The sequence below is a fragment of the Nocardioides ginsengisoli genome, from assembly GCF_039537225.1.
Lineage (GTDB): Bacteria > Actinomycetota > Actinomycetes > Propionibacteriales > Nocardioidaceae > Nocardioides > Nocardioides ginsengisoli.
The window spans coordinates 1-44,376 of the sequence record NZ_BAABAC010000024.1 but is presented as its reverse complement, the minus strand read 5'-3'; the positions used below and the strand labels follow the sequence as shown (position 1 = coordinate 44,376).

45 protein-coding genes and 1 riboswitch are annotated in these 44,376 nt (G+C 71.7%); of the genes, 21 read left to right on the top strand and 24 right to left on the bottom strand.

From position 1 onward, the window contains the following. Positions 1-128: 128 nt before the first annotated feature. Entirely contained in the window at positions 129-341 is a 213-nt protein-coding gene (locus tag AB4880_RS13425; protein ID WP_367919718.1) for a hypothetical protein, read from the bottom strand. Positions 342-481: 140 nt separating this feature from the next. Between AB4880_RS13425 and AB4880_RS13420 the strand changes: the two genes are divergently transcribed. Continuing rightward, entirely contained in the window at positions 482-1,438 is a 957-nt protein-coding gene (locus AB4880_RS13420) for a carbohydrate kinase family protein (protein WP_379228990.1), read from the top strand. 116 nt (positions 1,439-1,554) lie between these two features. Here AB4880_RS13420 and AB4880_RS13415 read toward each other — a convergent pair whose 3' ends face one another. Both AB4880_RS13415 and AB4880_RS13410 read right to left on the bottom strand, forming a co-directional pair. Beyond that, positions 1,555-1,779, bottom strand: a complete 225-nt coding sequence (locus tag AB4880_RS13415) for a sulfurtransferase TusA family protein (RefSeq protein ID WP_367919716.1) — start codon at positions 1,777-1,779, stop codon at positions 1,555-1,557. 8 nt (positions 1,780-1,787) lie between these two features. After that, positions 1,788-2,906 (bottom strand): cysteine desulfurase family protein, encoded by a 1,119-nt coding sequence (locus AB4880_RS13410; RefSeq protein WP_367919715.1) that lies wholly within the window; start codon positions 2,904-2,906, stop codon positions 1,788-1,790. Positions 2,907-3,134: 228 nt separating this feature from the next. Between AB4880_RS13410 and ctaC the strand changes: the two genes are divergently transcribed. From ctaC to AB4880_RS13390, 4 genes are all read left to right on the top strand, one after another. Continuing rightward, positions 3,135-4,007 carry an aa3-type cytochrome oxidase subunit II gene (ctaC, locus tag AB4880_RS13405; protein WP_367919714.1) on the top strand — a complete coding sequence of 291 codons (873 nt, stop codon included), beginning with the start codon at positions 3,135-3,137 and terminating at the stop codon, positions 4,005-4,007. Then, complete coding sequence (ctaD, locus tag AB4880_RS13400) at positions 4,004-5,695, top strand: aa3-type cytochrome oxidase subunit I (protein WP_437440502.1); 1,692 nt, start codon at positions 4,004-4,006, stop codon at positions 5,693-5,695. The genes ctaC and ctaD overlap by 4 nt, the downstream gene beginning before the upstream one ends. Continuing rightward, positions 5,695-6,111, top strand: a complete 417-nt coding sequence (locus AB4880_RS13395; protein ID WP_367919713.1) for a cytochrome c oxidase subunit 4 — start codon at positions 5,695-5,697, stop codon at positions 6,109-6,111. The genes ctaD and AB4880_RS13395 overlap by 1 nt, the downstream gene beginning before the upstream one ends. A 187-nt stretch (positions 6,112-6,298) precedes the next feature. Next, complete coding sequence (locus tag AB4880_RS13390; protein WP_367919712.1) at positions 6,299-7,516, top strand: L,D-transpeptidase; 1,218 nt, start codon at positions 6,299-6,301, stop codon at positions 7,514-7,516. A 100-nt stretch (positions 7,517-7,616) separates the two neighbouring features. Here the strand turns inward: AB4880_RS13390 and AB4880_RS13385 are convergent, their stop codons facing one another. From AB4880_RS13385 to ctaE, 5 genes are all read right to left on the bottom strand, one after another. Continuing rightward, complete coding sequence (locus AB4880_RS13385; RefSeq protein WP_367919711.1) at positions 7,617-8,846, bottom strand: putative hexosyltransferase; 1,230 nt, start codon at positions 8,844-8,846, stop codon at positions 7,617-7,619. 343 nt (positions 8,847-9,189) lie between these two features. After that, positions 9,190-10,905, bottom strand: a complete 1,716-nt coding sequence (gene qcrB / locus AB4880_RS13380; RefSeq protein WP_367919710.1) for a cytochrome bc1 complex cytochrome b subunit — start codon at positions 10,903-10,905, stop codon at positions 9,190-9,192. Next, positions 10,895-11,998, bottom strand: coding sequence for a cytochrome bc1 complex Rieske iron-sulfur subunit (qcrA, locus tag AB4880_RS13375; RefSeq protein WP_367919709.1), 1,104 nt, complete (start codon positions 11,996-11,998; stop codon positions 10,895-10,897). The genes qcrB and qcrA overlap by 11 nt, the downstream gene beginning before the upstream one ends. Continuing rightward, positions 11,995-12,870, bottom strand: coding sequence for a cytochrome bc1 complex diheme cytochrome c subunit (qcrC, locus tag AB4880_RS13370; RefSeq protein ID WP_367919708.1), 876 nt, complete (start codon positions 12,868-12,870; stop codon positions 11,995-11,997). The genes qcrA and qcrC overlap by 4 nt, the downstream gene beginning before the upstream one ends. Before the next feature lie 34 nt (positions 12,871-12,904). Continuing rightward, positions 12,905-13,558 (bottom strand): aa3-type cytochrome oxidase subunit III, encoded by a 654-nt coding sequence (gene ctaE / locus AB4880_RS13365; protein WP_367919707.1) that lies wholly within the window; start codon positions 13,556-13,558, stop codon positions 12,905-12,907. Positions 13,559-13,635: 77 nt separating this feature from the next. Here ctaE and AB4880_RS13360 point away from each other — a divergent pair, with 77 nt between their 5' ends. From AB4880_RS13360 to trpD, 3 genes are read left to right on the top strand one after another with little or no spacing between them, the layout of a single operon-like run. Then, on the top strand, positions 13,636-14,637 hold the full coding sequence (locus tag AB4880_RS13360; protein WP_367919706.1) for a cytochrome c oxidase assembly protein: 1,002 nt from the start codon (positions 13,636-13,638) through the stop codon (positions 14,635-14,637). A 10-nt stretch (positions 14,638-14,647) separates the two neighbouring features. Further along, positions 14,648-15,049: an Rv3143 family two-component system response regulator gene (locus AB4880_RS13355; RefSeq protein ID WP_367919705.1), complete on the top strand. Its 402-nt coding sequence runs from the start codon at positions 14,648-14,650 to the stop codon at positions 15,047-15,049. Continuing rightward, a complete protein-coding gene (gene trpD / locus AB4880_RS13350; protein ID WP_367919704.1) occupies positions 15,046-16,080 on the top strand; it encodes an anthranilate phosphoribosyltransferase in 1,035 nt (344 codons plus the stop codon). Before AB4880_RS13355 ends, trpD begins: the two co-directional genes overlap by 4 nt. On the opposite strand, the gene AB4880_RS13345 is transcribed toward trpD, so the two are convergent. The 3 genes from AB4880_RS13345 to AB4880_RS13335 are packed head-to-tail and all read right to left on the bottom strand — an operon-like array spanning position 16,067 to position 19,472. Continuing rightward, positions 16,067-17,473, bottom strand: coding sequence for a hypothetical protein (locus AB4880_RS13345; RefSeq protein WP_367919703.1), 1,407 nt, complete (start codon positions 17,471-17,473; stop codon positions 16,067-16,069). The genes trpD and AB4880_RS13345 overlap by 14 nt on opposite strands. Before the next feature lie 2 nt (positions 17,474-17,475). Continuing rightward, positions 17,476-17,754, bottom strand: coding sequence for an Lrp/AsnC family transcriptional regulator (locus AB4880_RS13340; RefSeq protein ID WP_367919702.1), 279 nt, complete (start codon positions 17,752-17,754; stop codon positions 17,476-17,478). Further along, a complete protein-coding gene (locus AB4880_RS13335; RefSeq protein ID WP_367919701.1) occupies positions 17,751-19,472 on the bottom strand; it encodes a DEDD exonuclease domain-containing protein in 1,722 nt (573 codons plus the stop codon). The genes AB4880_RS13340 and AB4880_RS13335 overlap by 4 nt, the downstream gene beginning before the upstream one ends. Positions 19,473-19,593: 121 nt before the next feature. On the opposite strand from AB4880_RS13335, the gene AB4880_RS13330 reads away from it, so the two are divergent. From AB4880_RS13330 to AB4880_RS13315, 4 genes are all read left to right on the top strand, one after another. Further along, entirely contained in the window at positions 19,594-19,800 is a 207-nt protein-coding gene (locus tag AB4880_RS13330) for a hypothetical protein (RefSeq protein WP_367919700.1), read from the top strand. 163 nt (positions 19,801-19,963) lie between these two features. Next, positions 19,964-20,152: riboswitch (cyclic di-AMP (ydaO/yuaA leader) on the top strand. A gap of 84 nt (positions 20,153-20,236) precedes the next feature. Then, positions 20,237-21,160, top strand: coding sequence for a C40 family peptidase (locus tag AB4880_RS13325; RefSeq protein ID WP_367919699.1), 924 nt, complete (start codon positions 20,237-20,239; stop codon positions 21,158-21,160). A gap of 25 nt (positions 21,161-21,185) precedes the next feature. Next, positions 21,186-22,388: a hypothetical protein gene (locus tag AB4880_RS13320; protein WP_367919698.1), complete on the top strand. Its 1,203-nt coding sequence runs from the start codon at positions 21,186-21,188 to the stop codon at positions 22,386-22,388. 4 nt (positions 22,389-22,392) lie between these two features. Beyond that, a complete protein-coding gene (locus AB4880_RS13315) occupies positions 22,393-23,655 on the top strand; it encodes a M48 family metallopeptidase (RefSeq protein WP_367919697.1) in 1,263 nt (420 codons plus the stop codon). On the opposite strand, the gene AB4880_RS13310 is transcribed toward AB4880_RS13315, so the two are convergent. The 10 genes from AB4880_RS13310 to AB4880_RS13265 all read right to left on the bottom strand — a co-directional run bounded on the left by AB4880_RS13310 (position 23,645) and on the right by AB4880_RS13265 (position 34,909). Then, positions 23,645-23,824: a Flp family type IVb pilin gene (locus AB4880_RS13310; protein WP_367919987.1), complete on the bottom strand. Its 180-nt coding sequence runs from the start codon at positions 23,822-23,824 to the stop codon at positions 23,645-23,647. The genes AB4880_RS13315 and AB4880_RS13310 overlap by 11 nt on opposite strands. A gap of 98 nt (positions 23,825-23,922) precedes the next feature. Further along, entirely contained in the window at positions 23,923-24,108 is a 186-nt protein-coding gene (locus AB4880_RS13305) for a Flp family type IVb pilin (RefSeq protein WP_367919696.1), read from the bottom strand. A 141-nt stretch (positions 24,109-24,249) separates the two neighbouring features. Beyond that, a complete protein-coding gene (locus AB4880_RS13300; protein WP_367919695.1) occupies positions 24,250-24,900 on the bottom strand; it encodes a response regulator in 651 nt (216 codons plus the stop codon). Then, positions 24,897-26,483, bottom strand: coding sequence for a sensor histidine kinase (locus tag AB4880_RS13295; RefSeq protein WP_367919694.1), 1,587 nt, complete (start codon positions 26,481-26,483; stop codon positions 24,897-24,899). The genes AB4880_RS13300 and AB4880_RS13295 overlap by 4 nt, the downstream gene beginning before the upstream one ends. 34 nt (positions 26,484-26,517) lie before the next feature. After that, positions 26,518-27,438, bottom strand: a complete 921-nt coding sequence (locus tag AB4880_RS13290; protein ID WP_367919693.1) for a type II secretion system F family protein — start codon at positions 27,436-27,438, stop codon at positions 26,518-26,520. Beyond that, entirely contained in the window at positions 27,438-29,366 is a 1,929-nt protein-coding gene (locus AB4880_RS13285) for a type II secretion system F family protein (RefSeq protein WP_367919692.1), read from the bottom strand. Before AB4880_RS13285 ends, AB4880_RS13290 begins: the two co-directional genes overlap by 1 nt. Then, on the bottom strand, positions 29,366-30,907 hold the full coding sequence (locus AB4880_RS13280) for a TadA family conjugal transfer-associated ATPase (RefSeq protein WP_367919691.1): 1,542 nt from the start codon (positions 30,905-30,907) through the stop codon (positions 29,366-29,368). The genes AB4880_RS13285 and AB4880_RS13280 overlap by 1 nt, the downstream gene beginning before the upstream one ends. 5 nt (positions 30,908-30,912) lie before the next feature. Beyond that, a complete protein-coding gene (locus AB4880_RS13275) occupies positions 30,913-32,100 on the bottom strand; it encodes a CpaE/TadZ family protein (protein ID WP_367919690.1) in 1,188 nt (395 codons plus the stop codon). Between the two features lie 9 nt (positions 32,101-32,109). Then, complete coding sequence (locus tag AB4880_RS13270; protein ID WP_367919689.1) at positions 32,110-32,838, bottom strand: CpaB family protein; 729 nt, start codon at positions 32,836-32,838, stop codon at positions 32,110-32,112. A gap of 283 nt (positions 32,839-33,121) precedes the next feature. Further along, positions 33,122-34,909, bottom strand: a complete 1,788-nt coding sequence (locus AB4880_RS13265) for an AMP-dependent synthetase/ligase (protein WP_367919688.1) — start codon at positions 34,907-34,909, stop codon at positions 33,122-33,124. A 122-nt stretch (positions 34,910-35,031) separates the two neighbouring features. Here AB4880_RS13265 and AB4880_RS13260 point away from each other — a divergent pair, with 122 nt between their 5' ends. From AB4880_RS13260 to AB4880_RS13235, 6 genes are read left to right on the top strand one after another with little or no spacing between them, the layout of a single operon-like run. Then, entirely contained in the window at positions 35,032-35,490 is a 459-nt protein-coding gene (locus AB4880_RS13260; RefSeq protein ID WP_367919687.1) for an SRPBCC family protein, read from the top strand. A 23-nt stretch (positions 35,491-35,513) separates the two neighbouring features. Further along, positions 35,514-36,725, top strand: coding sequence for an ArsA family ATPase (locus AB4880_RS13255; protein ID WP_367919686.1), 1,212 nt, complete (start codon positions 35,514-35,516; stop codon positions 36,723-36,725). Beyond that, entirely contained in the window at positions 36,722-37,117 is a 396-nt protein-coding gene (locus AB4880_RS13250; protein WP_367919685.1) for a hypothetical protein, read from the top strand. Before AB4880_RS13255 ends, AB4880_RS13250 begins: the two co-directional genes overlap by 4 nt. Positions 37,118-37,132: 15 nt before the next feature. Next, complete coding sequence (locus tag AB4880_RS13245) at positions 37,133-38,059, top strand: ROK family glucokinase (protein ID WP_367919684.1); 927 nt, start codon at positions 37,133-37,135, stop codon at positions 38,057-38,059. A gap of 2 nt (positions 38,060-38,061) precedes the next feature. Beyond that, complete coding sequence (locus AB4880_RS13240; protein WP_367919683.1) at positions 38,062-38,970, top strand: ROK family protein; 909 nt, start codon at positions 38,062-38,064, stop codon at positions 38,968-38,970. Next, the gene (locus AB4880_RS13235) at positions 38,967-40,214 is read left to right on the top strand and encodes a glycosyltransferase 87 family protein (protein ID WP_367919682.1); all 1,248 of its coding nucleotides are present in this window, start codon (positions 38,967-38,969) and stop codon (positions 40,212-40,214) included. The genes AB4880_RS13240 and AB4880_RS13235 overlap by 4 nt, the downstream gene beginning before the upstream one ends. Here AB4880_RS13235 and AB4880_RS13230 read toward each other — a convergent pair. Next, positions 40,159-40,668: a hypothetical protein gene (locus AB4880_RS13230; protein WP_367919681.1), complete on the bottom strand. Its 510-nt coding sequence runs from the start codon at positions 40,666-40,668 to the stop codon at positions 40,159-40,161. The genes AB4880_RS13235 and AB4880_RS13230 overlap by 56 nt on opposite strands. Positions 40,669-40,677: 9 nt before the next feature. After that, positions 40,678-41,451, bottom strand: coding sequence for an alpha/beta hydrolase (locus AB4880_RS13225; protein ID WP_367919680.1), 774 nt, complete (start codon positions 41,449-41,451; stop codon positions 40,678-40,680). A gap of 131 nt (positions 41,452-41,582) precedes the next feature. Here AB4880_RS13225 and AB4880_RS13220 point away from each other — a divergent pair, with 131 nt between their 5' ends. Genes AB4880_RS13220 through AB4880_RS13210 form a run of 3 tightly spaced genes read left to right on the top strand, consistent with a single transcriptional unit; the run spans position 41,583 to position 43,965 of the window. After that, positions 41,583-42,302 carry a lysophospholipid acyltransferase family protein gene (locus tag AB4880_RS13220; protein ID WP_367919679.1) on the top strand — a complete coding sequence of 240 codons (720 nt, stop codon included), beginning with the start codon at positions 41,583-41,585 and terminating at the stop codon, positions 42,300-42,302. Then, positions 42,299-43,441 (top strand): MacS family sensor histidine kinase, encoded by a 1,143-nt coding sequence (macS, locus tag AB4880_RS13215; protein ID WP_367919986.1) that lies wholly within the window; start codon positions 42,299-42,301, stop codon positions 43,439-43,441. The genes AB4880_RS13220 and macS overlap by 4 nt, the downstream gene beginning before the upstream one ends. Beyond that, a complete protein-coding gene (locus AB4880_RS13210) occupies positions 43,438-43,965 on the top strand; it encodes a flavin reductase (protein ID WP_367919678.1) in 528 nt (175 codons plus the stop codon). The genes macS and AB4880_RS13210 overlap by 4 nt, the downstream gene beginning before the upstream one ends. A gap of 163 nt (positions 43,966-44,128) precedes the next feature. On the opposite strand, the gene AB4880_RS13205 is transcribed toward AB4880_RS13210, so the two are convergent. Further along, positions 44,129-44,376 (bottom strand): HNH endonuclease (locus tag AB4880_RS13205; protein WP_367919677.1); only part of this gene is annotated, 248 nt, incomplete at its 5' end.

Here is a 44,376-nt window from a genome sequence, read left to right as displayed (position 1 = left end):
CTCCTCCGGCAGCTTGCTGCCCCCGCTGCGCCGGAGACGCGCTCGGTCAGTCCAGGTGCCGCCGGCAGCGCGGCGGGAGGCGCTCCTCCGGCAGCTTGCTGCCCCCGCTGCGCCGGAGACGCGCCCGGTCAGTCCAGGTGGAGGTGGAGGGCGTTGGCGAGGCGCTGGGCGGCCTCGGAGATCTCGATGTCGCGCTTGGGGGTCTCCCGGGGGAGCTCGTCGAAGTGGATGCTGGGCGCCGGGCGGGTGGCCTTGACGGCCGCCTCGGCGAGCCGGCGGCTCACGGCCTCGCAGTCGGCGTGGAGTTCGGCGGGTGCGGCGAGCTCTTCGTAGGAGGACATGCCTCGAAGGTAAGCGTTACCGGAGGGTAGACCCAGGGGGATCGCCCCTCACGGAGGCTACGGCTCGGTTAACCTTTCGTATCGTGAATTCACCCACGGGCTCCCTCCTCATCGCCGGCTCGATCGCGACCGACCATCTGATGACGTTCGGCGGCAAGTTCGCCGACTCCCTGGTCGTCGATCAGCTCGACAAGCTCTCGGTCTCCTTCCTGGTCAACGACCTCGAGATCCGCCGGGGCGGCGTCGCCCCCAACATGTGCTTCGGCCTGGCCCGGCTCGGCCTGCGCCCGGTGCTCGTGGGGGCCGCGGGCGAGGACTTCGCCGACTACCGCTCGTGGCTCGAGCGCAACGGCGTCGACTGCGACTCCGTGCACATCTCCGAGAGCAAGCACACCGCCCGCTTCGTCTGCACCACCGACACCACGATGGCCCAGTTCGCCTCCTTCTACCCGGGCGCGATGAGCGACGCCAGCCAGATCGAGCTGCTTCCGATCGTCGAGCGCGTCGGCGCGCCGGCCTACGTCCTCATCGGCGCCGACGACCCCGACGCCATGAAGCGGCACACCGAGGAGTGCCGTCAGCGCGGCTACGCCTTCATCGCCGACTGCTCCCAGCAGCTCGCGTTCGCCGAGGGCGACCTGATCCGCGACCTCATCGACGGCGCGGCGATCCTGTTCTCCAACGAGTACGAGTCGCACGTCATCGAGAAGAAGACCGGCTGGAGCGCCGACGAGGTGCTCGCCAAGGTCGGCCTCCAGGTCACCACGCTCGGCAAGGACGGCGTCCGCGTGACCTCCAGCGACGGCACCTCCTTCGAGGTCCCCGCCGCCAAGGACGTCGCCGCGGTCGAGCCGACCGGCGTCGGCGACGCCTTCCGCTCCGGCTTCCTCGCCGCGCTCACCTGGGGCACCTCGCTCGAGCGCGCCGCCCAGGTCGGCTGCGTCCTCGCGGCCTACGTCGTCGAGACGGTCGGCACCCAGGAGTACGACTTCACCCACGAGCAGTTCGTGGCGCGCGTCCGCGACTCCTACGGTGACGAGGCCGGCGACGAGATCGGGCTGTACCTGTCGGTGCCGAGCGCGTCTCCGGCGCGGTAGGGGCAGCAAGCTGCCGGCGGCGCGCCTCCCGCCGCGCTGCCGGCAGTTGTACCTGTCGGTGCCGAGCGCGTCTCCGGCGCGGTAGGGCAGCAAGCTGCCAGCCCTTGACGTCTGGCTCAGCTCAAGCGTCGGACCACGTAGCGGGGCGCGCCGTCCGCGGCGCGCTCCTCTCCGACGTACTCCTGCCCGCGCATCCGGCACCACGCCGGTACGTCGTGCCGTGCCGCCGGGTCGCGGGCCACGACCGCCAGCAGCTCGCCCACGCCGACCGTCGGCAGCGCCTTCGCCAGCTCGATGATCGGGCGGGGGCAGGGCAGCTCGCGGCAGTCGATCTCGGTCATCGGCTCATTCACAGTCCGGCCCGCTCCCGGATCCCGGTGACCACCTCGCCGAGGGCGGCGCAGAAGGCGTCGACCTCCTCGGCGGTCGTGTCGCGTGTCAGCGAGACGCGGACGTTGCCGTGGGTGAGCGCGCCCATCGCCGCCAGCACGTGGCTCGGCTCGAGGGTCGACGCCGTACAGGCCGAGCCGCTGGCGACCCCGAAGCCGCGCTGCGCGAGCTCGCCGACGATCTCGTCGCCGCCGACGTAGAGGCAGGAGAACGTCACCAGGTGGGGGAGCCGGGCGACCGGGTCGCCGACCACCTCGGTGTCGGGCAGCGCGCCGGCCGTGGCACGGATCCGCTCGACGAGCGCGTACTGGCGCGCGGCCACCTCGTCCCGCTCGGCCAGCACCGCCTGGAGTGCGGCTGCCGCGGCGAGCGCCGCCGGGACGTTCGGGAAGCCGCCGGCCTCCTCGAGCCCGTCGTCGCCGGGGAACGGGTTGGTCCACCGCGTGCCCCGCCGTACGACGAGCACGCCGGCGCCCGCGGGACCACCCCACTTGTGCGCCGACGCGGTCATTGCCGACCAGCGCCGGGGGAGCGGGACGTGGCCGACCGCCGCCGCCGCGTCCACGAGCAGGGGGACGTCGTCGGGCAGGTCGAGGTCGTCGACCGGCTGCAGCGTGCCGACCTCCTGGTTGGCCGCCTGCAGCGCGACCGCGCCCACGCCCGGCTCGCGGGCCGCTGCGGCCATGGCGTCGAGGTCGACCCGCCCGGTCGAGTCGACGCCGACCGCCGCCGAGGCGGGAGCGGGGCGCCAGGTCGCCGCGTGCAGGACCGAGGAGTGCTCGACGGCGCCGTGGACGATGCCGTCACGACCGGTCGCCGCGGTCAGCCCGAGCAGCCCGCGGTGCACCGCGTCGGTGCCCGAGGCCGTGAACGCCACCTCGTCGGGCCGGACGTCGAGCGCCTCGGCCACCACCGCCCGCGCGTTGTCGAGCAGCAGCCGGGCGTCGCGCCCGGCGCGGTGCAGCCGGCGCGGGTCGGCGTACCCCCGGTCGAGGGCCGCCAGGAGCGTGTCGCGGGCCGCCGGATGGAGCCGCTCGGAGGACGCCGCGTCGAGGTAGACCTCGGAGCCACTTGTCACACCCTGACCCTACGGCCGACGGCGCATCCGGAGCCGCCCGCCCTGCAGCTTGCTGCCGGTTCGGCGGCGCAGACGCGCTCGGCCGGAGTGTGTTGAACGGTCTGGTAACGCTGCGACCACGCTCAGGGCAGGCGGCACGCCCCCGCAACGACCCACCCCGCGGCCCGGCCGGGGTCGCCCTCCGCTAGTGTTCGCAGTAATTCTGACCCTCGAGAGGAAGGCTCGTTCGTGGGCTGGTGGCACCCCGAGCGCACGCGCGGCGCGCAGCGACGAATCCGTCGTTCGCTCCCGCTCGCCGGATTCGTCGTACTCGCGATCGCCCTGAGCGGTTGCTCCACCGACACGCAGCTGGAGCGCTTCGGCATGCCGGAGATCGTGTCCGAGCAGGGCACGCACATCCTGCATCTGTGGCAGGGCGCCTGGATCGCCGCGCTGGTGACCGGTGTCATCACGTGGGCGCTCATCATCGGCGTCCCGATCTGGTTCCGTCGCCGTTCCGACGACGAGGTCCCGGTGCAGACGCGCTACAACCTGCCGGTCGAGATCTTCTACACGATCTTCCCCGTCATCATGGTGATCGCGTTCTTCTCGCACACGGTCCGCGTGCAGAACATCGCCCTCGAGCACGTCAAGCCCGACGTGGTGGTCAAGGTCGTCGGCCAGAAGTGGCAGTGGACGTTCAACTACCCCGACTCGGTGCAGACCCCCGAGGGCACCAACGTCTTCGTCGCCGGCACCGGTGACGACATCCCGACCCTGGTGATCCCGGTCCACAAGACCGTCGAGTTCCAGCTCTACAGCCCCGACGTCATCCACGACTTCGGCATCCCGGCCTTCGCGATGCGCATGGACGTCGTCCCGGGCAACCACAACTCGTACCAGGTCACCCCGACCGAGACCGGTCAGTACGCCGGCAAGTGCTACGAGCTCTGCGGCGCCTACCACTCGCGGATGCTGTTCAACGTCAAGGTCGTGACCGAGGCCGAGTACCAGGCCTACCTCACCGACCTGTCGAAGAACCCCGACAACGTGTCGGAGTCGCCGGTCCAGGGTGGTAAGTACGCCACGACGCTCATCAACGACGAGGGAGACCACGAGTGACGACGCTCGCGCGTTCCACGGACCTCACCCAGCGCAAGCCGCTGGGGAAGCAGCTCGTCAGGATCATGACGACGACCGATCACAAGCTGATCGGCAACCTGTACTTCGGCACCGCCATGGCGTGGTTCATCGCCGCGGGCATCATGGCGCTGATCATCCGTTCCGAGCTGGCCTACCCCGGTAGCCAGCTGGTCAACGAGGAGCTCTACAACCAGCTCTTCACGATGCACGGCACGATCATGCTGCTGCTGTTCGCGACGCCGCTGTTCTTCGGCTTCGGCAACGCGATCATGCCGCTGCAGATCGGCGCGCCGGACGTCGCCTTCCCGCGACTCAACATGTTCAGCTACTGGCTGTACCTGTTCGGCGGCCTGATCGCCGGCGCGGGCTTCCTCACCCCCCAGGGTGCGGCGTCCTTCGGCTGGTTCGCCTACTCGCCGCTGTCCGACTCGGTCAACAGCCCCGGCGTGGGCGGCGACCTGTGGATCATGGGTCTGTGGATGGGTGGTCTCGGCACCATCCTGGGTGCGGTCAACTTCATCACCACGATCATCTGCATGCGGGCGCCCGGCATGACCATGTTCCGGATGCCGATCTTCGTGTGGACCGTGCTGATCACCGCGATCCTGGTGCTGATCGCCTTCCCGATCCTCGCCGGCGCGCTGCTCTCGCTCGAGGCCGACCGCCAGATCGGCGCCCACGTCTTCGACACCTCACACGGCGGCGCCATCCTCTGGCAGCACCTGTTCTGGTTCTTCGGACATCCCGAGGTCTACATCATCGCGCTGCCGTTCTTCGGCATCATCTCCGAGATCCTCCCGGTCTTCAGCCGCAAGCCGATCTTCGGCTACATCGGCCTGGTCGGCGCGACCCTCGGCATCGCGATCCTCTCGGTGGCCGTCTGGGCGCACCACATGTTCGTCACCGGGGCGGTCAACCTGCCGTTCTTCTCCGGCATGACCTTCCTGATCGCGGTGCCGACCGGTGTGAAGTTCTTCAACTGGATCGGGACGATGTGGGGCGGGTCCGTACGCATGGACACCCCCATGCTCTGGTCGATCGGCTTCCTCACGACCTTCCTCTTCGGTGGCCTGACCGGCATCATCCTGGCCAGCCCGCCGCTCGACTTCCACGTCTCCGACTCCTACTTCGTGGTGGCGCACTTCCACTACACGGTGTTCGGCACGGTCGTGTTCGCGATGTTCGCCGGCTTCTACTTCTGGTGGCCCAAGCTGACCGGCCGGATGCTCGACGAGCGCCTCGGCAAGATCCACTTCTGGCTGCTGTTCATCGGCTTCCACACCACCTTCTTGATCCAGCACTGGCTGGGCATCGAGGGCATGCCGCGTCGCTACGCCGACTACCTGCCCGGTGACGGCTGGGAGTTCATGAACCAGGTGTCGACCATCGGCGCCTTCATCCTGGCCTCCTCGCTGCTGCCCTTCTTCTACAACGTCTACGTCTCCCGCAAGGGTCCGCTCGTCAACACCGACGACCCGTGGGGCTGGGGCCGGTCGCTGGAGTGGGCCACGAGCTGCCCGCCGCCGCGCCACAACTTCCACCGGATCCCGCGGATCCGTTCGGAGTCGCCGGCCTTCGACCTCCACCACCCGGAGATCGCCGCCATCGAGATGTACGACGACGAGGACGCGGCCGAGCTGGCCGGTACGAAGGGGGCTGACGCCTGATGAAGGTCGAAGCATGGATCTTCGGCGTGACCACGCTGTTCCTGGTGCTGGTCAGCCCGGCGTACTGGTTCATCACCGACGCCAGTGACCACGGCGCCGACTGGACCGGCACCTCCGCCCTGGTCATGACCACGCTCCTGTGCGCGATGGTCACCCTCTACATCGGCTTCCACGCCAACCGCATGGATGCCCGTCCCGAGGACCGCAAGGACGGCGAGATCGCCGAGGGCGCGGGCGAGCTGGGCTTCTTCCCGCCGTACTCCTGGTGGCCGCTCTGGTGCGCCGCCACCCTCGGCCTGATCGTCTTCTCGCTGGCCGTGCTCGCGTGGTGGCTGTTCATCATCGGGATCGTGCTTGGCGCGATCGCGGTGAGCGGCTGGATCTTCGAGTACTACCGCGGCGACTACGCCCACTAGTTCATTCGGCCGAGCGCGTCCTCGGCGCCCTGGGGGCAGCAAGCTGCCAGGGGGCGCCTCCCGCCGCGCTGCCGGCCAGGGACTCAGCTCGCCCGATCGCTCACTGTCGGCGGGGTCACACTCCGGTGTGACACCGCCGACGTGCTTGCTGACGGGTTTTCTGGGCGCCGCCAGTTACCCTTTGTCGGTGAACTTCCCCGTCACCCCCCGTCGCCCGCGCGCGCTGCGCGCCGCCGCCGTCCTCGCGACGGTGGCCCTCCTGGCCGCCGGTTGCGACGGCTCCGGATTCTCCCCGGGTGGGGGTGGCGGGTCCTCCGCCGACGAGACCACCGCCGCGGCGGCCGTCGAGGCGGTCGTGACGACCAATGTCGCCGACAAGGCGACCGGCGTCCCGGTCGACAAGGTCGTGCGGGTCAGTGCCGAGCACGGCACGATCAGCTCGGTCGTGGTGCGCTCCGCGGCCGGCCCGGTCACCGGACGTCTCGTCGCCAACGGCGCCCGCTGGGTGTCCGTGGGCGGCCTCGAGCCCGCCACCCGCTACCGCGTCCGTGCCGTCGCCAAGAACGGCGAGGGCAAGTCGGTCGAGAGCATCTCGAGCTTCACCACCCAGGCGCTGTCCCTCGACCAGCAGGCCTATCCCTCCGTGGCGCCCCTGCAGGGCGAGACGGTCGGCGTCGGCATGCCGGTCGTGGTGTCCTTCGACCTGCCGGTGCAGGACAAGGCGAGCTTCGAGCGGCACATGACGGTGACGTCGACGCCGGCGCAGGCCGGTTCGTGGCGCTGGGTGAGCGACACCGTCGCCCACTGGCGGCCGAAGACCTACTGGCAGGCCGGCACTTCGGTCAGCGTCGACATCGGCATCAACGGCGTCTCCGCCGGCGGCGGCGTCTACGGCCAGGAGGACCGCAAGGTCTCCTTCAAGATCGGTGACGCGCACGTCTACAAGGTCAACGCGCAGACCCACCAGATGAAGGTCTTCTCCAACGGCAAGCTGCTGCGCACCATCCCGATCACGACCGGCAAGCCGGGCTTCATCACCCGCTCCGGCACCAAGGTGATCATGGAGAAGTTCGCTCAGCGCCGGATGAACTCCGAGACGGTCGGCATCCCCGCCGGCTCGGCCGAGGCCTACGACATCAACGACGTGAAGTGGGCGATGCGGCTCACCAACTCCGGTGAGTTCATCCACGCCGCGCCGTGGTCGGTCGGCTCGCAGGGCCACGCCAACGTCTCCCACGGCTGCACCGGCATGAGCACCGACAATGCTGCCTGGCTCTACGCGATGAGCCGCCGCGGCGACGTCGTCGAGTACGTCGGCACCAACCGGCCGATGGAGTCCGACAACGGCTACGGCGACTGGAACATCCCGTGGAAGACCTATCGGGCCGACTCCGCGCTCGGCTGAGTGTTCGGCGGAGTGGTCGGCTGAGTGTTCGGCTGAGTGCTCGGCGGAGTGCTCGGCGGAGTGCTCGGCGGAGTGCTCGGCTGAGGGCTCAGCTGAGGGCTCACGGGTAGCCGACGAGCTGCTCCTCGCTGAGGATGAACCAGCCGTCCAGCCACACGTAGTGCATGACGACGGCGCCGACCGCGATCGCGGCGACGATGAGCCCGCGCACCCGCCGGCTCGAGCGCCAGCCGAGCTCGGCGAACGGGAAGCAGAAGATCAGCGTCAGCATCCCGTACCGGATGATGCTCGGCGTCGGCCGCGCGGAGGCCAGCAGGAAGGCGCTGTAGGACGCCGCCCAGAACCGCAGCTCGACCGGCCAGCGACGCGCGTCCGGCCGGAACAGCATCCAACCGGCCGCCGCGACCGCGACGCCGACCACGAAGGTCATCGCGGCGCCCATGGTCCACGAGGAGACCAGCCACGACTCCCAACCCGCGCCGGGGTCGGCCCAGGCCGCCTGGGTCTTCGGGTAGGCGTCGAGGCGCCCGGTGACGAGCGCGGCCGTCAGCGGCCACAGCACGAAGCCGACCGCCGTGCTGGCCGCGGCGAGCGCGAGCCCGCCGTACGTGGTGCGGGGGAGGGGGCCCTCCTGTCGCCGTCGCATCAGCGCATGCAGCACGACGACCGGCCCGAACGCGATCGCGATCGGGCGGGTGAAGCCGAGGACGATCATCGCCACGCAGAACCAGCCGTACCGTCGCCGCCGCAGCAGGTCGAGCGCCGCCACGACGACCAGCAGGCCCAGGCCCTCGCTGTAGGCGGTCACGAACGTCGGCGCCGCGGGGAACGCGTTGATCGCGATGACCAGCCCCGCCGCGAGCCACGGACCCGCGTGCTCCCGGACCAGCCGGTAGAGCCAGCAGAACGCGATCGTGCTGGTCAGCACGCTCACCAGGCTGGCCGCGACGACGAACGAGCCGCCGGTCAGCGGCATGAGCACGCGGACGAGCGTGGGGTAGAGCGGGAGGAAGGCCCACGGGTTCATGGTGACCACGCCGTGGTGGTCCGTCGGCAGGTCGCCGGGATAGCCATGCTCGGCGATCGTCTGGTACCACTGCCCGTCCCAGTTGGTCGCGACCCCGAGGAAGCCGGGATCGGCGGGGTGGTGGACGTGGATGTAGGCGTTGTCGGCGAAATCGTCGGTGGAGACCTGGTGGGCGCTGACGACCTCGATCAACAGGATGTCGAGCAGGCGCGTCAGCAGGCAGGCGGCCAGCGGGACCCAGTAGTAGGTCAGCAGGGTCCCCAGACGGCGCTGGATGCCCTTCTCGCGGCGCTGCTGGAGCATGGAGTCCCCTTTCCGCGCCGAGGTTAGTCGCGCAGCGCTGCTCGGGGCAGGGGAGTGGCGCAGGTCTGGGCGTTCGGACCGGGGTGGTCTAGTCCTTCTGGGCCATCTGCGTCCGCCCCCTGCGCCGACCCGGCACAAACTGGCTCGCGAAATGCACTGACCCGGCACAAACCGGCTCGTGAAATGCACTGACCCGGCGGAAACTTCTGCCGGCTCGATCATCGGCGGGGATCGCATCAACCAGGTTCACCGGATCCGCGCCGATCACCCACGGCGGGCCACGGCTCTGCCCAAAAAAGAACCGGCCGCCACCCCCGGGGGAGTGGCGGCCGGTACGGCGTACTCAGTGGTCGGCGGGACCGTGCCGGTTGGGGCCGGCGGCGATCTGCGACTCGAGCTCGTGCAGCTCGTGCTCGGCGTGGTGCTGAGCCTCGTGCAGCTCCTCGGCGGTCGGCTTCTGGACGTTGTCCGCGAAGAACAGCCGGGCGAGCTTGGCCCGCAGCTTGCGCACGCGCAGCTCGCGACCGGTCGCACCCGAGGCCTCGATCTCCTCGTCCGTCTCCGGACGCGGGTCGTCGTCGCGCGCGGTGAGCGCGTAGGCCTTGCCCTGGGGGAGCGGCAGGTGCTTCTCGGCGTAGGCGCCCTCGGCGGAGCGGACCAGGACGCCCGACTCGTAGCCGTGGAGCAGCTTCTCCTCGTCGTGACGCTGCAGCGAGATGCACCAGCGACGCGTGATGTAGAAGGCGATGGCCGGTCCGATGAACACCGCGCCACGCATGAAGTACGTGATCTCGTTGATGCTCAGGTGCAGCTTGATCGCGATGATGTCGTTGCCGCCCGCGGCCCAGGCGAGGCCGTAGAAGGTCATCAGCGAGGCCATGATCGCGGTGCGCGTCGGAGCGTTGCGCGGGCGCTGGAGCAGGTGGTGCTCACGCTTGTCGCCGGTGATCCACGACTCGATGAACGGCAGCGCCATCAGGATCATCAGCATCAGCGGAGGCATCACCAGGATCGGGATCATGATGTTCCACGAGAGCGTGACGCCCCAGATGTGGGTCTCCCAGGCCGGGATGATGCGGAGCAGACCGTCGGGCCAGCCCATGTACCAGTCAGGCTGCGAGCCCGCGGTGACCTTGGACGGGTCGTAGGGGCCGTACTTCCAGACCGCGTTGATCGAGAACAGGCCGCCCATCGTCGCGATGACACCGAAGACGATGAAGAAGAAGCCGCCCGCCTTCGCCGCGTAGACCGGGAGCATCGGGTAGCCGACGACGTTCTCCTCGGTGCGACCGGGGCCGGCCCACTGGGTGTGCTTGTGGTAGACGAGCAGCAGCATGTGGGCGGCGACCAGCGCGAGCAGCAGACCCGGGATGAGCAGGATGTGCATCGCGTAGAAGCGGGGGATGATCGCGTCGCCCGGGAACTCGCCGCCGAACAGGAAGAACGACATATAGGTGCCGACGACCGGCGAGGCCTTCATGAAGCCGTCCGCGGCCCGGACGCCGGTGCCGGAGAGCAGGTCGTCAGGCAGCGAGTAGCCGGTGAAGCCCTCGATGGTGCCGAGGAGCAGCAGCAGGCAGCCGATGATCCAGTTCAGCTCGCGCGGCTTGCGGAACGCGCCGGTCAGGAAGACGCGGAGCATGTGGATCATCATCGAGGCGATGAAGATCATCGCGCCCCAGTGGTGCATCTGCCGCATGAGCAGACCGCCACGGACGTCGAACGAGATGTCGAGCGCCGAGGCGTACGCCGACGACATGTGCACGCCGCGCAGCGGGTCGTAGGCGCCGTTGTACTGGACCTCGCTCATGCTCGGGTCGAACCAGAGCGTGAGGAAGACACCGGTCAGCAGGACGACGACGAAGCTCCACAGGGCGATCTCGCCCAGCATGAAGGACCAGTGGTCGGGGAACACCTTGCGGATGTTCTTCTTCATCATCGAGCCGAGGCCGAGACGCTCGTCGGCCCAGGTGGCGATCGCACCGGCGCGCTGAGCGCCCTTGGTGGTCGCGGGGGTCGTGCTGTTGGTCGAGGCGACCTTGCTCAGATCAACGCTCATAGTAGTCACGCTCCCAGAAGCTCGGGCCGACCGGCTCGTCGAAGTCGCGCTGGGCGACGAGGTAGCCCTCGTCGTCCACGGCGATGGGCAGCTGCGGCAGCGGGCGTCCGGCGGGGCCGAAGACGACGCGGCCGGAGTCCGCCAGGTCGAAGGTGGACTGGTGGCACGGGCACAGCAGGTGGTGCGTCGTGCGCTCGTTCAGCGAGATCGGGCAACCGACGTGGGTGCAGATCTTGGAGTAGGCCACGATGCCCTGGACGTCCCAGTTGGCGCGACTCTTGCCGTGGGCGTCCTTGCCGGGCTTGATGTCCTCGGGCTGCATGCGCAGCAGGATCAGCGACGCCTTGGACTTGTGGATCTGCAGGTTGACACCCTCGACCTCGGTCGGGTCGATGCCGTAGCGCTCGGGGTTGTGCAGCGCGTCGGGCTGGCAGTTGACCAGGTCGCCGATCTCGAGGTCGGAGGCCAGGATCGGGGTCCAGATGCCGTCGCGGACGATGCGCATCGGGGCCGACTTCGTCCCCTTGCCCCAGATCGTGTGGTAGAGCTTGTCGCCCGGCAGCGGGCCGAGGTCGCGCAGCATCACGACCGCCGGCAGGCCGAGCAGGCCGACCGCGCCGAGGAGTGAGTTGCGGATCAGCGGACGACGTCCGATGCCCGACTCGTTGATGCCGTCGGTGAGCGCCTGGACGGCGACCTCGCGGTCGGCGTCGCTGGAGCGGGCCGGGTGGCGCAGCTCCATGATCTCGTGGTCGGCCATGAGCTTGCGGGCCCAGTGGATGACGCCGACGCCGATGAACATCAGCGCGAGGCCGAGGCTCAGGCCCAGGGCCATCGTGGACGCGCCGAAGCCCGCCACGATCGTCCAGTTGTCACCGATGTCGAGGGTGAAGTACGCGACCAGGAAGAGGACCGTGCAGACGGCCGACAGGCCGAACAGCGTGGCCACCTGGCGCTCCGCGCGCTTCTCCTTGGCGGGGTCGACGTCGGTCGGCCGCCAGTGGTGCTCCGGGAGACCCGGGTCGGCGATCGGCCCGGCGGGGACCAGCTCGCCCCCGTGGGGGTCGGAGTGGGTGTCGTGTGCGTCGCTCACGCTGCCGCCTCGTCCTTCTTCTTGCTCGAGCGGGTGGTGTGTGCCGCGATCCAGACGGCGAAGCCGACCAGGAGGCCGAGGCCGAAGATCCAGGCGATGATGCCCTCACTCACGGGGCCGAGGCTGCCGAGCGTGAGACCGCTGTAGCTGGGCGCCTTGTTCAGCTCGTTGAGGTAGGCGATGACGGCCTTCTTGTCCTCCGGCGGGATGTTGCCGTCGGAGAAGGTGTCCATCGACTGCGGACCGGTGAGCATCGCCTCGTAGATGTGCTTGGAGTCGACGCCGCGGATCTTGGGGGCGAAGCCGCCGCGCGGCATGGCGCCGCCGGAGCCCTCGAAGTTGTGGCACGCCGTGCAGTTGGCGAGGAAGATCTGGCCGCCGCGGACGACGAGCGCGTCGATCTGGTCCTGGCTCATGCCATCGGTGGAGTAGAGCTCCTTGTCCGGGATGGCCGGACCGGTGCCGAGCGAGCCGACGTACGCCGCGAGGGCCGCCGTCTCCTCCTTGGTGAAGACGGACTCCTTCCGCGGAGCCTGGACGCCGGGCTGGGCCATCGGCATCCGGCCGGTGCTGACCTGGAAGTCGACGGCGGCGGCGCCGACGTCGGTCAGGGCCGGGCCGTACTGCGAGCCGCCCTGGGTGAGGACGCCCTCACCGTTCTGGCCGTGGCAGAAGGCGCAGCTGACGATGAAGAGCTGCCGGCCCTCCTTGATCAGCGCCTGCTGGTCGGTGTTCGAGTCTGCCTGGGCAGGCGCGAACGCGGCGTACAGGCCACCGGTCAGGAGGAGGCCGCACACCAGCACCAGGAGGCCGGCGATCGGGCCGCGGCGGTGCCGGGAGAGGCGACCGGCGGAGCGGTTCAGAAGGCGCACAATCAGTCCTTGCGAGTCCGGGTCGGGCGTGGGGTCACTTGATGAGGTAGATCGTCGCGAACAGGCCGATCCAGACCACGTCGACGAAGTGCCAGTAGTACGAGACGACGATCGCGCTGACCGCCTGCTCGTGGGTGAAGCGCTTGGCGACGTAGGTGCGGCCCAGGACGAAGAGGAAGGCGATCAGACCGCCGGTCACGTGGATGCCGTGGAAGCCGGTGGTCAGGTAGAACATCGTGCCGTAGCCGTCGTGGGGGATCGTGACGCCCTCGTGGATCAGCTCGGAGTACTCCAGGGCCTGGCCGCCGATGAAGATCGCGCCCATGACGTAGGTGAGGATGAACCACTCACGCAGACCCCACTTGCCCACCTGGAGCAGCGAGCCGGCACGGCTCACCTGACCCCGCTCCGCGGCGAAGACGCCCAGCTGGCAGGTGAACGACGAGAGCACCAGGATCGTGGTGTTGATCGAGGCGAACGGGACGTTCAGCAGCTGGGTGTTCTCCGACCACATCTCGGGCGAGACCGAGCGGATCGTGAAGTACGACGCGAAGAGCGCCGCGAAGAACATGAGCTCGCTGGACAGCCAGATGATGGTGCCGACGGCGACCATGCTCGGTCGGTCGTGCTGGCCGTGAAGGCGCGAAGCCGGGAGGGATGCCGTTGCAGAGGTCGCCACGGGCGCCATTATTGCCTCATCGGTTGCCGGGGGCATCCCGACCCCCCGGTTCGGGCGCGTTCCACGCGGCACCTACGCTCAAAGACGTGTCTACAGGGTGGGTGGTGACCGCGGCGGCCGGGAGCGTCCAGGACCTCCCGCCGTTCGACGCGGGCGCGTTCTGGGGCCAGTGGGGCCTCGAGCCGCTGCCGCTGGTGATCACCGTGTGGGCCACCGGCCTCTACCTCGTCGGCGTCGCCTCGCTGCGTCGCCGCGGCGACGCCTGGCCGGTCGGCCGGTCGATCGCCTGGGTCGTCGGGATGCTGGCGTTCTACGTGGCGACGTCGTCCGGGCTGGCGGCCTACGACACGGTGCTGCTGAGCGCCCACATGGTCCAGCACATGGTGCTGTCGATGGTCGTGCCGCTGTCCCTGGCGCTGGGCGCCCCGGTCACGTTGGCGCTGCGCACCCTGCCGCGCCGGCCCCGCGGCTGGCTGCTGGCGGTGCTGCACTCCCGGTTGGCCAAGGTGCTCGGCTTCCCGCCGCTGACCTTCGCGCTCTACGTGCTCTCGCCGTGGGCGCTCTATTTCTCCGGCTGGTACGACGCGTCGCTGCGCTCGACGTACGTCCACGAGATGATGCATGTGCACCTGGTGCTGGTCGGCGCCCTCTTCTTCTGGCCGATCGTGGGCGTCGACCCCCTGCCCGGCCGGGTCGGCCACCCGTTCCGGGTGCTGCTCACCGTGATGACCCTGCCTTTCCACGCCTTCCTCGGCGTCACGATCATGGGGCAGAAGGCGCTCCTCGGCGGTGACTGGTATCCCTCGCTCCACCACGGCCCGCTCGGCGCCTGGCTGCCCGACCCCGAGGCCGACCAGCGGCTCGCCGGCGGGATCCTCTGGGGTGCGGGCGACCTGGTCGGCCTGGTCTTCTTCGTCATCCTCTTCGTGCAGTGGGTGCGCTCGTCGCTGAAGGAGGCCGAGCGGGAGGATCGCCGCCTCGATCGGCTGGAGCGGCTGGAGCGGCTGGAGCGGCTGGAGCGGCGGGAGGAGCGGGAGCGGCTCGCCGCGGCGGACGTCACACCCCCGGACCCCGGGCCGTCCGAGTAGCATCGCGCGGGTGAGCTCCACGAAGCCTCTGAAGGTGCTGGTCTACAGCGACGACGTGCACACCCGCGAGCAGGTCATCCTGGCGCTGGGCCGCCGTCCCCACCCGGACCTGCCCGAGCTGGAGTACGTCGAGGTGGCGACCGAGCCGGTCGTCATCCAGAACATGGACGCCGGCCACCTCGCGCTCGCGATCCTCGACGGCGAGGCGGTCCCGGCCGGTGGCATGGGCATCGCCAAGCAGCTCAAGGACGAGATCCGCGACTGCCCGCCCCTGCTCGTCCTGACCGGGCGTCCCCAGGACGCCTGGCTCGCCACCTGGTCGCGCGCCGACGCCGCCGTACCGCACCCGATCGACCCGATCCAGCTCGCGGAGGCGGTCGTCTCGCTGCTCCGCTCGCGCGTCCCGGCGTGAACACGGCGGTGACCTGGCCCGACGTCCTCGGCACGCTCGTCGCGGGGGAGGACCTCGCGCCGGAGCAGGCGACCTGGGCGATGGGCGAGATCCTGGCCGGCGCCGCCTCGCCCGCGCAGATCGCGGGCTTCGTCGTGGCGCTGCGCGCCAAGGGCGAGTCGATCGACGAGCTGACCGGCCTGGTCGACGCGATGTACGCCGTGATGACCCCGATCAGCATCCCCGGACGGCTGCTCGACGTGGTCGGCACCGGCGGCGACCGCTCGTTCTCGGTCAACATCTCCACGATGGCGGCGATCGTCGCGGCCGGCGCGGGCGCGCGCGTGGTCAAGCACGGCAACCGCTCGGCGTCCTCGAAGTCCGGCACGGCCGACGTCCTCGAGGCGCTGGGCGTCCGGCTCGACCTGCCGGTCGACCGGGTGGCCGCGGTCGCCGACGAGGCCGGCATCACCTTCCTCTTCGCCGCCGCCTTCCACCCCGCGATGCGTCATGCCGCGGTCCCGCGCAAGGAGCTCGGGATCGGGACGGCGTTCAACGCGCTCGGCCCGCTCTCCAACCCGACCAAGCCCGCCGCACAGGCCATCGGCTGTGCCGACCCGCGGCTGGCGCCGGTGATGGCGGGCGTGTTCGCCCGCCGCAGCGTCGACGCCTGGGTGTTCCGGGGCGACGACGGGCTCGACGAGCTGACCACGACCACCACCTCGCGGCTGTGGGTCGTCCACGGCGGCGAGGTGCGCGAGACCACCGTCGACCCGACCGCGCTCGGCCTTCCGATCGCGACGACCGAGGACCTGCGCGGCGGCGACGCCCGCCACAACGCGGGCGTGGTGCTCGACCTGCTCGACGGCAAGCAGGGGCCCGTGCGCGACGCCGTCCTGCTCAACGCGGGCGCGGCTCTCGCCGTCTACGACGCCCCGGGCGAGCCCGTCGACGAGGCCCTCGCCGCCGGCATCGCGCGCGCCGCCGAGGCGATCGACTCCGGCGCGGCGCGCGCCACGCTCGACCGCTGGGTCGCGGCTAGCGCGGGCTGAGCAGCACCAGGTCGCCCGCGCGCTGGTCGACCCGCCAGCCGAGCTCGAGCAGCGCGTAGGTGAGCGGCTCGTCCTCGGGCAGCAGCGCGGCCGCGGGATGGAGCCGCCCGAGGGTGTCGTCCCAGTGGGGCTCGAGCCGGCCGAGGTCGACGTAGCGTGCGAGCTCGGCGTCGGTGTAGACGTCGCCGTAGCCGTGCAGAGGGACGTCGAGCCGCGGCTCGGTCCACAGCAGGACGCCACCCGTCGGCCAGTCGGTCACCACGAGGCTGCCCGCGGGCAGCTGGCCGAGCCGGTCGGCGAACGGCCGCACCGGGGTCGCCGCGTCGTCGACGATCCGCTGGAAGGGCGCCACGACCACGACCAGCGCGCCCAGCACGGCGACCAGCGCCAGCTCGCGGGCGCCGAGCCGGGGCCGGCTTCCGCGGCGACCGAGCTCGGACGCCACGACCACCGCGAGGGTGATCACGGCGAGCGGCACGGTGCGCCCCGAGTAGACGGCGAAGGCGCCGCCGAGCGCCAGCAGGCCGATGTCGTAGGGCCGGACCTCCGCGCGGCGTACGAGCAGCAGCACCGCGGCGGCGAGCAGCGCGGCGAGCGGTGCGGCGCCGAGGCTGAGGAGGTGGGGGACGTTCCACTCGCCGAAGTACTCCGAGCGGGAGTTGACCTCGAGCACGGCCGTCAGCAGCCGCGGGCCGACGGGGGTGACCAGCGCGAAGCCGAGCATCAGCACCGGTACGGCGAGCAGCTCGGCCGAGCGGCGCCGCCCCGGCCGCTGCTCGACGACGAGCAGCACCGCGAGGAAGGCGCACACCGCGACGCCGATGATCCACATGCCGTGGCTGGTCGCCCACACCCAGCCGAGCGGTCCCAGCAGCCAGGGGGCGCGGCCGGTGCGGCGGGCGCGGTCCCAGGCGGCGAGGACCAGGATCAGGAAGAGATAGCTCAGCACCTGCGGGCGCAGCGACAGGCTGGGCAGGCAGCCGAGGACGACGACGGCGCTCAGCGCGACCGCGACGCCGGGGCCGGCGTAGCGGCGCAGCAGCAGGTGGACGGCGGCGACGAACACCACGACGACCAGTGCGAAGAGCACCACCAGACCCGAGCGGCCCAAGGTGTCGGACAACCACGACATCCCCATCTGCGGCAGCCACTGCGTCGGCGCCCAGTCGGCCGTCGACGCCGCGCTGAGCTGGCCGGGATGGCTCACCGACCAGCCGTGGCGGAACTCCTCACCGAAGCGCAGGTGGAAGTAGGTGTCGAACGAGCGGAACGGCCGCCGGACCAGCGCCACCAGCAGCGCCGTCAGGAGCAGGCCGATCAGCAGCGGCGTCACGCGGGCGAGCAGCGGGAAGCGCGGCTCGCTCCGCAGGCCCTGCGCCACCGGCGCGGTCACGATCAGTCGAGCCCGATGGAGAACGCCGCCTCGAGGTCGTGGCGCGAGTAGGCCCGGTAGGCGATGTGGGTCTCGGTGTCGACGACGCCCTCGACCTTGTTGAGCCGGTCGGCCACCACGGTGGCGATGTCGTCGTGCGAGCTGACCCGGACCAGCGCGATCAGGTCGATCTGGCCGGTCACCGAGTAGACCTCGCTCACGCCCTCCAGCGCCGCGATCGCCTCGGCGACCTCGGGGATCCGAGCGGTCTCGGCCTGGACGAACACGATGGCGGTGATCATGGGCCAACTCTAGTGACCAGCGGCGTGCCGGTGTGGCGCCCCGCGCCCTGCACCGGGCAGGCCCACTCGCCGACCACCTCGACCAGCCGGACGCCGGGCGACTCGAGCCAGCGCAGGATCTGCTCGGACTCCTCGGCCGAGGCCGCCGGTGTCGGGCCGATGGTGGGCAGGACGGTCTCGGCGCTCGCGCGCAGGCCCTCGACGTAGGTCACGGCGTCGGCGCCGGGCGGGATCACGCCGGCGGCGGCGAGGCGGCCGTGGCGGACGACGTGGACCGCCCAGCGGCCGTCGTCCTCGCGGCGGGCGGCGACCACCTCGGGGCAGCCGGTGAGCGCGGTCAGCCGCTGGGTGCGGGCGGCGGCGCGGACGAAGTCGGCGAGCCGGTCGCGGTGGTGGGCGGCCTCCTCGAAGCGCTCCTCGGCGGCGAGGGCGCTCATCCGCGCCTGGACCAGGTCGACCACGTCGTCGGGACGGCGGAGCAGGGTGTCGCGCAGCTGGCGGACGACGGCGGCGTAGGTCTGCGGGTCGACGCTGCCGTCGCAGGGGGAGAGGCAACGGTGCATCTCGGCCAGCACGCAGGCGCTGCGGTGGGGCTGGCGGGCGAGCCGGTCGTTGCACTGCCGGATCGGGAACACCTCGTGCAGGGCGGCCAGCGAGCTCTCGGCCGCCGACGTGGAGGAGAAGGGGCCGAGATAGTCGGCGTCGTCGTCGAGGATCCGCTTGACCAGCGACAGCCGCGGCCACGGCTCGCGGGTCAGCTTGAGCCAGGTGACCTTCTCGGGGTGGCGCGAGCGGCGGTTGTAGGGCGGCTTGTGCTCGGCGATCAGGCGCAGCTCGCGCACCGACGCCTCGAGCGGGGTGGCGCACTCGACCGCGCTGACCGAGGAGGCGATCTGCACCATCTCGCCGATGCGGGTGCGCTTCTCGGAGGCGGTGAAGTAGCTGCGCACCCGGCGCCGCAGGTCGCGCGAGGTGCCGATGTAGAGGACCCGCGAGCGGTCGTCGCGGAACAGGTAGACCCCCGGCGCGTGGGGGAGCTGGTCGGCCAGATGGCGCTTGCGGCGGGCGGCGCCGGCCACCTTGGAGGAGTAGCCCTGCAGCTCCTCCAGGGTCTGGACGCCCAGCCCGCCGAGGCGCTCCATCAGGCCGTGCAGGACGTCGACCGTGGCCCGCGCGTCGGCGAGCGCGCGGTGGTTGGGCGTCGTGCCGGACCGGAAGACGCGGGCCAGCGACGACAGCTTGTGGTTGGGCGACTCGTCGCGGGTGACCACGTGGCGGGCCAGCTTGACCGTGTCGAGGATCTCGAAGTCGGGCCAGGCGATGTCGAGCTGGAGCGCGTTGTGCTTGAGGAAGCCCACGTCGAAGCGGGCGTTGTGGGCCACGATCACCGAGCCCGCCGCGAACTCGAGGAAGGCCGGCAGCGCGGAGCGGATGGACGGCGCGTCGGCCACCATGCCGTTGGTGATGCCGGTGAGCACCGCGATGAACGCCGGGATCGAGGTGTGCGGGTTGACCAGCGTCTGGAACTCGCCGAGGACCTCGCCGCCGCGCACCTTGACCGCGCCGATCTCGGTGATCTGGTCGCCGTCGCCGGGGGAGCCGCCGGTGGTCTCGAGGTCGACCACGCAGAAGGTGACGTCGTGCAGCGGGCGCCCGAGCTCGTCGAAGCCGCGCTGCTGCTCCCACCGGTGGCCGGGTGCAGGAGGGGCGGTGGTCATGTCCTCGACGGTAGGCCGAGGGTCCGACAGAACCCCGCAACCCGGCCGTCCGGGGCCGTGTCGGGTCGGGTCGGGGTCGCGTCGGGGGTTTGTGTCGGACCCTGCTGCCACCGTCGTGGGCATGACGACAAGGATCGATTGCGACACCTGCGTGGTGCGCGGCCTCGCCTGCCACGACTGCGTGGTCACCGTGCTGCTCGGCCCGCCGCCCGAGCTGATGATCGACGACGACGAGCTGCGCGCGCTCGACGTCCTGGCCGACGGTGGCCTGGTGCCCCCGCTGCGCCTGGTGCAGCCGGTCGACGGCCCGCAGGTGGAGTCGGCGTGAGGGCCCGTCCGTGGGAGCAGAGGGGCGGGTGAGGCCCAGGAGGCTGGTGTGATCTGTGTGACAGCGCAATCGCCGCCAACACGCGGGGCGGGGTTTGGACTGGCCGCGTGGCCCGACTACCCTGCTCGTTCAGGTGTCCGAGGAAGTGGGTCGACCGACCCGCGCGGACACCGCGCTGAGTTCGGATCCACTCGGGGGTCCGGAGCCGGGGAACCAACCACTCTGGGGTGAGTCCCGTACGAGGCGCGCCGACCTCCGTCCGATCCGGACGAGGGTGGGGGCGAGGAGTGCGGGTAGGGCGAGTCGTGCCCGAACCCGTCAGCTCACCCGGTAGGCGTACGACACCAGAGGGGACCGCCAGCACGTGCTGAACGGCCGGACACGTACCACCGCTGCGCTCGCCGCGCTAGCAGTCACCGGATCCATCGCGCTCTCCGTGAGCACCGCCGGCAACTCCGCGCAGGCCCAGCCCGACATCGAGACGGTCCGCGCCCGCGTCGACCGGCTCTTCCACGAGTCCGAGCAGGCCGCGGAGCGCTACAACGACGCGCGCCTCGAGCTCACCGAGCTCAACGGCGACCTCAAGTCGCTCGAGGCCGACCAGTCCCGCCAGGGCGACGCCCTCGCCGGCGTCCGCTCCGACGTGCGCGCCTCGATCATCCAGCGCTACCAGACCGGCGGTCTCGGCCCGGCCGGCCAGCTGCTGGCCTCCGACTCGCAGGGCTTCCTCGACGACCTCTCCACCAGCTCCACCGTCGGGGAGCTGCAGGACTCGCTCCTCGCCGACTACGGCACCGAGCTCGAGGCCTACACGATCCGCAAGGACCAGACCCAGAAGCGCCGCGACGACATCGCCGCGCTGCAGAAGACCCTCGCCACGCAGAAGAAGTCGGCCGACGACAAGCTCGCGCAGGCCAAGGAGCTGCTCTCCAAGCTCGAGGCCAAGGAGCGCGAGGCGATCCTGTCTCGCGGCTCCGACCGCCCGATCGACTCCTCGTCGATCTCGGCGAGCGGTCGCGCCGCGATCGCCATCAAGTACGCGCTCGCCCAGGTCGGCGACGCCTACGTCTGGGGCGCGGCCGGCCCCAACGCCTTCGACTGCTCGGGCCTGACGATGATGGCCTACGCGCAGGCCGGCGTGAGCCTGCCGCACTCCTCGCGGGCGCAGTACAGCAGCGGCCGCCACGTCTCCAAGTCAGAGATGCAGCCGGGCGACCTGGTCTTCTACTACAGCCCGATCAGCCACGTCGGCATCTACCTCGGCAACGGCCTCATCGTCCACGCCGCCAACCCCGGCGCCGGCGTCAAGGTCTCCAGCGTCGACGAGATGCCCTTCGCCGGAGCCGTCCGCCCGGGCTGATCCCGGGCTGATCCCGGGCTGATCCATGCGCAACCTGGCGGCGCTCCTGCTGACCGTGGGGCTCGTCGCCGGGGGCTGCTCGAGCGGCGAGTACGTCGCGCCGCCACCGGCGCGGGTGAGCGACGCGGCCGATCCGGTCGCGGCCGCCGCCACGCTGGTGACCCTGCAGGACGCCGTCGAGCACGGTGACGCCGCGGCGGCCGGCGCGCTCGGCGCCGACGCGCAGGGCACCGCGCTGCTCGAGGCGGTCGCCCGCAACGCCCACGCGCTGGGCCTGAGCGACATCGGCTTCACCTACCTGACCGAGACCGGCCGCACCGACGGCGCGCACGGCTGGGACGGCGACGTCACGGTCACCTGGCGCGTCGACGGCTTCGACGCCGCGTCGTCGCGCGTCGAGCTCCCGATCTCCTTCGCCGACGGCGGCGACCGGATCGCCGCGATCGGCGCCGGCAACGGCCGGCTGCCGCTGTGGCTGGCCGGGCCGCTCGTCGTACGGCGGGCGGGCGACGCGCTGGTCGCGGTGTCGGGCGACGACTCCGAGGTGGCCGACCGCTACCTGCCGGCGGCGCGGCGCGCGGTCGCGGGCGCGCGGGCGGTGGTGGGCGGGCGGACCCGGCTGATGGTCGAGGTCCCCGACAGCACCGACCTCCTGCACCGCGCCCTGAACGCGCCCAACGGCTCCTACGCCGCGATCGCCGCGGTCACCGCGCCGGTCGACGGCTCGAAGGCGCCGGGCAGCCCGGTACACGTCTTCCTCAACCGCACCGTCTACGACGGCCTCGACAAGGTCGCCGCCCAGGTCGTGATGACCCACGAGGCGGTGCACGCCCTCACCGGCGCCCCGCTGGCGCAGAACGCACCCCTGTGGCTGGTCGAGGGCTTCGCCGACTACGTCGCGCTGCGCGACGTCGCGCTGCCGACCAGCCGGACCGCGGGCCAGATCATCGCCCAGGTCCGCAGGAGCGGTGCACCGAAGGCCCTGCCCGGCCCCACCGACTTCGACCCGACCGCGAGCCACCTCGGCGCCGTCTACGAGGCGGCCTGGCAGGTCTGCGTCACGCTGGCCGAGCACGGGGGAGAGCAGGCGCTGGTGCGGCTCTACCGCGCCGTCCTCGGCGGCGCCGACCTGGCGTCGACCCTGCGCACGGAGCTCGGCTGGACCGAGGCCGAGCTGACGGCAGCCTGGCGTGCCCGCCTCACCGCGTTGGCGGGTGCGCCACACTAGGTCCGTGGAGAACGGAGCGGCGGTACGCCGGGTGGCGCTCGGCACCACGTTGATCGGCGCGGCCGCCTTCCTCCTCCTGGCGGTGACCCAGGTCCCGTGGCATCCGGTCCCCGGCGGCACGCCCCCTCCGGTGACCGCGTCGTCCGTCTTCACGCCCGCCGAGATCGCCCGCGGCGAGCACTTCGCGCTGTGGGCGCGGGTGTGGAGCTGGTCCTCGCTCGCCGTGTCGCTGCTCGTCGCCTGCTGGCTGGGCTTCGGCCGCACCGGACGGGCGCTCGTGGCGCGACTGCGCGGCTGGTGGTGGCTGCGCGTGATCGTGATCGTGGCGGCGCTGACCGTGCTCGGCAGTGTCGTGACGGTGCCCTTCGGCTACGCCCTGCGCCGGCTCAGCCTCAGCCAGGGACTCGCCGCCGGCACGTGGGGCGGCTGGGCGATCGACATCGTCAAGACCGACCTGGTGGCGATCGTGTCCACCTCGATCGCGATCATCGCGCTCGTCGCCTGCATGCGCTGGCTGCCGCGGCTGTGGCCCGCCGTCGCCGGCCTCGCGGCCGCGGGCCTGGTCGTGCTGGGCTCGTTCGCCTACCCGCTCGTCGTCGAGCCGGTCTTCAACCACTTCACGACGCTGCGCGACGGACCGCTGCGCAGCGAGGTGCTGGCGCTCGCGAACAAGGAGGGCGTCCACGTCGACGACGTCCTCGTCGCCGACGCCTCGCGCCGCACCACCACGCTCAACGCCTACGTCTCCGGCTTCGGCGACACCCGCCGCGTCGTCCTCTACGACACCCTGCTCGAGAGCACCCCGCGCGACGAGACGTTGTCGGTGGTCGCGCACGAGCTCGCGCACGCCAAGTACGACGACGTCCTCACCGGCACCGCGCTGGGCGCGGCCGGCGCGCTCTTCGGTGTGGGGCTGCTCGGGCTGCTCCTGCCGGCCCGCCGCGAGCAGGGTGAGCAGGAGGCCGGCCGCTCGCCGTACGGCGTCGGGGTGGGGTTGGTGCCCCGCGTGCTCGCCCTGGTGGCGATCGGCACGCTGGTCGCGGCCCCGGTGCAGAACGCCATCAGCCGCAAGATCGAGACCCGCGCAGACCAGACGGCGCTGGAGGTGACGAACGCTCCACAGGCGTTCGTCGACCTTCAGCGCCGGCTGGCTCTGCGCTCGCACGCCGATCCCACACCGCCGGCTTGGTCACAGTTCTGGTTCGGCTCGCATCCCACGGTCCTGCAGCGGATCGGGTTGGCGAACCGGTATCTGGCTAAGGGTTGACCGCGCCGTTGAAGCTGCTCTGAGACTCACCGAAGAGCCCGCCGACGCCGCCGCCGAAGAGCGTGACCGCTCCGACCAGCATGGCCGCGATCAGGGTCACCATCAGGGCGTACTCGACGGCGCTGGCACCGCGCTGTCGGGCGCCGTCCGGGTGCTTGGTGCGCTGCATCTCCACCGTCTCCATCGTCGTCTGGTCAGGGCTTCCGGTACAGCGACAAGGGCCGCGCCGATCGCTCGGCCCGGCCCTTGGTCGTCAGTAGCTGAAGGTCAGCCCTTGACCGAGGAGCCGACCTTGTTGAACAGGTCGCTCAGGTTGCCACCGAGGAAGGTGACCGCACCGATGATGATGATCGCGATCAGGGCGACGAGCAGGCCGTACTCGACTGCCGTCGCACCGCGCTCGTCGTCCTTGCCGAAGCGAGCGTTGAGCAGGATGTTCAGGTACTGGATCACGGGGGTTCTCCCTCTGCACTGGTTCTGTGTCCCCGGGGAGTACTTCCCCGATAGCCAGAACTCTGCCGGATTGCGCGTTCAGAGGGATCGGGAGTTCGTCTTGTCGCTGCTAGTCACTTGGGACTAGACCATCGTTGCTTTCTACCGAGCGGACGGCTGCACCGTGGAGAGCAGGCCGATCCGCATCGCGGTGACCAGCGCCTGGGCGCGGTTGGCGGCCCCGAGCTTCTGGTAGATCCGCGCGATGTGCGACTTGGTGGTCGACTCCGAGAGGTACAGCTTGGCGCCGATCGCGGCCGCGTTGAGGCCCTCGGCGAGCAGCAGCAGGACGTCGTGCTCGCGCTCGGTGAGCGCCGTCGACTCGGCCGACTGACGGCGCATCATGGCGCCCACCAGACCGGCGCAGACGAAGGCCCTGGGGGAGACGGCGGCGTGCCGGGCGGCCTTGATCACCTCGGTCGACGGGGCGTCCTTGCCGACGAAGCCGGACGCGCCGGCCTGCATGGCGGCGAAGATCTGCTCGTCGCCGGAGTGCATGGTGAGGACGATCAGGCCGATCTCGTCGCTGTCCTTGCGCAGGGTGCGGACCACGTCGAGGCCGGTGCCGTCCTGCATCTGCAGGTCGGTGATCACCACGTCCGGCTTCATCTCGCGGGCGCGGTGGATGCCCTCCTGCACGGAGCCGGCGGTGGCGACGACGCGGAGGTCCGGCTCCAGGTCCAGGACGGCGCCCAGGCCGTCGCGGATGAGCTCGTGGTCGTCGATCAGCAGGACGGTGATGGTGTCGCTCATCGCTTCTCCGTGAGTGTCGGGGAGCCAGCGGCGGTGGTGCCAGCGCCGCTTGTCGTACTCCGGGGTGTCTTCAAAGCCACCGAGACCGTGAGACCACGACTGGCGTTGTCGCGAACCACGAGCTCCGCACCGATCAGTCTGGCACGTTCGCGCATGATCTTGAGGCCATGCGAGTCCGTACGTGCCGTCTGCAGCCCGACGCCGTCGTCGGTGACGGTGATGATCGCCTCCGGCGCATAGACCTGGCAGCGGACGTCGATCGAGCGCGCGCGGGCGTGCTTGACCGCGTTGTTCATCGCCTCCTGGGCGATGCGGAACAGCTCCGCCTCGACCTCCGGCCGTAGGCGGGTGGGCTGCTCGTCGAGCCGGACCCGGATCGGGATGCCCGACGACTCCGACAGGTGCCGCGCGACATTGCTGATCGCGGCGCCCAGGCTCTCGTTCTCGCCGATGCTGGTGCGCAGGTTCATCACCGACTGGCGGACCTCGGCGACGACCTTCGTGACCCGGTCGCGCAGCATGCCGAGCGCCTTGGCCTGCGCCTCGTCGGCGGGGCGGGCCGCGAGCGCGTCGATGATGTAACCGAGCGAGGCGATGTCCTGGGCCACCCCGTCATGCATCTCGCGGGCCAGTCGGTTGCGCTCGTCGGCGGTGGCGGCGTCGCGGAACTGCGCGAAGAGCAGTGCGGCGTCGAGCTTGACGGCGGTGTCGGCCACGTGATTCGCCATGGTGGCGAGCGGCAGCGGGTGGGACTCGTCGGCCTCGGCCGGCCGGAGCCCGGCCACGATGGCGTGCTCGCTGACCCGGAAGGCGAAGCCCTTCCCGATCTCGACCGGACGGGCGTCGGCGCCGAACTGCATCCGGACGTCGCCCGCGAGCGTCTCGCTGGCCAGCGCGTCGGCGGGGTCGAGCTCCTTGGTCGACGCGACCGGTGTCAGCGTGTCGCCGCGCGGGACGTAGAGCACCAGCCCGCGGTTGGGGATCCCGTCGCTGACCTGGCTGAGCAGCTCGCCGCCCAGCACACCGACGTCGAGGCCGGAGCTGAGGCTGCCGGCCAGCTCGAGCAGCTGCTTGAGGTGCTCCTGGGCGTCCCGGTACGGCGCGAGCGGGTCGGGGATCCGGTCGGAGGAGAACGTGACCGCCGCGATCAGGCTGAGGCCGAGGCCGGCCATCGCCCAGGTGAAGATGGACACCGCCTGCTCGGAGGTGATCTTCTGCCACCACATCAGGCCGAGGGCGACGGCGGCGATGACCTCGATCAGGACGGTGCGGACCATGGTCCGGATGCCCGCGATCGCCGTGGCGTAGAGCGGCGGCACGACGAGCGCCGCCAGCACGACCGGCGCGTCGCCCAGGCCGAGCGCGCAGATCACGCCGATCGCGGCGGCCTCGGTGGCCGGGCTGAGCGAGAGCTCGAGGTCGCGTCGGGTCGAGGTCACTGCCTGGTAGACCCAGACCGCGCTCACCGCGGCGAGCGAGAGCAGCCCCTCCTCCTGGTGCAGCCAGAGCAGCGGCACGCCGATGGCGAGCAGCGCGAAGAGCCGCGCTGCGCCTACCACGGCGAAGGTCTGGCTGCTCGGCATCACACCAGCCTAGTGATCTCGGCTTCCGATGGGGTCACTTGCTCGTGAAGGCGTCGTACGCGCCGATGGCGGCGGGGCCGATGATCACGATGAACAGGCAGGGGAGGATGAACAGGATCAGCGGGATCATGATCTTGACCGGCACCTGCTGGGCCTTCTCCTCGGCGTACTGACGCCGCTTGACCCGGATCTCACCGGACTGCACACGCAGCACCTGGGCGATCGGGATGCCGAAGGCGTCGGCCTGCACCATCGAGCCGACGAAGGTGTTGAGGTCGTCGACATTGCTGCGCTCGCCCATCGAGCGCAGCGCCTCCGAGCGGCTCTTGCCCAGCTGCATCTCGCGCAGCACGCGGGAGAACTCCTCGGCGACCGGACCGGTGGTGTTGCGGGCGACCTGCTGCAGCGCGGCGTCGAAGCCGAGCCCGGCCTCGACACTGATGGTCAGCAGGTCGACGGCGTCGGCCAGGCTGCGCTTGATCTGGTCGGCGCGGTGGCTGGCCTTGTTGTAGAGGTAGAGGTCGGGCACGAAGAAGCCGAGGACCATCGCGCCGATGGCGACGACGAGCAGGATCGGGATCGAGCCGGCGAGCAGGAAGCCGTAGATGATGACGATGAGCGGCAGGACGACGGCGCTCAGCACCTTCATCGACAGCACCCAGTCGACGGTCCAGCCGTGCGGGTTGCCGGCCAGGTCGAGCCGGCGCCGGATCCGCTCGGCCTTGTCGGCGCCCGTGATCCGGCGCCCGACGGTGAGTGCGCGGGCCTGCAGCGGGGCCAGCACCCGGTCGGTGAACGAGCGGTCCGCCTCCTCGGCCAACTGGTGACCGGAGGGGCCGGAGCGCTCCAGCGCCTCGAGGGCGCGTGCGAGGCCGGTCGGCTGCTCCTTGGCGTAGGCCGCGGCGACGGCGGCGATGGCGCCGAGCAGCAGCAGGAATGCGACGAGAAGCAGCATCACGCCTCCACCTTGACCATGCGAGACATCACGAATACCCCGATGGCCATCCACAACACCCCGAAGCCGGAGATCACCCAGCCGCGCGGGTCGTGGATGAGGGGGTCGAGGAAGGTCGGGTTGGTGAGCAGGAAGAACACCAGGAAGCCGGGCGGCAGGATGCAGAGGATCACCGCCGAGAGCCGGCCTTCGGCCGACAGCGCCCGCACGTGCCGGCGCAGGTACTGCCGCTCGCGCATGGTGCCCGCCACCGTGGTGAGCAGCTCGGCGAGGTTGCCGCCGACCTGGCGCTGGATCCGGATGGCCATCACGGCCCAGCCGAAGTCCTTGCTCTGGAAGCGGTCGGCGACGCCCTCGAAGGCGTCCTCGATCGGTACGCCGATGCGCGCCTCGACGAGCACCCGCTTGAACTCCGACGCGATCGGCTCCGGTCCCTCACGGACGACGGTGTCGACCGCCTGAGCCAGCGACAGGCCCGCGCTGAGCGCGCCGGCGAGCAGCTGGAGGACCTCGGGGAGCGCGGCGTCGAAGGCACGCCGGCGGCGCCCGGCCTTGAACCTGAGGTAGACCGGCGGGATCGCGAAGCCGATCACCATGAACAGCAGGCCGAGCAGGATGCTGCCCTTGCCGAGCAGCAGGCCGACGACGGCGCCGGCGACGACCGAGCCGATGTGGACGAGCAGCCACTCCGACGGCTTGAACTCGCTGCCGGCGGCGGCCAGGCGGCCGGTCATCCGCTCGTTGAGGGCGCTGTTGCGCTCCAGGACGCTGGCTGCGGCGGCCTTCGCCTGGTCGAGCACGGGGTCGGCCTGGGGCTTGACCTGCTGCTGCGCCTCGAGGCCCGTCACCCGGGTGCTGTACGCCGTCACGCGGTCCGCGATGCTCATCGGCGCCGGCTTCGCGGGCACGAGCAGCACGGCCACGGTGACCAGACCCACGGCGAGGACGGCGAGCCCGACCCACAGCAGCCAGGACGGCGCCGACCAGCCCTGGTCGGTGGGCAGCGTCGGCAGCGGGGCGGCGGTGCCGGGCGTGCTGGCGGCCTGGATGGGCGCGAGCGCGCGGGCCACGACGGGCTCGGTGGCGGTCGGGAGGGTCACCTCGACATTGGCCAGCTCGGCGTCGAAGCCGGCGGGCAGGGGAGCGGTGACCAGGACCTGGTCGGCCAGCGCCTCCGCCTCGGCGGCGAACGCCTGCGCCAACGCGGGGCCGCTGGCCGTGATGACCTCGCCCTTGCCGGCGGTGGCCAGGGTGCGCAGCGGCGCGAGCTGCTTCTCGCCGAGGTCGAGTCCCACGATGTGCACGCGGGTGTCGGTGTCGCTGACCGCCTGGGCGGCGGCCGCGAGGGTCGCCTTGCTGCCGAAGTCGGCGCCGTCGGAGAGCAGCAGCAGGGTTCGCTGGCCGTCGTCGCCGGCGGCCTGCGTGGCGGCGACCACGCCGTCGTACAGGAGGGTGTCGCGGTGCAGCGCGAGGCCGTCGATCACCGTCTGCGCGGCGGCGCGGTCGGTCGTCGGCTCGAGCGCGACGTTGACGGTGCTGTCGAAGGTGACGACGCCGACCTCGACGTCCGCCGGCACCGAGCTCAGGTAGGTCGTCGCGGCCGCCTTGGCCGCGTCGAACCGGCCGCCCTGGCGCATCGAGTTGCTGGTGTCGATGACCAGCATCGTGGTGCGCTTGACCGCCGAGCCGGCGCTCGTGCTCGTCGCGGTCGCGTCGAGCTTGGCGCCGTCCAGCGTGGCCTGCACGCCGCCGAGGTCGACCTGCGATCCCGGCGGTACGTCGACCAGGATCCGGATCCCGTCGCCCGTCGACTCCACGTGCGCGATCGCGCCGTCCTCGGCGAACGCCTCGCCCATCGGGGCCAGGACGACGGCGAGGAGGGCCACGAGCAGCGCCGAGAAGCGGACGAGCGCCCGACGCCCGGACATCAGATGCGTTCCGTCCGGAAGATCGTCGGGTCGACGGCCACGTTGGCGTAGGCGAGCTTCTCCAGGAACTTCGGCCGCAGCCCGGTCGAGCGGAGCCGGCCGAGGATCCGGCCGTTCTCGTCGAAGCCGGCGGAGTTGTCGAAGATGAAGATGTCCTGGAGGGTGATGATGTCGCCCTCCATCCGCTCCACCTCGGTGATGTGGGTGATCCGGCGCGAGCCGTCCTTGAACCGCGTCTGGTGCACGATCAGGTCGACCGCGGAGGCCACCTGCTCGCGGATCGCGCGGATCGGCAGGTCCATGCCGGCCATCAGCACCATCGTCTCCATGCGGGAGAGGGTGTCGCGGGGGCCGTTGGAGTGCAGGGTGCAGATCGAGCCGTCGTGGCCGGTGTTCATCGCCTGCAGCATGTCGAGCGCCGACGCGTCGCGGACCTCGCCGACGACGATGCGGTCGGGCCGCATGCGCAGGCTGTTGCGCACCAGGTCGCGGATCGTGACTGCGCCCTTGCCCTCGATGTTCGCCGGGCGCGACTCGAGCCGGACCACGTGGTCCTGCTTGAGCTGGAGCTCGGCGGCGTCCTCGATGGTGACGATCCGCTCGTCGGTCGGGATGAAGGACGACAGCACGTTGAGCGTCGTCGTCTTCCCGGCGCCGGTTCCGCCGGACACGATCACGTTGAGCCGGCCCCGGACGCAGGCGTCCAGGAAGTCGGCGGTCTGCGGCGTGAGCGACCCGAAGTTGATCAGGTCCTGCACGGTCAGCGGGTCGGTGGAGAACTTCCGGATGGTCAGCGCGGAGCCGTCGATCGCCAGCGGCGGGACGATGGCGTTGACGCGGCTGCCGTCGGGGAGTCGGGCGTCGACCATCGGCGACGACTCGTCGACGCGGCGGCCGATGCGCGACACGATCTTGTCGATCGTGCGGCGCAGGTGGGCCTCGTCGGCGAAGTGCGCCTCGGCCTTGATCAGCCGGCCGTCGCGCTCGAGCCAGACGTCGTCGTGGCCGTTGACCATGACCTCCGAGACCTCGGGGTCGCGCAGGTAGGGGTCGATCGGGCCGTAGCCGAGGATGTCGTCGGTGATCTCCTGGGTCACCCGGGCGCGGTCGGCCGCGCTGAGCGGCCGGTCCTGGGCGCCGAGGACGTCGGAGAGCACCGTGCGAACCGTCTGGTCGAGCTCGGCCTGGTCCATCTCGGCGTCGTAGAGCCGCGGGCCGAGCTGCTTGATCAGCTCGCTGTGCACGCTGGCCTTGAGGTCCTCGAGGCGGTCGGAGTCGTTGCCGGCGAGGCGTCGTCCGGGGCGGCTGTCGCCGGCCGCGGCGGCGGCGCGCGACGAGAGCGGACCGGGCGTGCGGACCTCGATCGGCTCGGCCGGCTCGCCGTACTCGACGGGAGCGGGGGCCGGGGCGGCGGCTGGTGCGGTGGCGACCTCGACGATGTCGGCGAGGAGCTCGGCGTCCGCACCCGGTACGGCGGCGTGCCGGCCGGCCGAGGCGGCCTCGCGGCGGGCCGCGGCGAGGCGGTCGGACAGGCTCGACATGGCGCTCAGCCCCTTCCGCGGCGGAACAGCCCGCGCGAGCGGGGCTGCTCGGCCTGGATCGCCGGAGCGGAGGTCGGTACGGCGACCGGCTCGCCGGTCACCGACGACGCGAGGTGCGCGTACGCCTGGCTCGCCGGGTGGCTCGGCTTGTGCGAGACGATCGGCGTGCCGGAGTTGGTGGCGGCCGCGATGTCGACCGCCGTCGCGACCTGCGCGCTGACCGGCATCCCGAGGATGCTCTCGACCTTCTCGACGCTGATGCCCACCTGGTCGTCGGCCCGGTTGAGCAGCAGGTGCCGGTGGCCGCGGGCGATGGACAGCATGTCCATGGTCTCCAGGGCGACCTTGACGTTCTTCAGCGTCGGCACGTCGAGCGTGGCGACGATGACGCACTCGTCGGTCTCGTCGAGCGCGGTCAGCGTCGCGTCGTCGAAGGACGGCGAGGTGTCGACCACGATGTAGTCGAAGCCCTCGCGCAGTGCCCGCAGGATCCGCGAGATCAGCAGCGGCGTGACCCGCTCGCGGACGTCGGGGTGGGCCGGCGCGGCGAGCACCGTGAGCGAGTCCTGGTGCCGGGTGAGCAGGCCCTCGAGCATCGCCAGGTCGATGGAGTCCTCGGAGCCCACCGCCTGCTCGATCGAGTGCGTCGGGAAGAGCTGCATGGTGATCGCGACGTCGCCGAACGCGAGGTCGAGGTCGACCAGGCAGACCTTGCGAGCGCCGCGGTCGGTGAGCGCGAGCGCCAGGTTGACCGACGAGGTGGTCTTGCCGACGCCGCCCTTGGGGGAGAAGACGGTGACCACGCGGCCGAGCTGGCGTGCGCCGCCGGGGCCGCGCAGCGCCTGGAACAGCTGGTGGGCGCGCTCGACGGCGCTGGTGAGCGCCTTCTCGTCGCCACCGGCGACGACGACGTCGCGGACGCCGGCGTGCATCGCCTGGGTGAGCACGTCGGTGTCGAACTGGTCGCGGACCAGGACGACGCTGACGGTCGGGCGCTTGATGCGGAGCTCCTCGGCGGTGGCGAGCGCCGGGCCGAGGTCGACGGTCGGGCCGAGGGCCACGACGTACTCGTCGGCGTGCTGGTCGAGCCACGCCAGCGCCCGCTCGGTCGAGGCGACCGCGTGGGAGCCGGTGGGCATCGCCCTCAGCAGGCTGTCGACGAGTGCCTGGTCCTGTTCGACGAGAACGGGCATGTCGTCACCTCACCGTCCGTCGCGGATGGCCGCGCAGGGACCGGTCTTCGCGAGCTCGACCTGGCTCTCGGAGTTGATGAGCGCCACGGAGAGCTTGCCCCGCTCGCGACCGTCCTGGAGCCACTGGAACTGCTGCTGGGTCACCGCCAGGTGCAGGGCGGGCGCGGCCGTCGCCGAGGCGTCGCCGCCGTCGGTGCTGGTGGTCTGGTCGGTCGAGACCGCTCCGGTCTGCGCGCCCTTGGAGAGCACGGTCACCCGGTCGATGAGCACGCAGGTGGGCGTGTTCGCGTCGACGGTGAGGAAGACGGCGAGCTGCGAGCCCGGCTCGATGAACGAGCCGACCGGCAGGTCGAACTGCTCGGGCTTGGCGATCATGCCCTTGGGCAGCGGCAGCGAGGCCACCTCGACCGGGTCGCCGACGCCGCCGAACTTCGTGGAGAGGAGCTGCTCCCCGGAGTACAGCGTCGTGAGCGCGACCTTGTCGTCGATGTCCTTCAGGTCGCTCTCGGTCAACGAGTTCTCGAGGACCTGGCCCTTCGGGACCGCGGTCTGCACGAGCTTGCCCGTGTCGAGCGCGGACTTGATGCTCTCGCCCGGCAGCACGGTCTTGCCGGCCGCGACGGTCACGACATCGGTGGTCTGGTACTTCTCGGCGGCCCGTGTCTCCGCGCCGCGCGCGAACACGAACACCAGGCCGACCCCGAGCGCGGCGATGACCGCCGCGACGACCAGCAACAACCTTCGACGATCCACTTCAGAGCCCTCCCGCTCCCCATGTGCCGGCCGCTGCTCCCTCCCAGGCGCGGCGCCGACGCTTCGCTGAGGCAAAGTTCATCCAGGTGTGCAGACCCTCCCCGGCTGCAACGTGTTCCCGACGCTAGCGAACGCATCGCCCATAAGGGTGAAAAATCCGTGATTCCCCGGCATTGCTGCCCGATCGGGACCTAAGCCCTGGTTCGTCCGGACTATGTCCCTGCGGGACTCCTGGGGTACGCCGGGTGGAGCGGTGGGCGGGCGGCGATCAGCCGTAGAGCGCGGCGATCTCGTCGCGGCACTCGCGCATGACGACATTGCGCTTGAGCTTGAGGCTCGGGGTGACCTGGCCGGCCTCCTCGGTCCAGTCGGCCGGCAGGATCGTGAACTTCCGGATCGACTCGGCCTTCGAGACCGCCTTGTTGGCCTCGTCGATCGCCGTCTGGATCTCGGCGCGCAGGTCGTCGTCGTCGACCAGGTCGGCGATCTTGCCGGTCTTGCCGTGCTGCTCGGCCCAGGCGGGGAAGGCCTCCTCGTCGATGGTGACGAGCGCGCCGATGAACGGCTGGCCGTCGCCGACGACGAGGCACTGGCTGACCAGCGCGGCCGCGCGGACCCGGTCCTCGAGGACGGCGGGCGCGACGTTCTTGCCGCCCGCGGTCACCAGGATCTCCTTCTTGCGCCCGGTGATCCGCACGAAGCCCTCGTCGTCGACCTCGCCGACGTCGCCGGTGTGGAACCAGCCGTCGGCGTCGAGCGCCTCGGCCGTGGCGTCGGGGTTGTTCCAGTAGCCGGTGAAGACCTGGCCGCCGCGGAACAGCAGCTCGCCGTCGTCGGCGATCCGTACGGCGGTGCCCTGGATCGGGCGCCCCACGGTGCCGACCTTCTGGGCGTCGGGCAGGTTGACCGTCAGCGCCGCGGTGGTCTCGGTCAGACCGTAGCCCTCGAGCACGGTGACGCCGACGCCGCGGTAGAAGTGGCCGAGCCGGTCGCCGAGCGGCGCGCCGCCAGACACGGCGTAGGCGCAGTTGCCGCCGAGCGCGCTGCGCAGCTTGCCGTAGACCAGTCGGGAGAAGAGGGTGTGCTGGGCGCGGACCCGCAGCGGCACCCGGCCCGCGTCGAGGGCGCGCGAGTAGGCGATGGCCGCCTCGGCCGCGCGGTCGAAGATCTTGCCCTTGCCGTCGGCGGTCGCCTTCTGCGAGGCGGTGTTGAACACCTTCTCGAAGACGCGCGGCACGGCGAGGATGAAGGTCGGCCGGAAGGTCGCCAGCTGGGGGAGCAGGTTCTTGATGTCGGCGCTGTGGCCCAGTCGGGTGCGGGACTTCACGCAGCCGACCTGGATGATCCGCGCGAAGACGTGCGCCAGCGGCAGGAAGAGCAGCGTCGAGGCGCCCTCGGCGTCGAACAGCCGCTCCAGCTCGGCGACCGCGACGCCCAGCTCGGTCTGGAAGTTGTCGTGGGTGAGCATGCAGCCCTTGGGGCGCCCGGTCGTGCCCGACGTATAGATGAGCGTCGCGAGATCGGCCGGCCCGACCGCCGTACGACGGGCCTCGAGGTCGGCGTCCGACACCACCGCGCCCAGCGCGGTGACCGTGGCGACCGCGTCGTCGGTGATCGTCCAGACGTGCTCGAGCGCCGTCGCTCCGCGGATCGCGTCGACCTTGGCCCGGTGGCCGGCGTCCTCGCAGACGACGGCGCGGGCGGCGGAGTCGGACAGGATCCAGGCGATCTGCTCCTCCGAGGAGGACTCGTAGATCGGCACGGTAGCCGCGCCGGCGAACCAGATCGCGTAGTCGAGCAGGGTCCACTCGTAGCGGGTGCGCGAGATGATCGCGACCCGGTCGCCCGCCTCGATGCCGGCGGCCATCAGGCCCTTCGCGAGCGCCGCGACCTCGGCGAGGAACTCCGCGCACGTCACGTCGGACCAGCCGCCGTCGGCGGTGGCGCGGCTGAACTGCACCGCGGCGGGCGCCTCGGCCGCGTTGCGGACCACATCGTCGGTGAGACTGCCCGTGGTCGGGATCTCGATGGTCTGCGGGGTGGAGTACTCGCGCACCGCTGCTCCTGATCTTGACGCGCCGGTAACAAAGCCAACGCAGCCTACTCCGCGGCCCGCCGTGACGCGCGGCACGCCGGAGCCCCCACCGCGACCCGAGGGGGTCCGGTAGCCTTCCCGCCATGGCCGAACAGACGTCCTCGTCGATCGTCGTCGACGCACCCGCCGCGGATGTGATGGCCGTCATCGCCGACTTCGCGGCCTACCCCCAGTGGGCCAAGGGCGTCACGGTCGCCGACGTGCGCTCGACGTACGACGCCGCCGACCCGGCCCAGGGCGGGCGCGCCCGCGAGGTCTTCTTCGCGCTCGACGTGTCGCCGATCAAGGACGAGTACACCCTCGCCTATGTCTGGGACGGCGACCGCCAGGTCACCTGGACCCTCGCCGAGGGCAAGATGCTCAAGGCCCTCGACGGCGCCTACGTGCTGCGCGAGACCGGCTCCGGCGCGACCGAGGTGACCTACCGGCTGGCGCTCGACGTCTCGATCCCGCTGATCGGCATGCTCAAGCGCAAGGGCGAGAAGATCCTCATCGACACCGCGCTCAAGGGCCTGAAGAAGCGCGTCGAGTCCGGCGCCTGACGGCGCCGCGGCAGGCAGGTCTCGTGCGGATCGTTCTCTTCACCGGCAAGGGCGGTGTCGGCAAGTCCACCGTCGCGGCCGGTACGGCGGCCCTCGCCGCCGCGCAGGGCCTGCGCACCCTCGTCATCTCCACCGACGCCGCGCACTCCCTGGCCGACGCCTACGGCGCCGAGCCCACCGGGCCCGACCCCACCGAGGTCGCGCCCCACCTCTTCCTCCAGCAGGTCGACGCCCAGCGCCGCTTCGAGCAGTCCTGGGCCGACATCCAGCGCTACCTGCTCTCCGTCCTCGACGCGGTCGGCATGGACCCGGTCGCCGCGGAGGAGATGACCGTCATCCCCGGCGCCGAGGAGGTGCTCGCGCTCCTCGAGTTGCGCCAGCACGCCCGCTCCGGCCGCTGGGACGTCATCGTCGTCGACTGCGCGCCCACCGCCGAGACGCTGCGGCTGCTCGCGCTGCCCGAGGCGCTCGGCTGGTACCTCGAGCGGCTGCTCCCGATCCAGCGCCGGCTGGTCAAGGCGTTGCGCCCCGTGCTCAACCGGGCCGCGGGCGTGCCGATGCCCGGCGACGCCGTCTTCGACGCCATCACCCGCCTGCACGGCGAGCTCGACGACGTCCACGCGCTGCTGTCGGGCCCTGAGGCCAGCGTCCGGCTGGTGCTCACCCCCGAGCAGGTCGTGCTCGCCGAGGCCCGCCGCGCCTACACCAGCCTGTGCCTGTTCGGCTATCGCGTCGACGGAGTCGTCGCCAACCGGGTCTTCCCCGACGGCGACGGCGACGCCTGGCGCGCGGGCTGGGTCGCCGCGCAGGCCGGCGTGCTCGGCGAGGTCGCCCAGTCGTTCGCCGGGCTGCCGGTGTGGACCTCGGAGTACCAGTCGGCCGAGCCGGTCGGCGTCGACGCGCTGGCCACCCTCGCGCGCACGCTGTACGACGGCGCCGACCCGCTCGCCGTACCTGCGGGCGAGGGGCCGTTCCGCGTGACCCGTGGCGCCGAGGGCGCCGGCGCGGTGGCGCATCTCGCGCTGCCGTTCGTGACCCGGGCTCAGGTCGACCTGGCCCGCAACGGCGACGAGCTGGTGATGACCGTCGGCTCCTACCGACGGCTGATGACGCTGCCGCCCGGACTGGCCCGCCTGCGGGTCGCCGGTGCGAGCGTCGTGGAAGGGGAGCTGCGCGTGCGCTTCAGCGAGCCCGATCCCGTCACCACGGGGACGCCGGGGAAGGAGGCCCGATGACCGACGACAAGGACCGGCCCGACGACATCGGCAGTGTCGGCGAGGAGGCGATGAAGCTCTTCGGCGCCTTCGCCGACCTGGCCCGGCAGCACACCGGCGACGCCGCCGGCGGTCTCGGCAACCTCGCCGGACAGGCCGCCGCGATGGCGCACGAGGTCAACGAGCACCTCGCCACCGACGCGGCGGAGTGCAGGTACTGCCCGGTGTGCCGAGTCGTGCACGCCGTCCGGCAGACCTCGCCCGAGGTCAAGGCACACTTGATGGTGGCCGCGTCGTCGCTGCTCCAGGCCGCGGCGGGGCTGCTCGAGACCACGCCGACGCCGTCCGAGGGCGGCTCGCCGCGCGGGCCGGAGGTGCAGCACATCGATCTCGACGACAACCCCGACGACTGAGGAGCCGCCGACGCCATGAGCACGCTGACCTGCGGGATCGACATCGGCGGCACCAAGATCGCCGGCGCCGTCGTCGACGCCACGGGTGAGGTGCTCGCCGAGGCGCGGGTCGAGTCGCCCGCCACGGACGCGCAGGCGGTCGAGACGGCTGTCGCGTCTCTGGTCACCCGGCTCGCGGGCGACCACTCCTTCGGGGCCGTCGGGGTGGGGGCGGCGGGCTATGTCGCCGCCGACCGCTCGACGGTCCTCTTCGCCCCCAATATCGCCTGGCGCAACGAGCCGCTCGGCGACGAGCTGGCCCGGCTGACCGGGCTGCGGGTCGTCGTCGAGAACGACGCCAACGCGGCCGCGTGGGGCGAGTTCCGTCACGGCGCGGGCCGCGAGGTCGACGACCAGCTGATGATCACCGTCGGCACAGGCGTCGGCGGCGGCGTGGTCTCCGGGGGCCGCCTGCTCCGCGGCGCCTACGGCGTCGCCGCGGAGGTCGGCCATCTGTGCGTGGTCCCGCAGGGCCTGCCCTGCGGCTGCGGCAACCTCGGCTGCCTGGAGTCCTACGGCAGCGGCACCGCGCTGGTGCGCAACGCCCGCCGGAACCCGTCGCCCGAGCTGCTGGCGCGCGCCGGCGGCGACCCCGCGGCGATCACCGGACCGCTGATCACCCGGGCCGCCTTCGACGGCGACGCCTTCGCGATCGAGCAGCTGGCCGAGATCGGCCGCTGGCTCGGCCACGGCATCGCCTCGCTCGTCGCCGTCCTCGACCCGGGACTCGTGGTCATCGGCGGCGGCGTGGTCGAGGCGGGCGACCTGCTGCTCGACCCGATCCGCGAGGCCTTCGACCGCGAGCTGACCGGTCGCGGCTACCGGCCCCGCGCCGAGATCGTGCCCGCGCTGCTGGGCAACCGGGCCGGCATGATCGGCGCCGCCGACCTCGCGCGGGAGTAGCGGTGGGCGACAGCTGGGTCGGCGTCGACGTCGGCGGCACCAAGGTCCTGGCGGTCCGCGTCTCCGCGACCGCGGAGGTCGAGGAGGTCGCGACCCGGCCGATGCCCGGTCGCACCGCCCCGATCGAGGAGGTCGAGGCGGTCATCGAGGCCGCCGCCCGCGACGTCTACGGCGACCGCCTGCCCGCCGCGCTCGGCATCTCCGCGGCCGGACTGGTCGACGCCGACGGCGAGCGCTTCCTCTTCGGCGCCCACCTGCCCTGGCGCGACGCGCCGGTGCGCAAGGCGCTGACCGAGCGGACCGGGCTCCCCGTCGTCCTCGACAACGACGCCAACTGCGCCGCCCACGCCGAGCTGGTCGCCGGCGCGGCCCGCGGCGTCCGCTCGGCGCTGCTCATCACCATCGGCACCGGCATCGGCGGCGCGATCCTCCTCGACGGGCGGGTGGTGCGCGGCGCGCACGGCCTGGCGGGGGAGTTCGGGCACATGCAGGTCGTCCCCGGTGGCCTGGCCTGCGAGTGCGGGCTGCACGGCTGCTGGGAGCAGTACTGCAGCGGCCGCGCGCTCGAGCGGGTCACCCGGGTCGCGCTCGGCCGCCACCTCGACGGCCCCGAGGTCACCGCGCTCGCCCGCGCCGGCGACGAGGTCGCGCTCCACGCCTTCGGCTCGATCGGCACCTGGCTCGGCGTCGGCGTCGCTGGACTCGTCTCCGCCTTCGACCCCGAGCGGGTCGTCGTCGGCGGGGGCGTCTCGGCCGTCGGCGACCTGCTGCTCGCCCCCGCCCGCCGCGCGCTCACCGCGTCGCTGCAGGGGACGGCGTACCGTGCGGTGCCCGCGCTGGTCCCCGCCGAGCTCGGCCCCGAGGCCGGGGCGATCGGCGCCGCGCTGCTGGCTCGCGACGGTCGCCCGTGACCGCTGACCGGACCCGTGCCTGGGTGCTGTGGGGCGTCACCCGGCTGATCGTCGTGCTGCTCTTGCGGGGCGCGGAGCACGGCGCGATCCTCGACGTTCACTACTACGCCGAGAGCCTGGCCGGGCTCGGCGAGCACGGGCTGGCCGGCACCATGCCGGAGTACCCCGTGCCGGCCCTACTCGTCCTCGCGGCGCCGTACGGGCTGCTGCACGTGCTCGGCCTCGGCGGCCTGTACGTCGGCTCGATCGTCACCCTCGCGCTCGCCCTCGACGCCTGGTTCCTCGCGATGCTGCTGCGGACCGGCCGCTCCACGCCCGTCTGGGCCTGGCTCGCGGCCACGCCGGCGCTCGGCGTCATCTCCTACGCCCGCTTCGACCTGCTGCCGGGCGTCCTCGTCGCCGCCGCGCTGCTCGGCCTGGCCGGCGCTCCGCGGAGGGCGGGCGTGCTCGGCGTGCTCGCCACCGGCGTGAAGTACAGCCCGGGGCTCGTCCTGCCCGGCCTTGCCGCGCCCGCCGCCGGTCGCGCCCGGGTGATCCTGTCCGGCGCCGTCGCCGGGATCGTGCTGATCGGCGTCAGCGTCGCCGTCGGTGGCTGGGACCGGCTGCTGTCACCGCTGCGCTACCAGGAGGATCGCGGGCTGCAGATCGAGTCGATCTCGGCGACGCCCGCGATGATCCGCTGGGCCTTCTCGCCCGACGACTACCGGGTGTTCTACCCGTCGTCCAAAGCCTGGGAGATCCACGGCCCCGGCACCGACGTCCTGCTCCTGGCCTCCGGCGTGGCGTCCGGACTGCTGCTCGTCGGCCTGATCGGTCTGTGGGCGTGGGCGTGGCGGCGGCTGCGCGACGCCGACGACGGGGTCACCGTCGTGGTCTGGCTGACGCTCGCCGCCGTGAGCGCGTTCATCGTCAGCGGCAAGGTGCTCAGCCCGCAGTACCTGCTGTGGGTGCTGCCGGTCGCCTGCGCGGGCCTGGCGCTCGTCGGGGAGCGCGACCGGCGAGGGCTGGCCCGCTGGACGGCCGTCCTGCTGGTCGTGGCGGCGCTGACACACCTGATCTTCCCGCTCGGCTACAGCTACTTGCTGGCGCACTCCGCGCGCAGCGACGTGATGATCGTGGTGCTCGTCGTCCGGAACCTGCTGCTCGTCGGACTCTGCGTCACCGCGTTCGCCGCGACGGTGCGCTCGCTCAGAGCCGTGCGCCGTCGTCCCACGGATCCCGTGGCGACCCGGGCATCCGCATGACGAGGTAGACGAAGCCGCCGACGAAGCCGCCCACCAGCAGCCAGCCCAGCCAGCCCGGCATGCTCAGCCCGAGCACCAGGAAGACCAGCAGCAGCGCGGGGGAGCCGAAGACGCCGATCCACGCGAGCAGGCGGTCGAACGAGGGGATCGGGATCGCCTCGGGCTCGGGACGGTACGACGACGGGCCGGTCGGGTCGTCGTCCTCGTCGTCGTCCTCGTCGGCGTCCTCGTCGGCGTCACCGTCGCGGTCGTCGTGATCGGCGTGATCGGCGTGATCGGCGTGGTCGGCATCCGCGACGCGGAAGACGTCGGCGAGACCGGTCGGCTGCTCGGGCGCGGCGACGGTGCGCTCGGGGAGCTCGTCCTCCGGCTCGAGCTCGGCCCGGTCGCCGTAGTTGTCGACGATGTCGCGCCAGGCGGCGTCCTCGTCGGGGTGGGGGTCGTCCCGCTGCACGGATTCAGGTTACGCCGTCACCCTGGCGACGAAAGCCGCCGACTCCGCGTAGATCAGCGGGGCGTCGTTGTCGAGCGTCGCGACGTGGTAGCTCTCGGGCAGCGCCACCCGGGTGACGTCGGTCGACGAGACGCCCCCGAGGATGAGCGGCTCCGACTTCGCGTCGACCACGTGGTCGATGTCGGAGCGCAGGTAGAGCAGCGGCTTGGTGATCCGCGGCAGGTCGCCCACCAGGCCGGGCCACGCCTGCATCATCGAGTGCGCGGCCTTGAGCGGGGTGCGGTCGTAGCCGTTCTCGTCGATGCCCGGCTTCTTGATGTCGCCGGCGATCGCGGGGAACGAGCCGACCAGGTGCTTGAGGACCGGCAGCAGCTTGACGTCGAGACGCTGGGTCGCGACCGCCGGGTTGACCACCATCACGCCGGAGACGTCGGCGTCGCGGTCGGCCGCGAGCCGCAGCGCGAGCGCCCCGCCCATCGACAGCCCGCCGACGACGACAGCGTCGTGCTCGGCGCGCAGAGCGTCGAAGGTGCGGACGATCTCGGCGTACCAGTCGGCCCAGCCCTTGGCGTTGAGATCCTGCCAGCGGGTGCCGTGGCCCGGCAGCAGTGGGATCGCCACGCCGTACCCGAGGCCGGCGAGGTGCTCACCCCACGGACGCATCGACGCCGGCGACCCGGTGAAGCCGTGGCTGAGCAGGACGCCGACCCGGCGTCCGCCGGTCAGCTCGGGGCGGGCCGCGACGGTCAGCGCGGCGGTCAGGTCGGCAGGGCTCGACGGCATGGCGCGATTGTGCCGCACCGAGGAGACGATCAGGGGACGCCACGGTGTCGGCGGATGTTGCCGGACGCACTACTCTTCATCTGTTGGTGCCTGCTCGGGCGGGCGCGCAGGGCGGCGAAAGGGTCGGTCGGTTGTTCTACTGGTTCCTCAAGTTCATCGCGCTCGGGCCGTTGCTGAAGGTCATCTTCCGCCCGCACGCCGACGGCGTCGAGAACGTCCCGGCGGAGGGGCCCGCGATCCTCGCGAGCAACCACCTGTCCTACGCCGACTGGCTGTTCATGCCGCTCGTCGTCCCGCGCAAGGTCAGCTTCGTGGCCAAGGCGGAGTACTTCACCTCGCCCGGCATCAAGGGCTGGCTGCAGAAGAACTTCTTCAGCGGCACCGGCAACATCCCGATCGACCGCTCCGGCGCCAATGCCGCGGCCGGAGCGCTGCTGTCGGCGAAGAAGGTGCTCGCCGAGGGTGAGCTCTTCGGCATCTACCCCGAGGGCACCCGCTCCCACGACGGCCGTCTCTACCGCGGCAAGACCGGCATCGCCCGGCTCGCCCTCGAGACCGGCGTCCCGGTGATCCCGGTCGCCGTCGTCGGCACCGACATCGTCGCCCCGCCCGGCAAGAAGTTCGGCCGCTGGACCCGCCCGCACGTGCGCTTCGGCAAGCCGATGGACTTCTCCCGCTACGCCGGCATGGAGAACGACCGCTTCATCCTGCGCTCGATCACCGACGAGATCATGTACGAGATCATGCGGCTCTCCCAGCAGGAGTACGTCGACATGTACGCCACCCGCGCCAAGTCCGAGTCGCGCAAGTCCGACCACGGCGACGGCGAGCAGCGGAAGCTGGCGTCCTGACCGAAGGCGCGCTCGCGCGGCGCGCCGCGCTGGCCGTCGAGGACCGGATGTTCCGGGCCCTCGCGGTGCTGCGCGTCGTCGTCCTCGGCTACACGGTGGCGATCAACGCCTACCGCAACAACTTCGAGCACCCGGCCCTCGGCTGGGCCTGCGTCGCGATCATGGTCGTCGCGACCTTCGCCGCGATTGTCGTCTACGCGGCCCCCGAGCGCCGGGTGCCCGCCGTCCTGCTGGCGGACCTGGCGCTCGCCGTCGGGCTCCTCCTCGCCACCCCCGTCGTCAAGGGCGAGTGGTTCCAGGCCACCATCCCCGGCTACTGGATCGTCGGCGCCCTCCTCGCCTGGGCCGCCCGCTACGGCTGGCTCGGCGGGAGCGTCGCCGCCGTCGTCCTCGGCGCCGTCGACCTGCTCAGCCGCGCCCACGTCGCCCAGAAGGACTGGGGCAATGTCTTCCTGCTGCTCCTCGGCGGCTCCATGGTCGGCTTCGTCTGCGAGTCGCTCAAGGCGATGGCCGCCGAGCGCGACCACGCCCAGCGCGAGGCCGCGGCCGCGGCCGAGCGGGCACGGCTCGCACGCGTCGTCCACGACGGGGTGCTGCAGGTGCTCGCGCTCGTGCAGCGGCGCGGGGGTGAGCTCGGGGGAGAGGCGGCCGAGCTCGGTCGGCTGGCGGGCGAGCAGGAGCAGGCGCTGCGGACACTGATCCGCGCGCAGCAGGCGGTCACCGCAGCTGCGCCGGACGCCCCCGCCGATGTGGCGGCGCTGCTGGGCGCGCTCGGCACGCGGCCGGGCGTCGAGGTCGCGCTGCCCGCGGGCGCGGTGGCGCTGCCGGCGCATGCGGCGGCCGAGCTGACCGCCGTCGTCCAGGCGTGCCTCGACAATGTCGCGCGCCACGCCCCGGGCGCGTCCGCGTGGGTGCTGCTCGTCGACCTCGGCGACATGGTCGAGGTCTCCGTCCGCGACGACGGCCCCGGCATCCCCGAGGGACGCCTCGAGGCCGCCGTCGCCGAGGGCCGGCTCGGCGTCTCCGAGTCGATCCGCGGCCGGATCCGCGACATCGGCGGCACCGCCACCCTCGACACCGGCCACTACGGCACCGAGTGGACCTTCGTCGTCCCCCGTGAGGAGACCCCGATCCCGTGACCATCCACAGCACCCACCCGTTCGCCGACGCGGACCCCGATCCCGCCCGCCGCTTCCGCGGCCGGGTCGGCGGCGCGGTCACGCTCTGGACCGCGGGCTCGGGTGGCTCGGAGGGCGCGGGTGGCGCCGAGCAGGCGGGGCTGACGGTCACCTCGCTGATGGTCGCGCTCGGCCCCGAGCCGGTCGTCCTGGCGCTCCTCGACCCGGACTCCGACCTCCTCGACGTCCTGCGCGACACCGGCCGCGCCGTCGTCCAGCTGCTCACCTGGCCGGACCGCCAGCTCGCCGAGGCCTTCGCCGGTACGGCGCCCGCCCCCGGCGGCCCCTTCCGCCAAGCACCCTTCACCCCCACCGCGCACGGCCCGCGCCTCACCTCCGCCGCGACCTATGCGTTCGTGCGGCTCGTCTCGGAGCGGGAGGTCGGGTGGTCGGTCGAGGTCACCGTCGCGCTCGAGGACGTCGTCGTCGGTGAGGCAGACGGGGACGCGCTGCTGCATCGCCGCGGGCGGTTCTTGCGAGGGTGAATGTGTGGCCGTTGCGGTGGGCGCGGTGCGGGGTTCTTCTTATCGATGGCGTGGTGGCGCGCCGCGGTGGTTGAGGTTGGTGGTTGCGGCTCGCTGTCGGCCGGCCGTTGTTGCCGGTACATCCCTGTCCCGCGGTGGGTGAGTTGATGCGCTTGTTATCGACTCATGTTCGGAGTGGGTGGGGGTGGGTGCCGCGGTGGTCGACCTGCCAGGTGAAGCCGTTGGGGCTGGTCCACTGATAGGTGCCGGGCTTCGTGACCTCGTAGTGCCAGTGGCTGTGGGTCTTGGCTCGGTGGTGGCGCCGGCAGAGCGGGACCAGGTTGCAGGGGCAGGTGGGTCCGCCCTGGCCGTGGGGTCGCACATGATCAAGGTCGCACGAGCGGGCTTTGCGGCCGCAGTGGGGGAAGCGGC

Excerpts from the sequence above, each read along its gene's own strand:
- AB4880_RS13420 (WP_379228990.1), top strand. The coding sequence starts at position 482 with ATGACGTTCGGCGGCAAGTTCGCCGACTCCCTGGTCGTCGATCAGCTC.
- AB4880_RS13250 (WP_367919685.1), top strand. The coding sequence starts at position 36,722 with ATGACCGACGACAAGGACCGGCCCGACGACATCGGCAGTGTCGGCGAG.
- ctaE (WP_367919707.1), bottom strand. The coding sequence starts at position 13,558 with ATGGCGCCCGTGGCGACCTCTGCAACGGCATCCCTCCCGGCTTCGCGC.
- AB4880_RS13335 (WP_367919701.1), bottom strand. The coding sequence starts at position 19,472 with ATGACCACCGCCCCTCCTGCACCCGGCCACCGGTGGGAGCAGCAGCGC.
- AB4880_RS13300 (WP_367919695.1), bottom strand. The coding sequence starts at position 24,900 with ATGAGCGACACCATCACCGTCCTGCTGATCGACGACCACGAGCTCATC.
- AB4880_RS13275 (WP_367919690.1), bottom strand. The coding sequence starts at position 32,100 with ATGCCCGTTCTCGTCGAACAGGACCAGGCACTCGTCGACAGCCTGCTG.
- AB4880_RS13385 (WP_367919711.1), bottom strand. The coding sequence starts at position 8,846 with ATGCTCCAGCAGCGCCGCGAGAAGGGCATCCAGCGCCGTCTGGGGACC.
- AB4880_RS13395 (WP_367919713.1), top strand. The coding sequence starts at position 5,695 with ATGAAGGTCGAAGCATGGATCTTCGGCGTGACCACGCTGTTCCTGGTG.
- AB4880_RS13290 (WP_367919693.1), bottom strand. The coding sequence starts at position 27,438 with ATGCTGCTTCTCGTCGCATTCCTGCTGCTGCTCGGCGCCATCGCCGCC.
- AB4880_RS13340 (WP_367919702.1), bottom strand. The coding sequence starts at position 17,754 with ATGATCACCGCCATCGTGTTCGTCCAGGCCGAGACCGCTCGGATCCCC.
- AB4880_RS13295 (WP_367919694.1), bottom strand. The coding sequence starts at position 26,483 with ATGCCGAGCAGCCAGACCTTCGCCGTGGTAGGCGCAGCGCGGCTCTTC.
- AB4880_RS13245 (WP_367919684.1), top strand. The coding sequence starts at position 37,133 with ATGAGCACGCTGACCTGCGGGATCGACATCGGCGGCACCAAGATCGCC.
- qcrB (WP_367919710.1), bottom strand. The coding sequence starts at position 10,905 with ATGAGCGTTGATCTGAGCAAGGTCGCCTCGACCAACAGCACGACCCCC.
- AB4880_RS13330 (WP_367919700.1), top strand. The coding sequence starts at position 19,594 with ATGACGACAAGGATCGATTGCGACACCTGCGTGGTGCGCGGCCTCGCC.
- AB4880_RS13260 (WP_367919687.1), top strand. The coding sequence starts at position 35,032 with ATGGCCGAACAGACGTCCTCGTCGATCGTCGTCGACGCACCCGCCGCG.
- AB4880_RS13310 (WP_367919987.1), bottom strand. The coding sequence starts at position 23,824 with ATGCAGCGCACCAAGCACCCGGACGGCGCCCGACAGCGCGGTGCCAGC.
- AB4880_RS13415 (WP_367919716.1), bottom strand. The coding sequence starts at position 1,779 with ATGACCGAGATCGACTGCCGCGAGCTGCCCTGCCCCCGCCCGATCATC.
- AB4880_RS13225 (WP_367919680.1), bottom strand. The coding sequence starts at position 41,451 with ATGCCGTCGAGCCCTGCCGACCTGACCGCCGCGCTGACCGTCGCGGCC.
- AB4880_RS13425 (WP_367919718.1), bottom strand. The coding sequence starts at position 341 with ATGTCCTCCTACGAAGAGCTCGCCGCACCCGCCGAACTCCACGCCGAC.
- AB4880_RS13285 (WP_367919692.1), bottom strand. The coding sequence starts at position 29,366 with ATGTCCGGGCGTCGGGCGCTCGTCCGCTTCTCGGCGCTGCTCGTGGCC.
- AB4880_RS13280 (WP_367919691.1), bottom strand. The coding sequence starts at position 30,907 with ATGTCGAGCCTGTCCGACCGCCTCGCCGCGGCCCGCCGCGAGGCCGCC.
- AB4880_RS13320 (WP_367919698.1), top strand. The coding sequence starts at position 21,186 with ATGCGCAACCTGGCGGCGCTCCTGCTGACCGTGGGGCTCGTCGCCGGG.